This window comes from Clostridium coskatii, assembly GCF_001675205.1.
Taxonomy (GTDB): Bacteria; Bacillota; Clostridia; order Clostridiales; family Clostridiaceae; genus Clostridium_B; species Clostridium_B ljungdahlii.
Map to the genome: position 1 here is coordinate 57121 of NZ_LROR01000088.1, position 57671 is coordinate 114791.

At 30.1% G+C, this 57671-nt stretch carries 57 protein-coding genes, 1 tRNA gene and 2 pseudogenes (2 of these 60 only partly in view); 13 read left to right on the top strand and 47 right to left on the bottom strand.

What is annotated here, in order from left to right:
• Nucleotides 1-202, bottom strand: partial view of an Nramp family divalent metal transporter gene (locus CLCOS_RS18860; RefSeq protein WP_063601209.1) — the start only. 1028 nt of this gene lie to the left of the window's left edge; only the first 202 of its 1230 coding nucleotides appear in the window; its start codon is at nucleotides 200-202; its stop codon lies off the left edge, out of view.
• Between the two features lie 121 nt (nucleotides 203-323).
• On the opposite strand from CLCOS_RS18860, the gene CLCOS_RS18865 reads away from it, so the two are divergent.
• A complete protein-coding gene (locus tag CLCOS_RS18865) occupies nucleotides 324-1406 on the top strand; it encodes an FAD:protein FMN transferase (protein ID WP_063601210.1) in 1083 nt (360 codons plus the stop codon).
• A gap of 39 nt (nucleotides 1407-1445) precedes the next feature.
• Nucleotides 1446-2750, top strand: coding sequence for a M18 family aminopeptidase (locus CLCOS_RS18870; protein ID WP_063601211.1), 1305 nt, complete (start codon nucleotides 1446-1448; stop codon nucleotides 2748-2750).
• An 88-nt stretch (nucleotides 2751-2838) separates the two neighbouring features.
• On the opposite strand, the gene CLCOS_RS18875 is transcribed toward CLCOS_RS18870, so the two are convergent.
• Nucleotides 2839-3225 (bottom strand): GtrA family protein, encoded by a 387-nt coding sequence (locus CLCOS_RS18875; RefSeq protein WP_063601212.1) that lies wholly within the window; start codon nucleotides 3223-3225, stop codon nucleotides 2839-2841.
• Between the two features lie 185 nt (nucleotides 3226-3410).
• On the opposite strand from CLCOS_RS18875, the gene CLCOS_RS18880 reads away from it, so the two are divergent.
• The gene (locus CLCOS_RS18880) at nucleotides 3411-3746 is read left to right on the top strand and encodes a cupin domain-containing protein (protein ID WP_063601213.1); all 336 of its coding nucleotides are present in this window, start codon (nucleotides 3411-3413) and stop codon (nucleotides 3744-3746) included.
• 6 nt (nucleotides 3747-3752) lie between these two features.
• Here CLCOS_RS18880 and CLCOS_RS18885 read toward each other — a convergent pair whose 3' ends face one another.
• Complete coding sequence (locus CLCOS_RS18885; RefSeq protein ID WP_063601214.1) at nucleotides 3753-4616, bottom strand: LysR family transcriptional regulator; 864 nt, start codon at nucleotides 4614-4616, stop codon at nucleotides 3753-3755.
• A gap of 156 nt (nucleotides 4617-4772) precedes the next feature.
• Here CLCOS_RS18885 and CLCOS_RS18890 point away from each other — a divergent pair, with 156 nt between their 5' ends.
• Entirely contained in the window at nucleotides 4773-5528 is a 756-nt protein-coding gene (locus CLCOS_RS18890) for a sulfite exporter TauE/SafE family protein (protein WP_063601215.1), read from the top strand.
• A gap of 4 nt (nucleotides 5529-5532) precedes the next feature.
• Entirely contained in the window at nucleotides 5533-5928 is a 396-nt protein-coding gene (locus tag CLCOS_RS18895) for a response regulator (RefSeq protein WP_013240810.1), read from the top strand.
• Nucleotides 5929-5997: 69 nt separating this feature from the next.
• Here the strand turns inward: CLCOS_RS18895 and CLCOS_RS18900 are convergent, their stop codons facing one another.
• From CLCOS_RS18900 to CLCOS_RS18925, 6 genes are all read right to left on the bottom strand, one after another.
• Nucleotides 5998-6498 carry a putative ABC transporter permease gene (locus tag CLCOS_RS18900; protein WP_013240811.1) on the bottom strand — a complete coding sequence of 167 codons (501 nt, stop codon included), beginning with the start codon at nucleotides 6496-6498 and terminating at the stop codon, nucleotides 5998-6000.
• Between the two features lie 216 nt (nucleotides 6499-6714).
• Nucleotides 6715-8808, bottom strand: a complete 2094-nt coding sequence (locus CLCOS_RS18905) for a methyl-accepting chemotaxis protein (RefSeq protein WP_063601216.1) — start codon at nucleotides 8806-8808, stop codon at nucleotides 6715-6717.
• Nucleotides 8809-8968: 160 nt separating this feature from the next.
• Nucleotides 8969-10066: an agmatine deiminase gene (gene aguA, locus CLCOS_RS18910; protein WP_013240813.1), complete on the bottom strand. Its 1098-nt coding sequence runs from the start codon at nucleotides 10064-10066 to the stop codon at nucleotides 8969-8971.
• Nucleotides 10067-10107: 41 nt separating this feature from the next.
• Nucleotides 10108-11487, bottom strand: a complete 1380-nt coding sequence (locus tag CLCOS_RS18915; protein WP_063601217.1) for an APC family permease — start codon at nucleotides 11485-11487, stop codon at nucleotides 10108-10110.
• A 476-nt stretch (nucleotides 11488-11963) separates the two neighbouring features.
• A complete protein-coding gene (locus tag CLCOS_RS18920; protein WP_063601218.1) occupies nucleotides 11964-13301 on the bottom strand; it encodes a sigma-54 interaction domain-containing protein in 1338 nt (445 codons plus the stop codon).
• Between the two features lie 151 nt (nucleotides 13302-13452).
• Nucleotides 13453-14790, bottom strand: a complete 1338-nt coding sequence (locus tag CLCOS_RS18925; RefSeq protein ID WP_063601219.1) for a sigma-54 interaction domain-containing protein — start codon at nucleotides 14788-14790, stop codon at nucleotides 13453-13455.
• Nucleotides 14791-14938: 148 nt separating this feature from the next.
• On the opposite strand from CLCOS_RS18925, the gene CLCOS_RS18930 reads away from it, so the two are divergent.
• Both CLCOS_RS18930 and CLCOS_RS18935 read left to right on the top strand, forming a co-directional pair.
• Nucleotides 14939-15808: an amidohydrolase family protein gene (locus tag CLCOS_RS18930; protein WP_063601220.1), complete on the top strand. Its 870-nt coding sequence runs from the start codon at nucleotides 14939-14941 to the stop codon at nucleotides 15806-15808.
• Between the two features lie 137 nt (nucleotides 15809-15945).
• Nucleotides 15946-17388: a HAMP domain-containing protein gene (locus CLCOS_RS18935; RefSeq protein ID WP_063601221.1), complete on the top strand. Its 1443-nt coding sequence runs from the start codon at nucleotides 15946-15948 to the stop codon at nucleotides 17386-17388.
• A 97-nt stretch (nucleotides 17389-17485) separates the two neighbouring features.
• Here the strand turns inward: CLCOS_RS18935 and arcC are convergent, their stop codons facing one another.
• From arcC to rhaB, 7 genes are all read right to left on the bottom strand, one after another.
• The gene (gene arcC, locus CLCOS_RS18940) at nucleotides 17486-18424 is read right to left on the bottom strand and encodes a carbamate kinase (protein WP_063601222.1); all 939 of its coding nucleotides are present in this window, start codon (nucleotides 18422-18424) and stop codon (nucleotides 17486-17488) included.
• Nucleotides 18425-18471: 47 nt separating this feature from the next.
• A complete protein-coding gene (gene ptcA / locus CLCOS_RS18945; RefSeq protein ID WP_013240820.1) occupies nucleotides 18472-19488 on the bottom strand; it encodes a putrescine carbamoyltransferase in 1017 nt (338 codons plus the stop codon).
• A 463-nt stretch (nucleotides 19489-19951) separates the two neighbouring features.
• Nucleotides 19952-20266, bottom strand: a complete 315-nt coding sequence (gene rhaM, locus CLCOS_RS18950) for an L-rhamnose mutarotase (RefSeq protein WP_063601223.1) — start codon at nucleotides 20264-20266, stop codon at nucleotides 19952-19954.
• A 34-nt stretch (nucleotides 20267-20300) separates the two neighbouring features.
• Entirely contained in the window at nucleotides 20301-21566 is a 1266-nt protein-coding gene (locus tag CLCOS_RS18955) for an MFS transporter (protein ID WP_013240822.1), read from the bottom strand.
• A 108-nt stretch (nucleotides 21567-21674) separates the two neighbouring features.
• The gene (gene rhaD / locus CLCOS_RS18960; protein ID WP_063601258.1) at nucleotides 21675-22517 is read right to left on the bottom strand and encodes a rhamnulose-1-phosphate aldolase; all 843 of its coding nucleotides are present in this window, start codon (nucleotides 22515-22517) and stop codon (nucleotides 21675-21677) included.
• A 9-nt stretch (nucleotides 22518-22526) separates the two neighbouring features.
• The gene (rhaA, locus tag CLCOS_RS18965) at nucleotides 22527-23786 is read right to left on the bottom strand and encodes an L-rhamnose isomerase (protein ID WP_063601224.1); all 1260 of its coding nucleotides are present in this window, start codon (nucleotides 23784-23786) and stop codon (nucleotides 22527-22529) included.
• Between the two features lie 17 nt (nucleotides 23787-23803).
• A complete protein-coding gene (gene rhaB, locus CLCOS_RS18970) occupies nucleotides 23804-25258 on the bottom strand; it encodes a rhamnulokinase (RefSeq protein WP_063601225.1) in 1455 nt (484 codons plus the stop codon).
• Nucleotides 25259-25762: 504 nt separating this feature from the next.
• Between rhaB and CLCOS_RS18975 the strand changes: the two genes are divergently transcribed.
• Nucleotides 25763-26521 carry a DeoR/GlpR family DNA-binding transcription regulator gene (locus CLCOS_RS18975; RefSeq protein WP_063601226.1) on the top strand — a complete coding sequence of 253 codons (759 nt, stop codon included), beginning with the start codon at nucleotides 25763-25765 and terminating at the stop codon, nucleotides 26519-26521.
• Nucleotides 26522-26608: 87 nt separating this feature from the next.
• Here CLCOS_RS18975 and CLCOS_RS18980 read toward each other — a convergent pair whose 3' ends face one another.
• The 12 genes and pseudogenes from CLCOS_RS18980 to CLCOS_RS19035 form a co-directional block, all read right to left on the bottom strand.
• Nucleotides 26609-27679 carry a serine hydrolase domain-containing protein gene (locus CLCOS_RS18980; protein WP_063601227.1) on the bottom strand — a complete coding sequence of 357 codons (1071 nt, stop codon included), beginning with the start codon at nucleotides 27677-27679 and terminating at the stop codon, nucleotides 26609-26611.
• Nucleotides 27680-27683: 4 nt separating this feature from the next.
• The gene (locus CLCOS_RS18985; protein ID WP_063601228.1) at nucleotides 27684-28166 is read right to left on the bottom strand and encodes a PTS system mannose/fructose/N-acetylgalactosamine-transporter subunit IIB; all 483 of its coding nucleotides are present in this window, start codon (nucleotides 28164-28166) and stop codon (nucleotides 27684-27686) included.
• Between the two features lie 81 nt (nucleotides 28167-28247).
• The gene (locus CLCOS_RS18990) at nucleotides 28248-29102 is read right to left on the bottom strand and encodes a PTS system mannose/fructose/sorbose family transporter subunit IID (protein WP_082853549.1); all 855 of its coding nucleotides are present in this window, start codon (nucleotides 29100-29102) and stop codon (nucleotides 28248-28250) included.
• Nucleotides 29095-29868 carry a PTS mannose/fructose/sorbose/N-acetylgalactosamine transporter subunit IIC gene (locus tag CLCOS_RS18995; RefSeq protein WP_063601229.1) on the bottom strand — a complete coding sequence of 258 codons (774 nt, stop codon included), beginning with the start codon at nucleotides 29866-29868 and terminating at the stop codon, nucleotides 29095-29097. The genes CLCOS_RS18990 and CLCOS_RS18995 overlap by 8 nt, the downstream gene beginning before the upstream one ends.
• Nucleotides 29869-29889: 21 nt before the next feature.
• Nucleotides 29890-30309, bottom strand: coding sequence for a PTS sugar transporter subunit IIA (locus tag CLCOS_RS19000; protein ID WP_063601230.1), 420 nt, complete (start codon nucleotides 30307-30309; stop codon nucleotides 29890-29892).
• A 240-nt stretch (nucleotides 30310-30549) separates the two neighbouring features.
• The gene (locus tag CLCOS_RS19005; protein ID WP_063601231.1) at nucleotides 30550-33324 is read right to left on the bottom strand and encodes a sigma-54-dependent transcriptional regulator; all 2775 of its coding nucleotides are present in this window, start codon (nucleotides 33322-33324) and stop codon (nucleotides 30550-30552) included.
• Nucleotides 33325-33400: 76 nt separating this feature from the next.
• Complete coding sequence (murQ, locus tag CLCOS_RS19010; RefSeq protein ID WP_063601232.1) at nucleotides 33401-34306, bottom strand: N-acetylmuramic acid 6-phosphate etherase; 906 nt, start codon at nucleotides 34304-34306, stop codon at nucleotides 33401-33403.
• A 62-nt stretch (nucleotides 34307-34368) separates the two neighbouring features.
• On the bottom strand, nucleotides 34369-35094 hold the full coding sequence (nagB, locus tag CLCOS_RS19015) for a glucosamine-6-phosphate deaminase (RefSeq protein ID WP_063601233.1): 726 nt from the start codon (nucleotides 35092-35094) through the stop codon (nucleotides 34369-34371).
• A gap of 15 nt (nucleotides 35095-35109) precedes the next feature.
• Nucleotides 35110-36279 (bottom strand): N-acetylglucosamine-6-phosphate deacetylase, encoded by a 1170-nt coding sequence (gene nagA, locus CLCOS_RS19020; protein WP_242866922.1) that lies wholly within the window; start codon nucleotides 36277-36279, stop codon nucleotides 35110-35112.
• Nucleotides 36280-36319: 40 nt separating this feature from the next.
• Nucleotides 36320-37051 (bottom strand): GntR family transcriptional regulator, encoded by a 732-nt coding sequence (locus tag CLCOS_RS19025; RefSeq protein WP_063601234.1) that lies wholly within the window; start codon nucleotides 37049-37051, stop codon nucleotides 36320-36322.
• Between the two features lie 143 nt (nucleotides 37052-37194).
• Nucleotides 37195-38031, bottom strand: a pseudogene (locus CLCOS_RS19030) (anaerobic carbon-monoxide dehydrogenase catalytic subunit); the annotation flags it as partial.
• Between the two features lie 498 nt (nucleotides 38032-38529).
• The gene (locus CLCOS_RS19035) at nucleotides 38530-39372 is read right to left on the bottom strand and encodes a PLP-dependent aminotransferase family protein (RefSeq protein WP_063601235.1); all 843 of its coding nucleotides are present in this window, start codon (nucleotides 39370-39372) and stop codon (nucleotides 38530-38532) included.
• A gap of 125 nt (nucleotides 39373-39497) precedes the next feature.
• On the opposite strand from CLCOS_RS19035, the gene CLCOS_RS19040 reads away from it, so the two are divergent.
• Nucleotides 39498-40295, top strand: coding sequence for a LysR family transcriptional regulator (locus CLCOS_RS19040; RefSeq protein ID WP_275507184.1), 798 nt, complete (start codon nucleotides 39498-39500; stop codon nucleotides 40293-40295).
• 194 nt (nucleotides 40296-40489) lie between these two features.
• Here CLCOS_RS19040 and CLCOS_RS23025 read toward each other — a convergent pair whose 3' ends face one another.
• From CLCOS_RS23025 to CLCOS_RS19060, 4 genes and pseudogenes are all read right to left on the bottom strand, one after another.
• Nucleotides 40490-41326, bottom strand: a complete 837-nt coding sequence (locus CLCOS_RS23025) for a methyl-accepting chemotaxis protein (protein ID WP_063601236.1) — start codon at nucleotides 41324-41326, stop codon at nucleotides 40490-40492.
• Between the two features lie 214 nt (nucleotides 41327-41540).
• Nucleotides 41541-41906, bottom strand: a complete 366-nt coding sequence (locus tag CLCOS_RS19050) for a P-II family nitrogen regulator (protein ID WP_063601237.1) — start codon at nucleotides 41904-41906, stop codon at nucleotides 41541-41543.
• A 252-nt stretch (nucleotides 41907-42158) separates the two neighbouring features.
• Nucleotides 42159-43012: pseudogene (locus tag CLCOS_RS19055) on the bottom strand (ammonium transporter).
• 273 nt (nucleotides 43013-43285) lie between these two features.
• Nucleotides 43286-43361, bottom strand: a tRNA-Thr gene (locus CLCOS_RS19060).
• Nucleotides 43362-43663: 302 nt separating this feature from the next.
• On the opposite strand from CLCOS_RS19060, the gene hsp18 (CLCOS_RS19065) reads away from it, so the two are divergent.
• Nucleotides 43664-44110: a heat shock protein Hsp18 gene (gene hsp18 / locus CLCOS_RS19065; protein WP_063601238.1), complete on the top strand. Its 447-nt coding sequence runs from the start codon at nucleotides 43664-43666 to the stop codon at nucleotides 44108-44110.
• A gap of 54 nt (nucleotides 44111-44164) precedes the next feature.
• Complete coding sequence (gene hsp18 / locus CLCOS_RS19070; protein WP_063601239.1) at nucleotides 44165-44611, top strand: heat shock protein Hsp18; 447 nt, start codon at nucleotides 44165-44167, stop codon at nucleotides 44609-44611.
• A gap of 72 nt (nucleotides 44612-44683) precedes the next feature.
• Here the strand turns inward: hsp18 (CLCOS_RS19070) and CLCOS_RS19075 are convergent, their stop codons facing one another.
• The 12 genes from CLCOS_RS19075 to CLCOS_RS19130 all read right to left on the bottom strand — a co-directional run bounded on the left by CLCOS_RS19075 (nucleotide 44684) and on the right by CLCOS_RS19130 (nucleotide 54449).
• Nucleotides 44684-46018: a replicative DNA helicase gene (locus CLCOS_RS19075; RefSeq protein ID WP_063601240.1), complete on the bottom strand. Its 1335-nt coding sequence runs from the start codon at nucleotides 46016-46018 to the stop codon at nucleotides 44684-44686.
• A gap of 98 nt (nucleotides 46019-46116) precedes the next feature.
• Nucleotides 46117-48012, bottom strand: coding sequence for a Lon family ATP-dependent protease (gene lonC / locus CLCOS_RS19080; RefSeq protein WP_063601241.1), 1896 nt, complete (start codon nucleotides 48010-48012; stop codon nucleotides 46117-46119).
• Nucleotides 48013-48024: 12 nt separating this feature from the next.
• Nucleotides 48025-48468: a 50S ribosomal protein L9 gene (rplI, locus tag CLCOS_RS19085; protein ID WP_013240836.1), complete on the bottom strand. Its 444-nt coding sequence runs from the start codon at nucleotides 48466-48468 to the stop codon at nucleotides 48025-48027.
• Nucleotides 48469-50454 carry a DHH family phosphoesterase gene (locus CLCOS_RS19090; protein WP_063601242.1) on the bottom strand — a complete coding sequence of 662 codons (1986 nt, stop codon included), beginning with the start codon at nucleotides 50452-50454 and terminating at the stop codon, nucleotides 48469-48471.
• Between the two features lie 18 nt (nucleotides 50455-50472).
• Nucleotides 50473-51459: a YybS family protein gene (locus CLCOS_RS19095; RefSeq protein ID WP_063601243.1), complete on the bottom strand. Its 987-nt coding sequence runs from the start codon at nucleotides 51457-51459 to the stop codon at nucleotides 50473-50475.
• A gap of 11 nt (nucleotides 51460-51470) precedes the next feature.
• Entirely contained in the window at nucleotides 51471-51788 is a 318-nt protein-coding gene (locus tag CLCOS_RS19100; protein ID WP_013240839.1) for a MazG-like family protein, read from the bottom strand.
• A 163-nt stretch (nucleotides 51789-51951) separates the two neighbouring features.
• Nucleotides 51952-52209, bottom strand: coding sequence for a 30S ribosomal protein S18 (gene rpsR, locus CLCOS_RS19105; protein ID WP_013240840.1), 258 nt, complete (start codon nucleotides 52207-52209; stop codon nucleotides 51952-51954).
• Between the two features lie 21 nt (nucleotides 52210-52230).
• Nucleotides 52231-52671, bottom strand: a complete 441-nt coding sequence (locus CLCOS_RS19110; RefSeq protein ID WP_013240841.1) for a single-stranded DNA-binding protein — start codon at nucleotides 52669-52671, stop codon at nucleotides 52231-52233.
• A gap of 12 nt (nucleotides 52672-52683) precedes the next feature.
• Nucleotides 52684-52971, bottom strand: coding sequence for a 30S ribosomal protein S6 (rpsF, locus tag CLCOS_RS19115; protein WP_063601244.1), 288 nt, complete (start codon nucleotides 52969-52971; stop codon nucleotides 52684-52686).
• A 104-nt stretch (nucleotides 52972-53075) separates the two neighbouring features.
• Entirely contained in the window at nucleotides 53076-53288 is a 213-nt protein-coding gene (locus tag CLCOS_RS19120; RefSeq protein WP_013240843.1) for a DUF951 domain-containing protein, read from the bottom strand.
• 3 nt (nucleotides 53289-53291) lie between these two features.
• Nucleotides 53292-54182: a mechanosensitive ion channel family protein gene (locus tag CLCOS_RS19125; protein ID WP_063601245.1), complete on the bottom strand. Its 891-nt coding sequence runs from the start codon at nucleotides 54180-54182 to the stop codon at nucleotides 53292-53294.
• Nucleotides 54183-54197: 15 nt separating this feature from the next.
• Nucleotides 54198-54449, bottom strand: a complete 252-nt coding sequence (locus tag CLCOS_RS19130) for a DUF3343 domain-containing protein (RefSeq protein ID WP_063601246.1) — start codon at nucleotides 54447-54449, stop codon at nucleotides 54198-54200.
• Nucleotides 54450-54904: 455 nt separating this feature from the next.
• On the opposite strand from CLCOS_RS19130, the gene ytvI reads away from it, so the two are divergent.
• Together ytvI and yyaC are read left to right on the top strand one after the other, a co-directional pair.
• Nucleotides 54905-55960: a sporulation integral membrane protein YtvI gene (gene ytvI, locus CLCOS_RS19135; RefSeq protein WP_063601247.1), complete on the top strand. Its 1056-nt coding sequence runs from the start codon at nucleotides 54905-54907 to the stop codon at nucleotides 55958-55960.
• Between the two features lie 78 nt (nucleotides 55961-56038).
• Nucleotides 56039-56626 carry a spore protease YyaC gene (yyaC, locus tag CLCOS_RS19140; protein ID WP_013240847.1) on the top strand — a complete coding sequence of 196 codons (588 nt, stop codon included), beginning with the start codon at nucleotides 56039-56041 and terminating at the stop codon, nucleotides 56624-56626.
• Nucleotides 56627-56639: 13 nt separating this feature from the next.
• Here the strand turns inward: yyaC and CLCOS_RS19145 are convergent, their stop codons facing one another.
• The 3 genes in view from CLCOS_RS19145 to CLCOS_RS19155 are tightly spaced (at most 56 nt apart) and all read right to left on the bottom strand, a layout consistent with a single transcriptional unit that may run on beyond the window.
• The gene (locus CLCOS_RS19145) at nucleotides 56640-56870 is read right to left on the bottom strand and encodes a YkuS family protein (RefSeq protein ID WP_013240848.1); all 231 of its coding nucleotides are present in this window, start codon (nucleotides 56868-56870) and stop codon (nucleotides 56640-56642) included.
• A 56-nt stretch (nucleotides 56871-56926) separates the two neighbouring features.
• Nucleotides 56927-57430: a DUF4446 family protein gene (locus tag CLCOS_RS19150; protein ID WP_013240849.1), complete on the bottom strand. Its 504-nt coding sequence runs from the start codon at nucleotides 57428-57430 to the stop codon at nucleotides 56927-56929.
• Nucleotides 57431-57482: 52 nt separating this feature from the next.
• Nucleotides 57483-57671, bottom strand: the 3' portion of a protein-coding gene (locus CLCOS_RS19155) for a ParB/RepB/Spo0J family partition protein (protein WP_063601248.1). It continues 672 nt past the right edge of the window; the window shows 189 of its 861 coding nt (coding positions 673-861); the start codon falls outside the window, past its right edge; its stop codon occupies nucleotides 57483-57485.

Sequence of the window (57671 nt, forward strand, 5' to 3'; positions counted from 1 at the left end):
CAACAGCCATTCTAGCATTCATTTCCTGTATAACAGACAAGCTAAATGTTATTAATAACAATCCCCAAAGCATGTTGTAACCATAGGATGCTCCAACAGTCGCATAAGTAGTAATACCTCCTGCATCATTTCCAGCATTTACTGTAATTAATCCAGGACCAATTATGCTTAATATCAATAAAAATTTATTTTTCTTTTTCATATTTTTATTCTCCTATTTTTATATATACATTACATTTATATATACATAAATTATACCTCTTTTCCTTTAGTTGATGTACAAACATGAGTCATATATAATATAACATATGAGGTGATGTAAAATGTTACGAAATGGTGAAAAATACAGTTCACAGATAAAATTCCATGTTTTAAAACTAATAGTTTGTTTGTCATTCATTTTACTACTTAGTTCATGTTCTTACAATAACACTTCTAATAATCAGCTCTATGAAAAAAACATAATAACGATGGATACACCAATGGATTTAAAAGCCTATGGGCCTAATGCTCAAAAAGCAGTAGATGAAAGTGTTAAAAAATTGTATCAACTAAATGATATGGCAAGTACTACTGTAAATAGCAGCGATATTATGAAAATTAACAACGCTTCAGGCAAAAGCTATGTAAAGGTTAACCCTGAAATAATTAAAATGATAAAACTCTCACAAAAATATTCAAAAATAAGTAATGGTAAATGGGATATTACAGTAGGTCCTATAGTAAACCTATGGGGAATAGGTACCGACAAAGCAAGACTACCATCGGATTCAGAAATTAAATCTAAATTACCATTGGTCGGATATGATAAGATCAAAATTGATGAAAAAAATAGCAGTGTTATGCTAACGCAGCCCGGCATGGCCATAGATTTAGGCGGAATTGCCAAAGGATTTGCTGCTGATGAAGTATTAAAAATTTACAAAAAATATAATATAAAAAACGGACTTATAGATTTAGGCTCAAGTTCTATATATGCAGTTGGGAAAAATGAAAGTAATTCCCCTTGGGGAATAGGAATTAAAAACCCTAGAGGTGATGATATGCTAGGTATAGTTAAACTATCAAACGAAGGATTATCTACCTCAGGTGATTATGAAAGGTATTTTATAAAAAATGGTAAAAGATATCACCATATACTTAATCCTGCAACAGGATATCCTGTAGATAATGGGGTTATGAGTGTAACTGTTATAGTTGACAATAATATCTCTGATAGTAATACCACAGCCGATATCATGTCTCTTCTTGTATTTGAATTAGGCCCTAAGGAAGGTATAAATTTGGTAAACAAAACACCTGGTATATCTTGCGAGGTTACTACCAAAGATAATAAGGTTTACACATCATCAAAGTTTAAAGCTAAATTTTCTGATTTAAATAAAAGTTTTAAAATAGCAAATTAACATAGATAAATTATCTATCTAGATTTTAAGGAGGACATTATGAAAAATTATGAAATTGAACAGGCTGAAGAACTTATAAATTATATTTACGAAAGTCCAACTTCCTTTCATGCAGTAAAAAATGCTGTATCTGAACTTAAAAAATTTGGATTTGTAGAAATTAAGGAGGGGGATGCCTTAAAAATAAAAAAGGGAGGTAAATATTTTGTAACTAAAAATCAATCTGCCCTTATTGCTTTTACAGTTGGAAAAGGTGAACTTGAAAATGAGGGGTTTAGAATAATAGGAGCCCATACTGATTCACCCAGCTTTAGAGTAAAACCAAATTCAGACATAGAAGTAGAGGGTGCTTATGTAAAGCTAAATACAGAAGTATACGGAGGTCCAATATTAAATACATGGATGGACAGACCTCTTTCACTAGCAGGAAGGATTGTTCTAAAAGGTAAAGACTCCTTCCATCCCGATATAAAACTTTTAAATATAAAAAGACCTCTTATGATAATACCAAACTTAGCAATACATATGAATAGAAATATAAATTCAGGTGTTGAATTAAATAGGCAAAAGCATATGCTCCCTCTTTTAGCACTAGTAAATGACAAATTCAAACAGGGACATTATCTTACTCAAATTATAAGCGAAGAACTTTCAGTACCTGAAGAAGATATATTGGATTTTGACTTATTCCTATACGAATTCGAAAAAGGCAGCATAATAGGAGCTGACCAGGAATTTGTATCCTCGGGAAGACTAGATGATTTAAGCATGGTTTACTCAGGAATAAAGGCAATTTCAAATAGCAAGATTAAAAATACTACAAATGTAATGGTATGCTTTGACAATGAAGAAGTAGGGAGCACCACAAAACAAGGTGCAAATTCACCTATGCTCTTGTCTATATTAGAAAGAATAGCTTTCAATCTTGGTAAAAACAAGGATGATTTTTACAGAGCTATATCAAAATCATTCATAATATCCTGTGATTTAGGTCATGCACTTCATCCAAACTATGGAGAGAAATCTGATCCTGTAAACAGACCTATTATAAATAAAGGCCCTATTATAAAAATAAGTGCCAGCCAGAGCTATACTACAGACGCTGTATCCAGTGCCATATATAAAAATATATGCTGCGAAGCTGGAGTTCCTGTTCAAGTATTTGTGAATCGATCAGATGAAAGAGGAGGTTCAACTATAGGTCCAATATCTTCAAGTCATATAAACATGACTTCCTTAGACATGGGCTTAGCTATATTATCCATGCATTCCGTAAGAGAATTAGGTGGCATAAAAGATTATGTGTATGCCTTAGAATCGTTTAATAAATTTTACGATCTATAATATTTTATATAAAAAAGGTTTTTAGATTTTCCAAAAACCTTTTTTAGTTATCTATCCATTAATAAAGAAGCAAAATATTAATATATGTTCAAGAAAATGTCCATAACTTATTTAATATATAGTTAACTATTCCAGTAATAATAGTTGCTATCACCTGAGCTAATATTTCATTGATATATAAATTGTTGATCAGACAAAATAAAATTGCCGTACTAAAAATAAGTGAAATTAAATTTACAATAACAAATTTCGTAAGTAAAGCACTTACTCTCCCATCAGATTTAAATACCCATATCTTATTTAAGACAAATCCATTGGCAACTCCAAAAATATACGCCATAGTGTTTGAAACTATATAGTCAACATTAACCTTAATGAGTAAATTATAAATAACCAATGTTATAATCGTATTTAAAGTTCCTGAAGTAGCATATTTTATAAATTGTTTTTTTCTACCTAATAAACTTAGAATCATCTTATACCCCTACCATATTCATTATTGTTTAATTTTCAAACAATATAAGTATTGATTATAGATGATTTTAGTCTATTAATCTTAATAATCCCTTAAAAAATAATTATTATATATGGTATCTTATGGTACGTATTTTTACCAAAAACAAGCTTATACTATAATTAAAATTTCTAGGAGGTAACATTATGAACAATTTAATGAGGAACATAGAATTTTCAAAAGTGCTTAATTTAAAAGATCTTATCTCTTATCAAGAAGGTCAGGTTATAAGCAAAACTATAGCACAAATTCCTACTTCAAATATTACTTTATTTTCACTAGACAAAGGTGAAGGTATAAGCACGCATGTGACTTCTGGCGATGCTATGGTTCAAATACTAGATGGCACAGCTGAAATTACAATAGGTGGTAATATTTTTATTTTAAAATCAGGTGAAACTATAATAATGCCTTCTGACATCCCTCATGGACTAAAAGCTGTAGAAAAATTCAAAATGCTTTTAACAGTAGTAAAATATTAAATAATTTTACACCTTAAATGTTTTTAAAAAGTGTCTGGCTGCTGAAGACAAATATTGATTTTTCATCCATATTATAGCTGTCTGTGTTTCTACAGAAACTAGTTCAATTTTCTTATAATTCAAATTTGAATTGGGAATAAGTCCAATAGCAGCCTCAGGTACAATAGCTGTTCCTATTCCAGTACTTGCCCACAATAATATTGACCTGACATCATCTCCTCTGCAAATAATTTTAGGTTCAAATCCTTCCTTACGGCATGCCTTAACTATAACATTTTCAAATCTCCTGTCTATTACTAGAAATTTATTTGCAAGCTCAGTCATCTCCATATAATTCTGTTTTTCATTCCAATTTAAACTGCTACTAGCAGCTACCATTGACTCCTTTGGTAAACATATAGATTCAAAAATTTCTCCATTAAATGGTGTTCGTATAATTCCAATTTCTATTATTCCACTCTTTAGTAAATCTAATATTCTATGAGTATCTCCATCCCATATTTGAAAATCAATGCCTGGATATTTTTTATAAAATTTCTGAATTCTATCTGGTAAAAGCGCTGCTCCTGAAGATGGTACTGTACCAATTGATAATGTTCCTTGGAGACCTTCATTTATATCTTTTAATTCTTTTTCAGTAGTTTCCATTAATTTTAACATTTGCTGGGCACGGTATTGTAATCTCTTGCCTACATCTGTTAACTGTATTTTATGAGTATTTCTCTCTATAAGCTTAACACCCAACTCCTCCTCAAGTAATTTCAATTGATAGCTAAGTGGAGGTTGAGCCATATATAGCTTTTCAGCAGCTTTCGTTATATTTTTCTCTTTTGCAATTGCAAGAAAGTATTTTAGCTGTTTGATGTCCATATAAACAATCACTTCCCAAATTATAGTTATATTTTATTAATATAATTGTAATACTTTTTATATATTTTTTGTATGTAATCTTCTTTGTTATAATTATACATGAAAATTTAACCACATTACATTCATAAAATATTTATTTATATTAGGGGGATATCAATGACTAACAACCTAATTTTTTTATGTATAATATGCTTTTTTTCAGCTGTTGTAGATTCTATATCTGGAGGTGGTGGAATAATAAGTTTGCCAGCTTTTTTACTAATAGGAATTCCTCCCCATCTAGCATTAGGTACAAATAAATTTACTTCTTGCTGTTCAACACTGTCCAGTTCAATTAAATTTACTCAATCTAAAAAGGTAGACTTTAAAATACTAAAGTATTTACTTCCTTTTAGTTTTATCGGGGCTACTTTAGGGGTAAATGTTGTACTTAGCATAAAATCACGTTACCTTAATGTAATAGTGCTTATATTATTACTATTTGTAGGGTTGTACAGCTTATTTTCTAAAAATATAGGACTTGAAGATAAATTTAAGCATATATCACCAAAGAATATATGTTTAGGCATTATTCTTGCTTTATCTTTAGGATTTTACGATGGTTTTCTAGGTGCTGGTGTAGGTACTTTCTTAATTTTCGGACTTGTAAGCATATACAAATTTGATTTTGTAAGAGCCAGCGGAAATTGTAAAATAATGAACTTTATAGGGAATGTTGCTTCTGTACTCGTATTTGCAATAAGGGGAGAAATTAATTATAAGATAGGTATCCCCATCGCACTATGCATGATAATAGGTGCAAATCTTGGGACAAGGATCGCTTTAATGAAAGGTTCTAAACTCATAAAGCCTATTTTTATTACCATGTCTTTAACTGTAGCGGTTAAACTACTTTATAGTATGGTACTATGATGCTATGAATTTTCTTATTGTAAGTAATAATAAAGAAGTTTATTGTCCATTAGCTGAAATTATTGAAAATAATGGCTTAGGTAAAATTATTCAAGGCAACCATTTGTTGAATTACGAAAAAGCAGATATACTTATTATGGAACTATCAAAGCCTGCTAACCGCAGCCTTGAAAGATTGTACAAATTAACTAATTTGTTTAGCGGCGAAATCATCATAGTTTCACAAATAAAGGATAAAGAAGTTATTGCCAAATCATATTCTCTTGGAATTGAATATTACATTGTTAAACCGATATATTCCTCTGAAGTAATAGAAATTCTAAAAAAAGTAATTAAACTTACACAATTTAAAAAATGTATAAAAAATGCTAAAAATATATTGAAGAATTTGAAATTTTGATTATATACAAAGCGAAAATTCTTTTCTACTATTGTATACACTAAGTTAAAAATCATATATAAATTTATTTTATTGCAACTTAACTAACTTTACAACGTAACTTAATAAGCTGGATGGTTTTTCTCCTTCATAAAAATAGTAAGATAAAACATCATCAAACCATATTACTACAATACTTAATACATACCAGTAAATACTGTTCTTTAAACATATTTGTCCCATAAAGTTAAATTTCTCTTGTGAATAGTCCCACAAATTGAAATGCAAATATAAGTTAAAAAATACTCCTGTAAGTAGTTCCACTATACAAATTAAAGAACCTCCCATTATAACCTGCTGCCACATTTTCAAATTATAATATTCAGGTCTATCATTCAAACTTCCAATTAATGCAGCACATAATCCTCCTATAGGAAACATCCAAAGGGAAGTCCATCCGCATAAACTCCATTTACAGATACCACTAAAACCTGTTAATGCACCACAGCATGCTCTGGAAATTATTTCTACATTTAAATAAATACTTCCAAATATAAAAAAATGGATTATCTTGTTCTTTTTATATTTCAAACAAAACACCTCTCATGTATAAGTCCATATACTAGTTTGTTCTATTTAATTTCTTATTATTACTTTTTGTGACACAAAAAAAACATCCCTAGCCTACTGTAAATATTGCTACAATAGACAAGTGGATGTTTCTATATTTAAAACCTGTAATTTTTCTCTGTCAAATTACACCCTAGCTTTACATTGAAAATTTTATAAAACTGGGAATTTAATCTTTTAAACAATTTTAAACCTCTGAACTATGCCATCTAAAGTTACTGCCAATGTATTTATTTTCTCTATAGATTCAACTATATTCTCAACAGCTGATTCTTGCTCCTCCATTATTGCTGCAACTTCTTCTGTTGATGATGATGACTTTTCTATTATTGCAGATATTTCTTCATTAGACCTAATCAAATGATCTTTGCCTTCATTAACCTCATTAATAGTACATTCTAAGTCTTCAATTTGAAGCATAGTATTAGAAATTGATTTACCGATAAATTGAAATGATTTCATGCATAATACCATTGACTTATTCACTTCCCTACCAGTAATTTTAGCTTCATCCATATTATCCTTATTTAAAGCTATTTCTTCTTGTATCTCGTTCAATATCTTGCCTATTTTACGAGTTTCATCAAGAGAACTATCTGCAAGTTTCTTAATTTCATCTGCAACAACTGCAAACCCCTTACCACTTTCTCCAGCCCTAGACGCCTCAATAGACGCATTTAAAGCTAAAAGATTTGTTTGCTCCGCAATAGAATTAATTGTAGACATAATTTCACCTATCAAATTTGATTTTTTGCATAACTTGTCTATATTACCGCCTAAATTTTTTGAGATCTTATCATTTTTGTTTAAATTCTCATTAAGTACTTCAATAGATTCACAACCTTGTGCCTGCATCTTTTTCATTTCTTCTGAATACTTTCCAAGATTAGAAATACTTAATACGGATTTTTCTATATTACTAGCAAGTAAATTTAGTTTGGAAAAGCTATTTTGTATTTTATCTACTTGTTCTCTAGTTCCTTTGGCTAGTTCATTAATAGTTTTCGTAATAACAGCAATAGAAGATGTTGTCTGTGATGAAGACACAGCCATACAATCCAAATATTGTACAATTTCTGTGGAATGTTGCTTTATCGTTTGGACTGTTTCTAATAGTTCCTTCCTAAGTAGCTCCAAACTGTTTCCCATAATACCTATTTCATTTTTATTAGATATTATAATATTTAAATTAGAACAATCATTTTTTGTTAAGTCTAACTTGGCCATTTTAGTAATAAAATCAGTTGCCACTTCTATTGGTTTAGATATTCTTTTTCCCATATATAACGCAGCAACTGTTGAAAATATTATTCCTATTATAATAGCTCCTAAAATTGTATATATTGTATTATCTAAACTCTTAAGTACTTCTTTATTAGGAACAATAAGCCCTACAATTTGCCCATTATATGCGGTATAATATGCAAATAACATTTTTTGCCCTTCAAAATTTATTTCAATAACCGATGACTTATTATTTTTTATTTTACTTATTACACTTTTATACTTTCCGCCATTCATAGTACCTAAATTATATTTAGATGTTATGCTTTTATCAACTATAAAAGTATAGTCGCTACTTAACAAAAATGCCCTGCCAGTATCATACACTCTTGTATTTAATATCAAGCTTTTTAGGCTCTCAAAAGACATATCTGCTCCTACTACCCCTACTAGTACATTATTAAGATATATAGGTGCAGTATATGATATCACATTTATGTTTCTTAAAGAATCAACATAGGGCTTAGACCATAGTCCTTTCCTTGATTTAATAGGATCATAATACCAGGACATCTTACTATCACCCTTTTTATAGTCTGCAAGTGTGTATAAATTTAATTTAATATTACCTTGATTTTTCACATTGTCATATTCATATCCTATATCATAAGTTTCATGTCCTCCTGTAAAATCTGGATCAAAATTCATATATAAATCTACTATATTTTTATTATTCTCACCTAAGCTTTTCATTAGTAGCCCTATATTATTTTCATATTCATTCATATAATTAGTATCATTTATCTTTGAAACATCTATACTCTGCAGAATTGCTTTTGACAGTTCATTTACTGTGCTTTCCATTTTAATGGGTTGTATAGAATATTCATTTCCTTTACTGGATGCTATATTCAGCAGCTTGTCAATTGCTTCCGATTTAATTACCTGTGTTGATTTTATAATGCTAATACCACCTACTATAATAGCAACTAAAATAAAACAAACTACTATAGTAGAAACTATTTTTGTTATGATTTTATTCTTCAACTCGAAACCTTCCTCCTTAACGGACTAAGTTCATTTCATGTACTTTTTTAAATTAATACCCAGTGAAATTTTAAATTTAAATCATTCCACTGGGTCAATTTGAAAAGGCTATATTCTATTTTACATTTATGATTGTAGTATCATAAACTCTCAATACATTTTAAACTGCTGGTTGTTGTTGTGTAATGCAGTGAATATTTCCTCCACCATATACTACTTCTCGAGTATTAACTCCAACTGCCTTACGTTCTGGGAACATAGCTTGAACCTGCTTCAATGCTAATGCATCATTTTCATCTCCATACTGAGGAACAATAACCCCACCATTTACAATTAAAAAATTCATATATGAAGCAATACAAATATCTCCATCTTCTCTTGGCATAGTTCCTTCAATGGCATCTATAGCAAAGTCACCTGAAATTGTAACTGGTTTTTCTGGTAAACACAATTTGTGAACCTTTAATTTACGTCCCTTTGCATCTGTTGCTTCACATAACGTCTTGTATGCTGCCTGTGCCTCTTCGTAGAATGGATTTTTCTTATCGTCTGTATAAATACAAGCTACTTCTCCAGGACGTATGAAACAAGCTACATCATCAATGTGTCCATTAGTTTCTTCTGGATCAATACCATCTTTAACCCAAATTACTTTTTCACAATTCAAGTAATCGCAAAGCTTTTTCTCTATTTCTTCTTTACTCATATGAGGGTTACGACCTTCACTTAACAAACACATTTCAGTTGTTATTACTGTACCTTCTCCATCTATATGGATTGAACCTCCTTCTAATACAAAACCTGTAGTTCTGTATGTATCAATTCCTTCAATTTCACATACCTTACGTGCTACTAAGTCATCTTGGTCCCAAGGGAAATAAAGTCCATCTACAAGGCCACCCCATGCATTGAATTCCCAGTCACATCCTCTAATTCCACCCTTATCATTAATTACAAAAGAGGGACCGCAATCACGGATCCAAGAATCATTACTTGCTATTTCAACTACTCTAATTTCTGATGGTAATTGCTCACGGCAATTTGCATATTGTTCTTTAGAAACACACATAGTAACTGGTTCAAACTTATTGATAGCTTTTGCTACTTCAGCGTATGCTTTCTGTGCAGGTTTTGCTCCATCTCTCCAGTTATCTGGTCTTTCTGGCCATAACATCCAAGTCCTTGTATGTTTTTCAAATTCTCCAGGCATTCTGTATCCATCCTGTTTTGGTGTTGTTCCTTCAATTCTTTTTGTCATAATTATAACCCTCCTAATTTTAGATCAATATTTTATGTTAATTATTGGTTTTGCTTTACTAGTTCTTCATTTTTAATTTTTTTCACTCTTATAAAAATTTCTTCAACTACATAACCTATAATAGCTCCTATTGTAATTGGCAATTTTGATCCAATGTCATCTGCAGACAATGGTATAGCCGTCAAGATGATAGCTATTATAGCTATTGTCATTGGAGCATATGCAGCTAGTTTAATAACAAAATTACTTCCACCAACCTTAAATGGTCTTTCCTTATCAGAATCAATTTTACGAAGCTTTAAGAAAGCTGGAAACATTGGTATATAGCTTGATAAAAACATAACTAAATTTAAGGCAAAAAAGCTCCAAAATAAATCTTGATTAGGTATAAATGGTGCAATTACAACAACAACAGTTGCAACAATACCATTCATTATAGATACTCCTATAGGCATACCATTTTTTTTACTTTTTCCAATAAATACTTTTGGCATATTTCCATCTTCTGCCGCATATTGAACTACATTATTAACACCTAATGACCATGAAATCATATTTCCAAACAATGTAAGCATAAATATAAAAGCCATAACTCCAATAAACATCCCAGTTTTTTGGCCCGTCAATATCTGAAGAGCATCAATCATTCCACTGCTTGTACTAATTTGAGATGTAGGTATTGCAGCACTAATACCAAAACTTGAAAATATATAGATTGCAGCTATAACAATACCACCGATAATAATTGCCTGTGGAATTTGCTTTTTTGGGTTTTCCATGCTATCTGTAAACGTACATACAACTTCAAATCCCAGCATATTAAATATTATTACTGAAATAAGTGATATACTCTTCATATCCAAAGTTGGTAAAAAGGACCTTACTGTAAATGCATTAGCCACACCATGTGTCATAGCGCCATAAATTCCTAGGCCTCCAAGTGTGAGTGCCAAAAGCATTTTTAGAACTGCTGCTCCATTAAGAATCCATACACTATCACTTACTGGATAAAAACTAATAAATACAACAATCCAAATAAATGCAAGTTCTATTATAATTGTTGGCAATGTTGGTATTGAAGTCCCTGTAATTATTTGTAAAATTTGAGGTATCATAACGGCCAAAGAAGCCATCCACAGTGGGAAATTAAGCCAGTAATACCAAGCTGTCCTAGATGCCATTCTATTTCCAAAAGCTCTCTTTACCCAATCATACATACCTCCTTGTCCCTCATAAGTCGTACCAAGTTCTACTGCTATTAATCCATAAGGTAATAAAAATGCCACTATAAGTAATATCCACCAAAAAAACTGCTGATTTCCAATTGCAGCTACAGGAGCAGCTGCTTCTGCTACAAATACTACACATATAACTGTTAAAATGACATCAAACATCCTAAACTTTTTTTTATCACTATCCATTTTAAATTTCTCCTTTCCTACTTTAATTTTCTCTTCACTTCTTGTTCTTATAAATTGTTTACAAATTGTCTTACATAACCTTTATTCATTACACTACATTCCGGAAATAGCATAATCTAGATTATCTTTAGGTCCTAAATTTTATTTTTCATATTACTACATTTAAATGTTTACAATATTTTTATTAAGCAATCTTCGTGCCAATAAAAAAAGCCTTGAATCGCGCCAATTCAAGCCTTTTTTTTATACTAATTTAAAAAATCATGTCAAAGTGACATAAAAATATATAAACACCGTATTATATCTAGGTTACTAGAATTAAAAATGCATTTCATATTGAAATATATGATAAAACTATATACTTTAAATATAAAATACAATATCATTTAATTGCATTTTACTGTACAAAAAATTAAAATTAGTATGTTATTATATTTTTCATGCTAATTTTAAATATAATAACATACTAATTTTTATCAAGAAACATTAATCATGTCGGGGGGCTCGAGATGATATTTAGCAATTTTTCTGTAAACTGATGACCTGCTTATTCCAAGAGCCTCTGCAACTCTAATCTTTCCAGCTTCATCCCATCCAAACCAATCTAGTGTTTTTCTAAGCACCTCCTTCTCCATTTCCTCAATTGGCACAATGCCCTCTGGCTTTATTCTTACTTCATTTTCTCCTATAAATTCATTTGGCAAACTTGCCTCAGTTATATAATTACTGTTTTCAAAATTCATTGCATATTCAATTACATTTCTAAGTTCCCTTACATTACCCTCCCACTTATGAATCTTAAATAACTTTTTAACTTTAGGACTTAAGCCAATTATATTTTTTTTAAACACCTTACAATACTTTTCAATTAAATAATCACTTATGAGAAAAATATCATCTTTTCTTTCTATCAAGCTGGGAATTTTAAAACATATTACATTTAGTCTATAATATAAATCTTTTCTAAAGCTACCTTCCTCTACCATCTTTTTAAGCTCTACATTTGTTGCTCCTATTATCCTAACGTTTACACCAACTTCTTTATTTGAACCTATTTTGCATATTTTCCTGTCTTCTATAACTCTTAATATTTTATTTTGCATAAACTGGCTCATATTTTCTATTTCATCTAAAAAAATTGTTCCTCCATCAGCTTCTTCAAACTTTCCAACTTTTCCATTGGAGTTTGCACCTGTAAAGGCTCCCTTTTCATAACCAAAGAGTTCACTCTCAAGAAGTGAATCAGGTATAGCACCACAGTTAACTACTATAAACTTCTTATTCCTTCTTGGTGAAATATCATGAATAGCTTTTGCAAACAGTTCTTTTCCCGTACCTGTCTGTCCCAATAAAAGAATGGTAGAATCGTATCTTCCAACTATTTTAACTTTTTCCTTGAGATTTAACATAACATCACTCTCACCAATAATTCTAGAAAGATACTTTCTTTCTTTACTATTTCCTGCATTTGCTTTCTTCTCAACAGTGCATAAAATATACTTTATTTTTTTTTCTTCTGTTAGATGTTTAATTGTATATGTAATACTGTCTTCTAGGTCAGTTAACTTCATTTCTTTATTTTTTTCGTCATCTTTATAAAAATCCTTTTCTATATCATCTATAAACTTTTCAATTTTGCTCATATCACTATAAGTATCAAAAACATTTCCGCATTTTTCATTGAAGTAAGCTGCATTTTTAATTAGATCAAAAAATATTACGCCTCTATCATACATATCCATGATATTAATATACTTATCAAGAATACTGTTATCAAAAGTATTTTTTTTATCATAATATTTTAAAGTAAACATATACAACATCCCTTTTTAGCTTAATTTTTAATTTATAAACTTATAATACTTTTTATAAGCAACATTTATACCAAATAAAAAAGCCCTATAAATATATGATTTATAAGGCTTTTCATTATATTAAATTATAAATTCATCTCAATTTGACATATCAATTTGAAATATCGTTTACACTATATTCAAGACCATACTTTATAACTTTTCTGTAAACTGATGATCTGCTTATTCCAAGAGCTTCTGCAGCTTTAATCTTTCCAGCTTCATCCCACCCAAACCAGTCTAATGTTTTTCTAAGTATTTCTTTTTCCATTTCCTCAATTGATATAATATCTTTTGGCTCTATTTTTACTTCATTTTCTCCTATAAATTCATCTGGCAAACTTGCCTCAGTTATATAATTACTGTTTTCAAAATTCATTGCATATTCAATTACATTTCTAAGTTCCCTTACATTACCCTCCCACTTATGAATCTTAAATAACTTTTTAACTTTAGGACTTAAGCCAATTATATTTTTTTTAAACACCTTACAATACTTTTCAATTAAATAATCACTTATGAGAAAAATATCATCTTTTCTTTCTATCAAGCTGGGAATTTTAAAACATATTACATTTAGTCTATAATATAAATCTTTTCTAAAGCTACCTTCCTCTACCATCTTTTTAAGCTCTACATTTGTTGCTCCTATTATCCTAACGTTTACACCAACTTCTTTATTTGAACCTATTTTGCATATTTTCCTGTCTTCTATAACTCTTAATATTTTATTTTGCATAAACTGGCTCATATTTTCTATTTCATCTAAAAAAATTGTTCCTCCATCAGCCTCTTCAAACTTTCCAACTTTTCCATTGGAGTTTGCACCTGTAAAGGCTCCCTTTTCATAACCAAAGAGTTCACTCTCAAGAAGTGAATCAGGTATAGCACCACAGTTAACTACTATAAACTTCTTATTCCTTCTTGGTGAAATATCATGAATAGCTTTTGCAAACAGTTCTTTTCCCGTACCTGTCTGTCCTAATAAAAGAATTGTAGAATCGTATCTTCCAACTATTTTAACCTTTGCCTTGAGATTTAACATGACATCGCTCTCACCAATTATTTTAGAAATATGAGGATTTTTTCCGATATCTTTTTTATTGGACTTCCTTTCAATGGTACATAAAATATACTTTATCTTTTTTCCTTCTATTAAATGTTTAATTGTATATGTAATATCAGTTTCTAAATCTATCAAATTTACTTCTTTATTTTCTCTATCATCTTCATAAAAATCTTTTTCTATATCATTTATAAACTTTTGAATTTGGCTCATATCACTATAAGTATTAAAAATATTTCTGCATTTTTCATTGAGGTAAGCTGTATTTTTAATTAAATCAAAAAATATTACGCCTTTATCATACATATTCATAATATTGATATATTTATCAAGAATACTGTTATCAAAAGTATTTTTTTTATCATAATATTTTAAAATGAACATATACAATCACTCTTTTCTTCTAATTAGCTTTATAATATCATAATTTTCTACAAATTTCTACAAATATTAAAATTCACTTTTAATTACATTTTACTTAATCATTTGGTATAGTTTATGCTTCATTATTTAATTTGAAGGAGTGATTTAAATGAAAATAATTGATTCACATTTACATTTTTCAAATATTAATAGTTTTAAAGAAGCAGCCTTAAACTTATCAAAAGTAAACTACTCCAGTGCAGGATTAAAGGAGGAATTTGAAAAAAGCCATGTAATCATGGGCATAGGTATGGGATTAACAGAAAAAGAAATCGGAGGATTTCCAGATTTAAATTCTGATAATCCTATGGATTTAAATCTAGAAGAAAAAATACCTGATAATCTAGTTTACTGTTTAGGAATTAATCCACAAAAATTGAATAATGAAGAACTATCAAAAATTGAAGAAAGAATTAAAAATAGTAAAGTAGTAGGATTAAAAATTTATCCGGGATATTATCCTTATTATGTTTGGGATAAAATATACGACCCTATATATAAATTAGCTTCATCTTATAAAATACCAGTTGTCATCCATGGCGGTGATCCATATTCAAGCAAAGCCCTTGTAAAATATTCTCATCCAATACACATAGATGAACTTGCAGTAAGTCATAGAGATATAAATTTTGTTATTGCTCACTTTGGAAACCCCTGGATAATGAGTGCTGCTGAAGTGATATATAAAAATTCCAATGTTTATACTGATCTTTCAGGACTTCTAGTAGGGAATCAAAATGATATTGAGACATTTAAAAATGACAAGTATTTTATCCAGCATATTCAAAGAGGAATTACATTTATTAAAGTTATTCCAAATTGGTATGAAAAATTTCTATTTGGAACAGACTGGCCTTTGGTACCTATAAAAAATTATGTTGAACTTATAAAGTCCCTTTTTGATGAAAAATTTTATGATTATATTTTTTATAAAAACACTTTAAAAGTATTTCCTAGATTAAATATCTTTTTTAAGTAAATGTTATGAGTATTTAACTCATAACATTTACCTATTCTATTCTCAATGGGACTATATTCTTATTGAAAATAACTACATTTAACATTATTATAAGAGTATCACAATATTAAATACACTAGAAGATCCGGAGGGATAGAATGAAAAAATCGAAGCTTAAATCTGATAAAGTAATAACATTTTATGAATACATAATAAAAAGATTCTTATTTATAATAATCTTATGTGTAGCATTAACATCAGTAATTTATTATGTATATTGTACAAACATAATGATAAATGATACAAAGGATGCCCTAAAAAAGGTTGCAGTAGCATCTCAATATATTATAAATGGAGACGAACACGAAAAAATAACTACTTATACTTCAAAGCAATATAAAGATATGTGTAATATTCTTACAGATTTTAGACGTAAAAGTAATGTGTCTGATGTATACACTATGATAAAATCAGATGACTCACATACAAAGTTCGTACTTGCTTCCTATGATGCACAATCAACCTTTATGAAAGACTATATGTTTAATGATAAAATGAAGTCGGCATACTACAATGGGAAAGTTACAGTTTTAGATACTCCTATTACTGACCTTGAGGGCACATTTTATTCGGCATATGCTCCTCTTTATAATTCCAAGGGAAAAGTAGTAGCTTTAATTGGAGTAGATATATCAGCTCAGCAAATAATAAATTTAAAACATAAAATATTTATAACATTTATTTTATTGTTTTTACTAACCTGTTTAATTGGAATACTTATTAGTTATTTCTCTGTTAAGCCTATAAATAAGGTTATAAAATCATTAAATGGGCTTGTATTAAAAGTTTCACAGGGTGATTTCTCCTCAGACTTTGATGAATCTATTATTAAAATCAAAGAGATAAAAGATTTTACTCATACTATTAACACTATGAATAAGAACATAAGCTTTCTAATAAAAATAGTTTCTGAAAATTCCAGAGAAATTGAATTAAAAGCAGAGAAATTGAACTCTTTAGTAGATAAAGTAAATTTATCTGCTCAAGTAATTACATCAATAGTTGAGGAAATGGTTTATACCTACGAAAACATAAGAAATTTTACTATAGAAACTATAAGAAAAAATAAAAATAATTATACAACAAATCTTGAAAAAACTTATACTGGTTTTAAAAACTTAGTTGACAATTTCAATGAAGAAATTAAAAAAGTTACTGACAATTTTAATAAGCTGAAACTTGTATGCTTAAATAATACAAAAAGCCCTGATACAAAACTTATTAAAAAGTATATGGATAATCTTGATAACGAATTAGAAGAGATAAATAGTATGTTTAATCTGTCATTAGATATTTTACATGAACTAAATGCCAATGATATAAGAAATAATAAATTATCGGAAAACGAACTATTTAATTATAACAATAAAATAATTGAAAAGTTTGACAAAGTCAACAGTGCTAATGTTTACATATCTGATGGCATAAACGATCAGGCAAAAGCAATTGAGGGAATCCTCGAAGAAATAGTAAATTTAAAAGAGATTTCAAATAATTTAAATAAGAACCTTAAAAAGATTAACTACTATAAGAAAAACTAATAATTATATTTAGGCAGTATTAAAAAGTACCATATAAATTTCCAAACTGGAATTTTATATGGTACTTTTAATCTAGCAAATGTTTTAATAGATCTTATTACAAAGTAATTACTGTACCACTAAGGCCTTTCATAGCAAGTGGTGCCTTTTCTAAAGAAGCAATTACTGATTTTCTCCCAGCTTTACTAGTCGCAAACTGAACTGCAGCCTCTACCTTAGGAAGCATACTTCCTGGTGCAAAATGGCCTTCACTAGCTAATTTTTTTGCCTCTTCTACGGATATTTCTTTTAGCTCCTTCTGATTTGGCTTTCCATAATTAATAGCAACACGATCAACTGCTGTTAAAATAAACAGATAATCTGCATCTACAAGCTCTGCCAATTTCGCAGAGCCAAAATCTTTATCGACAACTGCTGGAATTCCTTCATAATCACCATTTTCATTTAAGACAACAGGAATACCACCACCACCACAGGCAATTACTATAAATTCATGGTCAAGCAAGTTTAATATAGAATCTTTTTCTACAATATCAACTGGCTTAGGGGATGCAACCATCTGCCTGTAACCCCTGCCTGCATCTTCTTTCATTACTAATTTAGGGTCTTCTTCCATCATCTTTAATGCCTCTTCTTTTGAATAAAATCCTCCAATTGGTTTTGTAGGACATTTAAAAGCATTATCCTTCTTATCTACTAACATTTGTGTTACTACAGTTGCCACATGCCATGGCATTCCCTGCTTCTTTAGTTCTTTTTTTAAACCCTTTTGTAAATGATATCCTATATACCCCTGACTCATAGCGGTACACTCTGGTAGCTCAAACTTTGCAACTTTATCATTGTTAGCTGAAGCAATATCAAGTGCCAGACTAATCATTCCTACTTGAGGACCATTGCCATGACTTATAATTATTTCATGCCCCTGTTTGATTAATCCAATTAAAGATGGAGCTGCATTATCTATCATTTTTTGTTGTTCTATTGGAGTTTTTCCTAAAGCGTTTCCCCCAAGGGCAATTACAATTCTTGACATATTTTTTCTCCTTTATTTGTACAAATTTCTATAGATAATTGTTCCTACTAGCCAATAGAATTTAGAACTACTTCCAATTCAGCTCTAGCCTTCATTTGTGCAACTTTATCTTCTTTTTTTGCATTTTGGTTTAAGAAATATACAAGTAATCCTCTCATAGCTGTCAATCTGTTTTCACCTTCATCAAACACGATAGAATAATCAGCATCTATTACTTCATCTACTACCTCTTCTCCTCTTGTTGCAGGTAGGCAGTGCATAAATTTTACATTAGGACTTGCTTTTGCCATCATCTCTTTAGTTACTTGATATTTAGGATAGAATATTGCCATTCTGTCTTCTTTAGAAAGTTCAGCATCATATAAACCATACCAAACATCAGTATAAACAAAATCTGCATCCTTTAATGCTTCATCTTCATTATCTGTAATCAATAATGAACCACCAGATACTTTACAATTCTCTTCTCCAATCTTAGTAAGTTCTTTCTTTAATTGATAACCTTTTGGTCCATATTGAACGAAATGCATTCCTAATTTAGTTGTAATAAACATTAAGGAAGCACATACCTGAGTAGCATCTCCTACAAATACAACTTTACAATCTTCTAATTTCTTTCCTTCTGGTAAATGTTCTGTCATAGTACAAATGTCTCCCATTTCCTGGGTTGGATGGTTGTAATCAGACATACCATTAATTACTGGTACTGTAGCATTTTTTGCAAGATCAACTACACTCTTATGTCTGTCTACACGTGCCATAAGAATATCTACTAATCTAGATAAAACACGGCTTGTATCCTCGATAGTTTCATGTCCTCCCAATTGAATCTGACCTGGAGCTAAATACTGGGCATGTCCACCAAGTTGTTCCATTGCTGTCTCAAAAGATACCCTTGTTCTAGTTGAACTCTGTTGAAAGATCATTCCTAATGTTTTATGTTTAAGTAACTGTGGATAATATCCATTCTTGATACATCTTTTCAACTTTAAGGATAAGTTAATAATATCCATCAATTCTTCCTTTGTAAAATCATTTGTGTCTATAAAATCTTTTACTGCCATTTTTTCTTCCTCCTAAAAATTAATGTTTTGTTATGAATTTTTTATTACTACTTGTAAAAGTTTTCTCACATAACTATTTAGCAATATCCATGCCAAAAATTAATTATAAGGAAATGGCTATTTTACTGAAATACCATACTTGAAATATTAAATAATTTATTTCAATTTGGGATATGTCACAAAAATTTACTGTGTTTAAATCAGTTTCTATATTTCAAAATGACATATACCTTTTATATATTAGAAATAGTACGCAAGTTTATTTGACATAACAAGAAAATCTATATCAAGTAAAAACTTTTTCGTGTTATTAAAAATAATTAAAACATATTTAAAGATTTCATAAAGTTAAACTTCTATTATGAATAGTCTCACAAGCTAAAATGCTCCTTGTAAATAATTTCACTATACAAAAATAAAGCCTAGAATAACTTTTATGCTATCTAGGCTCAAAATATCACATTTAAGGTAAATAAAATATTTTCTTCAAATCTACACTTTTAGGACTGTTATCTTCATTAGTTTCCATTATATCTTTCATATACTTCCACCACTTTTGACAAATCTCAGTATTTGCCATTTCATTGTATGATTTTTCATCTCTAGCTTCAACATATGAAAACAAATATCCTGTTTCCTCATCTAAAAATATAGAATAATTATCATAGCCATGCTTTTTTAATTCTTCTTTCATTTCAGGCCATATTTCATCATGCCTTTTTTTATATTCATCATAACAATTCTTATATAACTTCATTTTACAAGCTTTTCTAATCATATAACAATCCCCCACCTATAATATTTACATTATACTATATAGACATATTCATTTCTTTTTCAATTTGTTTTAAGCTCTTACCAGATGTCTTAGGGGCAAATACTATGCCAACTATCATACTTACTAATAAGAAAGCAGTCATGGTTAAAGCTAATCCCTGAAATCCCAATGTTGCTAATGTTGGTACGAAGAAACTCCAAAATCCAAGTCCAATACGTACAATTGAGAACATAATTCCCTGTGCTGTAGATCTAAATCTTGTAGGGAAAAGTTCACTTGACCATAATTGAAAAAATGGCTGCTGTGCCATACCCTGTCCAATGCCCCAAAGTATAACGTATGATAGAGAAATAACAAAATTTAATTTGAAGAATGCAAACAACGCCATAGAGGTAACGTTTACTATAGCCCCTATAAAAAATGTCCACTTTCTACCTTTGGAACTATCGCTAAAACGCATAAATATAGTTACTGTTGTAAATACAGATATTGCAAATTCCAGACATTGAAGTCCCACACTAGTTGCTTGGGATTGGGATCCAAAATTTTGAAGAATATATGGTAAGAAAAATCCTCCAGTTCCTGCTACCAAATTCCACAATCCATACATAGCTACAAGAAAAATAATTGACTTTAAATTTTGACCTTTAAATAAGCTGGATACACTAACTTTTTCACTTTTATCTATGTTCTTTAACTTTTTCTGTTCTTCTTCCCATGTCTGAGATTCTGACATATCATGACGCATTAACCATGTTATAAATGCTATTACTATAAGATGTAAAAATACTATTCTAGCTCCCCATATACCCAAAGGAGTTAATATAAATGATAAAGCTAATGTGCAAACAGGCCCAAGTGACCACAAAGCTTGTGCCAAACCTCCATGTTTTCCTCTTGAATCTGCCGGTGCCTGCTCTGCAATTAATGTCCATGATGCTGGTATATCTGCTCCAACAGCCAATCCAGCCACTATATATCCCAAAAACAACATCCATGGTTTTACAGCACAAACCAATATAAACATACCTATTATATATACTAAAAGATCATAAGCATATATCTTTTTTCTTCCAAACTTATCGCAGATTCTTCCTCCTATAAGTGCTCCTACCCCGGCAGATATTGCATTAGAACTTATAGCTCCTAATAGTCCAACAGTTGTATTACTCAAGTGAAATTGGGCTGCCCAAAGAGTCAATGCACTTGCGCCAGATACAATAGAACCTGAATCCAAGTAATTAGCCAAAGCTGCTGATATGGTCCATCTCCAGTGTTTTCTTTTTTCAGAAACTTCCATTACATAACATCCTCCCCGTTTATTAAAATTATTGATTATTACACTTTCATGAGAACATCTTCCAAAATAAAATATGTTCTCATGAAATAATTTTTCTAAAAAACGTTTTTATTTTAATATTCCATCTCTCACGATAACTTTAAATTCCCTTGCAAGCTCTTTTAACTGTTCGTCAGTTAATTCTTGTTTAATCTGACCACATGAATGAACTTTAACGTAAACTTCTGCTGCCTTTTCTACAGTTTCAATTAGTCCAAAAGCTTCATCTACAGTAGAACCTGTCCCAAATATGCCATGATAAGGCCATATAACTAGACGATATTCTTTCATTTTTTCAGCAGTTTTTCTTCCTATTTCATCACTTCCGGGCACCATCCACGGTAATATACCAACACCATCTGGGAATACAACAAGACACTCCGTACACATTTTCCATAATGTTTTAGTAAAAGTTGCTTCATCCAATTCATGAACAAATGTCATAGTTATAACATTTGTAGCATGTGTATGTATAACTACTCTATGACTTTTGTCAATTTTCAACCTTTCTATATGACTCATAAAATGGGCTGGCAGCTCACTTGTAGGACTTGATCCATCCTCATATCCCCAAAGAACGTATATACTATTTCCATTCTCTGAAACCTTTACTATTCCCAAATTTGTTTCTGGAGAATCAATCACATTTTTAAAATACTTACCTGTTCCTGTAACTAAAAATATCTTGTTTGCCAATTCTTTTACCGGGAAAGATAATTTGATTTCCCTTGTGAATTTATTTGTATCAATATATTTACTTACTTCATCATCATAAAGCAAATAGCTTATATTTCCTCCATTTCGTTCATCCCATCCCATTCTCCACATATTATAAGTAACTTTCATCATTTCTTTTAAAAATGGGGCTTCTAATATTTTATTATTACAGCATTTGTTATCCAATGTAATCATTCCTTTCAACTATTTCCTCTTAACTAATACATTCTTTTCATATTGTTTTACTTCATCAAACCATTCTTCACGTACAGGGACATCCATTTTTTCACAGTAATAATCCCATACATCGGAAAATGGATATGATTTAAATTCCTCTAATAACACAATTCTTGAAGTATAATCTTTTTCTAATTCCAATTTCTTTAATAATTCTGTAGGTTCCAGCATAGCCTTAAGCAGTGCCTTTATCATATTTCTTGCTCCAATAACCCATGCTGCTATACGATTTACGCTTCCATCAAAGAAATCCAATCCTATATGAGTTCTCTTTATTAAATCATTTCTAACAAGTTCATGGGCAATTTCTTCAAGTTCATCACTCATTATAACTATATGGTCACTATCCCATCTAACTGGTCTGCTTACATGTAATAACAGTTCATCAGTAAACATCAAAACTGATGATATTTTATTTGATATAGTTTCTGTTGGGTGAAAATGTCCAGCATCCAGGCATATTGCCTTGTTATTTTTAATTGCGTATCCCATATAAAATTCATGAGAACCAACTACATAACTTTCTGATCCTATCCCAAATACTTTACTTTCAACTGCATCCAAATTGTATTTTTCATCTACGTTCTGAGAAAATATTTCATCTAAAGAATCCTTCAATCTCTTTCTCGGTTCCAACCTATCTATTGGAGTATCCTTATATCCGTCTGGCACCCAAATATTAGTTACACATTTTTGTCCAAGTTCTTTTCCAAAATACTCTCCTATTTTCCTGCATGCCATACAATGTTTTATCCAAAAATCTCGAATTTTTTTATCAGGATTACTTAGTGTAAATCCATCTTCAGATTTTGGATGAGAAAAACATGTGGGATTAAAATCGAGTCCCAGTCCATTTTCTTTAGCCCATTTAACCCAGCTTTCAAAATGCTTGGGTTCTAATTCATCTAGTTCAACTTTTTCATGGGTGTCTGCATATATTGCATGCAAATTTACCTTATGCTTTCCAGGAATTAATGCAAGTGCCTTTTCTATATCATTTCTAAGTTCTAATACGTTTCTAGCTGCTCCAGGATAATTTCCTGTAACTGATATTCCTCCAGTTAATTCTTGGTCTTTGTTTAAAAATCCTCTGACATCATCTCCTTGCCAACAGTGCAGCGATATTTTTATTTTGGATAGCTTGTCCAAAACCTTATCCACATCAATGTCATATTTACCATATAATTTTCTAGCCTCACTATATCTCGTTAATATACTCTGATTCATATTCTTACCTCCATAAATTATTTTAAAATACATAATTTTAAGAATTTTTCATATATACCACTTAAATTTTTAACTTTACAAGGATTATATTCATCTATCTTAAAAGATTGCCTAACTAATTTTCTGGCTTCGGTAATATTTTGAATTTCAAAACTTGATATCATTTGGACTATTATGTTTCCAAGTGCCGTCGATTCCACCGGACCTGCTATTACCTCTCTCTCTATAACATCTGAGGTCGTCTGGCACAAAAGCTTATTTTGCACTCCACCACCAACTATATTCAAAGTATTAATTTTATTTCCGGTTACTTCTTCCAGCTCTTCAATCGATCTTCTATAAGTAAGAGCTAAACTGTCGAAAATACACCTTGATATCTCACCTGCAGTATGAGGAACATTTTGTTCACTTTCTTTACAATACCTCTGAATTTCCTCTATCATGTTTTCAGGTTTTATAAATCTACAATCATTACAATTTATAACATATTTAAAAGCTTGGACTTTAAGAGCTTCGTCAACCAATTCCGAAAAACTGTATTTGTTATTATAATTTCTACGCACCTCCTGTATTAACCACAACCCAATTATATTTTTCAAAAATCTGTAAGTGCTAAAGGCTCCTCTTTCATTTGTATAATTATTTTCAAATGCAGCTTTATTATTTATGGGCTTATTCATTTCTACGCCAAGCAAAGACCAGGTTCCACTACTTAAATAAGCAAAATTTTTATCACATCCTGGTACTCCAAGGACTGCCGATCCTGTATCATGCGTTGCAACCGATATAAGTGTACATTCTGGAAGGTTATACTTCTCTTTTAAACTTTGTTTTATACTGCCAACATTTTGTCCAGGCTGAATTAGTTTTGCAAATTGGCTTCTTTTAAGCCCTAAAATATTTAATAAGTCCCCATCATATTCTTTGGTCTCCAAATTCAATAATTGTGTTGTTGAGGCATTTGTAAGCTCATTTATATAATTTCCCGTAAGTAAATAATATAAATAGTCTGGAATTAATAATATTTTTTCCACCTGTTTGAGTTCATCTTTATTATGTACATAAAGTTGATACAGCGTATTAAAATTTAAAAATTGAATCCCCGTTTTTTTATATATTTCTTCAAGTGACATGAATTTTGAAAATTCCTCTATAGCATTTTTTGTTCTTTCATCCCTATAAGAATAAACTTTTGATATTCTATTTCCATGTTTGTCAAGTAAAACATAATCAACTGCCCAGGTATCTATTCCTAATGTACATTTATCTATTCCTAACTTAGCAGCTTTTTGAAGTCCTATTATTATATTGTTATATAAATTATTTATATTCCAAAAATACTCTCCATCTTTTCTTATAATTTTATTTTCAAATCTGTGGATCTCTTCAATGACTATTTTACTATTTACCATTTTTCCTAATACTAAACGTCCACTAGATGCCCCTATATCTACTGCTATGTGAAATTTCATCTTATTTAACACCTCTTTTTAGAACTCCCAATAATTAAATGTTTTGTACTCGTTTACATACATATTATATATTTGTCAGTGTTTGTTGTCAACATATTTTATTGTTATTTATTGTTTTTATCTTTTATTTTGTTGTATTTTATCTACATTCGTTATTAAATCAACCTCTTATTTTAAATTTATTTACTATTTTAAAACCTTTGGAAATATTAATATTATATTTTTTACTACTTTATAAATATCTTAATAGATACTAGCTTTATTGGGGTATACTATACCACAGTATTCACTAAAACCTTATTATCATTATCATTTGTTACTAAAATTGTACAACTAATAAGTAGACAAAAAATTAGTTATATCTATTTTAAAATTATCTTTATTTAAGTCTCAAAACAACATAAAGCAACATTTTGTATTGCTTTCTATAGATTTAAGGACTATATTCTGTTACAATAAATAATATATTATAGTTTTATATACTAATGGGAGGTATTTTGTCCTATGCTAGCAATAGAAAGAAAACAAAAGATAAAAGAAATTATTATGAACGAAAAAAAGATTTATGTAAATAATTTAAGTAAACTATTTGAAGTTACAGAAGAAACTATTCGTCGAGATTTAGAAAAATTAGAACAGGAAGGCATCGTAACAAGAACTTATGGAGGGGCTATATTAAATAGAGAACAGACTAATGATGATCAACCATTCTTGAAAAGAGCAACAAGAAATTTAGAAGCAAAACAAAAACTTGCCCTAAAAGCACTTCCATTTATAAAAGAAAAATCTACAATTATGGCAGATTCAAGTTCTACTGTTCTAGAATTATTGAAACTATGCAAAGGAATTAAAGATATTACTGTTATGACCAATTCCATTGAAATATTAAATAGTTTATCAAGATCCTCCGTAAATGTTATTTCAACTGGAGGAATTTTTAATTACAATTCAATGTCATTAACAGGTTCTATCTCCAAAGATGTTATAAAAAAATATAATGTTGACTTAGCTTTTATAAGTTGTAAGGGACTTGATAAAAATAAAGGTATTACTGATTCTAATGAATCTGAAGTTGAACTTAAAAGAGCTATGGCTAGTCAATCTAGCAAAGTATTTCTATTAGTAGACAGTTCAAAGTTTACCAAAGTAGCTTTTATCCACTTGTTTGATTTTAATAATATAGACTATATAGTTACAGATATTAGTCCTTCTCAAGATTGGATAGATTTTTTACATAAACACAATATAGAACTTATCTTCTAAATCCTTACTCCATATATTTGGGGGATGAGCATAGATTTAATTTTTATATAAATCTATGTTCATCTCCATCCAAATAAACTTTTGTATTTATGCCTCCCTAAAGACTACAGTTTCAGCAATATTATTTATATTTCTCCTGAGTTTTATAAGCCCTCTATTGTCTCTAGAAGGATGAATTCTATTTGTAAGCAATATAAACGCAAACTGGTTCTCAAAATCTATAAGTACAGAAGTACCAGTAAATCCTGTGTGAAAAATGCTTCTTCTTGATGACAAATCTCCCATACTATTTATAGAACCCAAATCATTTTTAACTTGCCACCCTAAACCTCGTTTTTCATTAAGCCCTTCAGTATTATATTCCATTATCATCTTTATTGAATTTTCGCTAAGAATCCTCTTATCATTAAGTATGCCCTTATTTAACATCATCCTGCAAAACTTTCCTAAGTCCTTTACAGTAGAAAATAATCCTGCATGACCGCTTACTCCTTCAAGAATATGCGCCTTCCCATCGTGAACTGTTCCTCTAATATATCCTCTTGAATTCTTATATTCAGTAGCTGCACATCTATTTTTTAAGTTATCCTTTGGATTGTACCAAGTGTCTTTCATATTAAGGGGTTTAGATATATTTTTACTAAAATATACGTCAATAGGACCTGCCACCTTTTCTATGATAAGTCCTAATAAAATATATCCTATATCCGAGTATAATACTTTTTTACCTGTTTCATACTCCAATTCCGTAGAAAATACACCTTTTATAATATCCTGTTTATCTTTGCATAATATCTTATAATCTTGTATATCAGAAGGCAGACCAGAGGTATGTGTTAGCAAATTGTATATAGTCACATCTTTATACTTAAAATTAGAGAAAATATCACATACGTTTGTAAACAAAGTAATTTGTCCATCTTCTATTAATTTTAAAATAATAGTAGTAGTAGAAATAACTTTGCTTAAAGAGGCCAAATCATAAATAGTATTTATATCTACCAACTCTTTTGTTGGAAGTAGTTGCAAATAACCTTCTGCACCAAATTGACTTTCCTCCCTAGTTACTATTCCAAAGCATGCTCCTGGAAATACTCCATTATTTACGCACTTTTTAATATATTGTTTTAAATATTTAAATCTATTTTTATCAATCATACAGCTACAGATCCTTTATTAAATCCATAAAATTACTTTCAGGTTCATCTGGAACCATTCTTGCTGTAATTTTTAATCCCATGGAATTCAATTTTCTAAAAGCCTCAACATCTTCCCTTGATACATTTACTGATTTTTTAACATTTGTACTTCCATCTTTAGGAGCCATATTTCCTACATTAACCATAGGGAGTTCTATTCCTTTTTCCAGAAGTCTAACACAATCTTTTGGGTTTTTGAAAATTACAAATACCTTGTCATTATCATACTTTCCTTCTTTAATTCTTACAGCCGCTTTTTCTACTGTAAGCACAGACAGACGTACACTAGGTGGAGTTGCCAGTTTCAAAACATATTTTTGTGTTTCACTGTTGCAGGCTTCATCATTGACTACCATTATTCTGCTGCATCCCAGTGTATTAGTCCAGACGGTAGCAACCTGACCATGAATTAATCTTTCATCTATTCTTACATGAATAATTGACATTAATATTACCCTCTTTCTTTCATATATCTTAATAAATAACATAAGCAGTATTTTACTACTAATACTGCTTATGGAAAAATATTATCCTAGTATCCTAAGGTTATACAAAACAATTCCCAGTACGATTAAAAATAATATAAGCTTTGTAGAAGTCATTTTCTTTTTTCCAAGAAGCCAATATGATAAAAGGACTATGGCAAGTGGAATAAGACCTGGCATTATTTTATCCAGCATATCCTGTGCCACAAGTTTTACACTTCCTGACTTGAATACATATGGAACCTTTACATTTATAACAGAAGGTGCCAACGCGCCAATGACTATCAAACCTAGTATGGATGCCCCTTCAGTTAATTCCTTGAGTCTTCCACCAACACCTGTTATTATTTTCTTACCTTGATTATAACCTATATGAGTAAATTTGTACCTAACCCACCACATTGCAAAAGCAGGAATAAACGGTATTACTACTCCAAAAACACTACCTTGCATAGCCATATATGCTGCTATACTAAATACTATTGTTCTATATATAGCAACAAATACTGTATCACCAATTCCAGCAAGCGGTCCCATTAAAGCTGTGTTAAATGAACTTATTGCATCCTCATCCTTTACTCCGTACTGCTCTTCCATTGCTATATCTGCACCTAATATAAGATGTGACATGGCTGGAGTTGTATTAAAATATTGTAGGTGTATCTTTAGTGCCTTTTTCATATCATCCTTATTTTTGTATAACTTTTTCAATACAGGAATAATAGCAAAGCAATAACCAAGTCCCTGCATTTTTTCATAATTGAATCCAATCTGTAATCCAAATAATGCTCTCCAAAAAACTTTAGTTATATCTTTCTTTTCTATTTTTTTAGTTCCGTCATCCTGGATCTCCTTATCACTTTCATTTTGATTTACAACTTTAAGTTCATCAGTCATCTATGTCACCTCCATCAGATAAAACTGGCTTAATTTCCTTTTTAAGCATGAGATAAATTGCTGCAATTGCAAATCCTACTAGAGCAACACCCATCATTGGAATCTTTCCATAAGCTACTAAAACAAATCCCAATATATAGAATGCATAATATTTTTTAAGTGATAGGTATCTCATTAGAATTGCAATACCCATTGCCGGAAGAATGGCACCTGATACTTTAAGTCCGCCCATAAGCCAATTTGGAATGTATAAATTTATTGCCTTAACCACTGCATTACCAAAGAAAAGTCCTAAAAATACAGGTAATCCTCTGCTTATAGCCCATGTTGATATACATAGAAGATTCATCCTTGATACTCCATCTGCATTTCCATCTTCAGCATATTTATCTGCTTTATGCTGAAAAAATATGTTAGACAATCTAGCAAGTATATCCATTTGAGTAAGTAACAATCCTATAGGAACTGCTACTCCAATAGCAAAAGCAACTTTTTGATGTGATATAATTGCAAATGCCGTTCCAATAATTGCAGCAGACATAAAATCTGGTACTGATGATCCACCATAAGTTGCAACACCTAAAACCATTAATTGTAATGTAGCTCCTACAACAAGTCCCATTTTAATATCTCCTAAAATAAATCCTGTAAAAAATCCAGCGAACAACGGGGCTGAAGCTGATGTAGAAATTCCTAGTCCATCAATGATTGAGTAAGATGCATATATAGTTAGTATTAAAATCTGCCATAAAGCTAATCCATGCATTAAAATCACTCCTTATTTTTATTATTCATCTAAATTATTTTTAATGTCATCCTTAATATCCTTAATTCCGTCTCTTCCCACCTCAATGAGATGTTCTTTTAATTTTTCATAGTCATCATACTCGGATATGGCAAATTCTACTACCATAATTAAGTTTAATCCACTAAGTAAAGTAACATCATCCCTTTTAATCAACTTTTCTACAGCTACATTACAAGGTGTACCACCTAATAAATCTGCTATAACAACAATATGATTGAATCTTGATGATATTGTTTTCATTAGTTCATCTAATTTTGTACTCGTCCCCAGCATACCATCATTAGCTTCCATATTTAAAGCATATGCATTCTTTATCTTACCAACAATCATCTCTGCACTTTTTAAAGTTTCACGTGCCATATTGCCATGACTTGTAAGTATTAATACTGTGTCCTTCATAAAATCCTCCTTTCATATTACCTGTATAACTGTTTATAGCAAAACTAATACCAAAGATGTTTATAATTTTTTAATCAATATACACTAGTGTTTTCAGGGGTTTAAAAAAGTAAGAATACACTTTAATAATGAAATTATTATAGTATTCTTACTTTTTGAAACACTTTAATACACTAATTTAGTTGTTACTACTTCTATATTCTATTTGTGAACTCCACTATGAATGTAAAAATAGCTTAGTTACTTTTCTAAACTTTCATTTATTATTAGATTTATATTTTTTATTTCTTCATTATTAAGTTTTATTCCAAAGTCTTTATAGACACTTTTTGCAAATTTACTTTTAATAATATGATCATTGCCTTCTTGCTTTTCGCTAAATTTAAGCCTTTCTATTGCATACGCTATATGAATTGCAAGTAAAGTATATATCTGATTGTTAAACTTAGTACGTTTTTCCTCCTCTATTTCTTTTATATACCTATCCACATATATCATTATTTTGCTGCCAGAAAAGAACTTTAAATTTTCATCTAGCGCACTGCTTATTGCACCATAGGCTACAGTTCTATCATTAACCATTTCTTCAAGGTCAACTAGCTGATTATCACTTACAATGCTTAACACTTTCTTTAATCCGCTTCCTGTTACAAAATCCATAAGATTTATAAATGGTATATCAGTCATTCCTGGATTTATACTTCCAACTATAGCTGCAATGTTTCTATTTCCCGCCAGCCTTTTGATCTTTTCAACATCTTCTTTCTTATTACCAATATTTATTTCAAAAACCTCTACATTCCTTATACAATTTATTTTGAATGCTTTTAGTATAAGCTTTTTCAAGTAAATTGCAGTTCCCTTTCCTGTACTACAAGTAGTAAAAATAACTTTTTCCTTCTCCTTATAATCTGTAATCTCATTTTCAGTATTAATTAAAAGATTTTTACCCGTTTCAATCACTGATAATGCCACATTTTTTAAAGTTGAATATGGAAGCATTGATTTATGTGAAGCCTCCATTAAAATTGGCATACTTAAGTTATCAATTGTTATAACACTTATTCCAGTCTCTTTTGTAATTTCACTTCCAAATGTCTTTAAAGATCCCATATCCACCATCAGAAGTATACCTTTTCCTTCATCTATATGTTTACATATACCAATTGCTTTTTTCAATACATCAGAAGGTTCATCCTTAAGACTCATGTCTATACCCACTACATGATTTGTATCCCATAAGGTATTAACTACACTTACCATATTTGTAGCAACATTGTCACCATGAGCTATGACTACAATTGGAATTTTCTTTAATTCACTTTTTTCTTCTCCTGTAAGATGAAGTATCATACTTATAAATTCTATTTCATTTTTTGGTATTTTATATTCAGCTATTGATGATAACCTTTCATATATATATGTAGCTATTTTGTATTCAATAGGATTTTTATCCTTTACATCTAACATCTTTATAGAACTGCTCTGTGCCCTTCTCTCATACATGGAATTTATATGAAAAGCTAGTGCCACAAATGTATTTTCTGATATATAAAAATTAAATTTTGTTTTAATCTCTATGCATAATAGCTTGAGGTTGCTAACTATTTTATCATCTATAAATTTAGATAGTTCAGATTCTTTAAGTCCCCGAGACATCAATCCCCTATTGTATGCAATAAAATATTCTTCTAAATCTTTGTATAGATTATCTTTCAGCTTTTCTTTTTCCATATTTGTGTGCTTATATTTATTAAATTTTTCATCAAGATAAACATATACATTGTTGGAAAAATCATCTTCATTATAATCAATATTAAATTTTTGCTTTTTTCCTTGAAAAAATGTTTTATCTTCATAACCTATAATTTTCAAAATTTCTTCTCTTCTTGCTTTATTGTTAAGCAAAATACCTTTAACATTTTCCGGTAAGTAGCTTAGTACTATTCTAATACTGTCCTGATTTATAAGATATTCCATATACCCCCTTGAAGAAGCCAGTTCAATACAAGATTTTATATCTCCTACATTTGCCGGAGGCAAATACATTGCCAGAGCTGTAAGTACATCACTACTTACCTTTATCGGTATTTGAATTCTCATTGATTCTTTGTTGAAGAAGTGGGATATTAACTTCAACCTTTCTCCTACAGGTCTTTCACCTAAACCTGGCATCTTAATTACAATAGGTATTCTTCTATAAAACGTTCCTAAAAGAACTGACTCAGGTGGCTCTGTAGTAGCGGCTACTGTAAGTATATTTACACTTTTCTCTTCAATACCACCAAGTCTTCTAAACTTACCTTTGTCCAAAAGTGTAAATAACATTTCCTGACCTTCTGGGGGAAGCCTATGAACTTCATCTAAAAATAAGATGCCACCATCAGCTTTTTCAACTAATCCACATCTGCTTGTATCACTTCCTGTATAAGCCCCTTTCACACTTCCAAATAAAATTGACATAAGAAGTTCCGGGTTATTAGAATAATCAGCACAATTAAAAGACACTAAAGGTGCCTTTTCCTTTAAAACTTTATTTTCTAGAGCAAATTTATACATATAGTCTACAAACATAGTTTTACCAGTGCCTGTTTCTCCTAATATCAATGTGGATAATCCATGAGGAGGATATAAAATAGCTGCCTGAGCCTGTTTTACTTGAGAATTTAATGAACCATCATAACCAATAAGCGATGTAAAACAATTAGCAATTCTTTTTGTTTTTCTATAATCGTTTTCCTTAAAATCCTGCTTTTTGCTATGAAAATTATTATTTAATGCCCACTCTTTATCTACATACAAAGTAGGTCTTCCCTCAATTTTAAATACACTACCTTCTTTATACAATTTGTTCAAATCTGCTGAAACATTACTTCTTATAATATTAAGATCTGCTGCTATCTGACTTGCAGAAAATCCAACATCTTTTATATCATCTTCCATATTATTTTCCAAGGATTTTAGATTAGTGCAGAGTTTTTTTAAATGTTCATATATTCTATCTTTCCTTAACATATATACCACTCTCAATCTAAAAATATTATATAAAAAATACGCTGTTGACATCATTATTTGTCAGCAGCTTGAAGTATTACATTAAATCTAATGCCTTTTTTACATATCCATTGACCTTTTTTAAAAGTTCTTCTGCATCTTCTTTTTGAAGTCCTGTTTTTATAATTACTATGCTGAGCTTCACATCATTATTAGTAGCTTGAAGTACTTTTTCTATCGTTTCATATGCTGCACCAGTTGCAAGTTTTACTATTCTTCTTGCCCTTGCTACAAGTTTTTCATTTGTTGCCTGTACATTTACCATCAAGTTTTCATATACTTTACCAAGTTTTATCATAGTTCCCGTAGTAAGCATATTAAGTATCAGTTTCTGAGCTGTACCAGATTTCATTCTTGTAGAACCCATTATTACTTCAGGACCAACCACAACTGCTATAGGTACATCTGCTATATTTGCCATTTCACTTTCAGGATTCATAGTTACACATAACACTGCCGCACCAACTTTTTTTCCATATTCCATAGCACCTATTACATAAGGTGTCCTTCCCGATGCAGCTATTCCACAAACTACATCTTTACTTGTTAAGTTATTTTGAATCAAGTCCTTTTTTCCAAGTTCTTTACTATCCTCTGCTCCTTCTACCGCCTTAAATATGGCTGTTTGTCCTCCTGCTATCATTCCCTGTACCATATCATCACTTACTCCATAAGTGGGTGGACATTCCGATGCGTCTAATATACCAATTCTTCCACTTGTTCCAGCTCCAACATATATAAGCCTTCCTCCTAAGCTAAGTCTTTCAGCAATTATATCTACAGCCTTTGCTATACTTTCCTTTGCTTTTCCTACAGCTTCAGGAACTTTTTTGTCCTCCTCATTTATCATCTCTATCATTTCTAATGTACTGACGTTATCTATGTTCATAGTATTTGGGTTTCTTCCTTCAGTCACAAGCTTTGACAATTTTTCAACATCCATTGTTATCCTCCTTAGTTCGCTGCAAAACAAAATACTTGTCTTATAGCAAAATATGATTAAACTTACAACAATTTTGCAGCACCTTTATCTACAATTATAGTAGCATCTGAATGAAGCTGTAAAATTGAAGCAGGCACTTCAGGACATATCTTACCTTTTACCGTTTTATAAATTGCATCTGCCTTAACTTCTCCATTTGCTAATAATACTACCCTCTTTGACTGCATTATGGTCTTAATTCCCATACTTATAGCCGTGGTAGGGACTTCATCCTTTGAATTAAAAAACCTAGAATTAGCTTCAATAGTCATTTTATCTAGCTTTACCAAATGAGTTTCTGCTTCAAAATTAACATCTGGTTCATTAAAGCCTATGTGACCGTTAGCTCCTATTCCTAAAATCTGAATATCAATTCCACCCTTATTTTTAATTTCATCCTCATAATTCCTGCATTCTTCATCAATATCCTTTGCGGTACCATTTGGGATATATATTTTTTCCTTTTTTACATTTACATACTTAAAAAAGTTATTATTCATGTAATAATAATAGCTCTCAGGATTTTCCCTTTGAATTTTATAATATTCATCTAAATTGAAAGTAGTAACACCTGAAAAATCTACTTCTTTATCTTCATATAATTTTATAAGCTCTTTATACATGCCAAGAGGAGTATCCCCTGTAGCTAGTCCTAGCACACTGTCATGTTTTAAAATAACCTGACTACTTACCATAACTGCTGCTTTTTTACTCATCTCTTTATAATTATCTGCTATTATTACCCTCATTAAGATACCTCCTTCTTATTTTCTGTAAATTATTTTTCCTTCTGATACAGATAAACTTACTTTTAAGTTTTCATCAAATATAACTAAATCTGCATCTTTTCCTATTTTTATACTTCCTTTTCTATCATCAATTTTTATAAGCTTTGCTGGGTTTAAACTTGCTAAAGCTACAGCTTCATAAATTTTAAGGTTTGTATATTTTAATATGTTGAGTACCGCCTTATTTAAAGTTAAAATACTTCCTGCTAAAGTTCCATCAATGAGCCTAGCAGAATTATTAGCTACAATTACTTTTTGACCTCCAAGTTCCCATTCTCCATCTTCCATACAACCAGCTCGCATAGAATCAGTGATTAAAATCATCTTGTCCTTTCCTTTAGCATTTAACAAAATTTGAAATATATCCGGATGTATGTGTATTGTATCTGCTATTAATTCAAAACTTACATTACTTTTTAATACTGCACCTACTACTCCTGGGTTTCTGTGATGCAGTGGTGTCATTGCATTAAACATATGAGTAGCATGGCTTATTCCAGCTCTAACAGCTTCCTTTGCTGTTTCATAATCTGAATTTGTATGTCCCATTGAAAGTACTATGTCCGAGTTGTTTTTAACCTTTTTTATAAAATTAAACTCAAAATCTTCTTCTGGAGCCATAGTAATTATTTTAATTATATCTATGTAATTTTTAATAAATTCAAAATCAGGCTTCAATATATAATCTTTTTTTTGAGCTCCCCTGTATTTTTCACTTACAAACGGTCCTTCCATGTGAATACCAAGTACCTTAGCTCCGTTTATATTTTCTTTCATGGCAAGTCTTACAGCATCCATTGCCTTGTATATCTTCTCTCTTTTCATAGTCATAGTAGTTGGTAGAAAGGCTGTAACTCCATTTTTAGCTATAGTTTCGCTTATAATTTTAAGATCAGATATTTCGCCATCCATAGTATCTTTTCCACCAGAACCATGAATATGAACATCTATAAATCCTGGGGAAACATATTTACCCCCAGCATCTATTATTTCATTCATCTTTTCACTAAGTCCCTGTTTTTCAAATATTTCTTTATCTAGAATATCCACTACTTTTTCACGAAAAACCAGAACCTTGTTTTCTATAACCTCATTTTCTAAAATTATTTTTCCATTTATAATACACTTACTATCTTCATACATCATTTATCACTGGCCTCTTTTAATTGAAAGTATATATTTCTGTTTATGTTAAAATAACTTCATATCTATAGTTATCACTTCTATATATAGATTTTGTATATTCTATAGGTCTTTCTTTTTCATCAAAGGTAGTCCTTCTAAATAGCAAAGCCAAACTTTCATTTTTTAAACCTAAAAGAGATGCCTCATAATCATTTACTTTAGTTGGTTCAATTGTTTGTTTTGCCTTGCTAGGAAAACATTTATATTTTGTTCTAAATATCTTATATAGAGATTTATTATCTATCATCTCTCTAGTCATATCTCTAAACATATAATAGGGAATCCATACAGTTTCAATAGCTATTGGCTCCATGTTTCTCATTCTCAGCCTATTGATTTCTATTACCATGTTTTCACTATCCGGAAGTTTAAAAATTATCTTATGCTTTTTTGTAGCTTTTTTTACCTGAAAATTTAATACCTTAGTATTAGTCTTATGTCCCTCATCTTCCATTTCTTCTGTAAAACTTTTAAGTCTTGAAAGTTGTTGATTTGCCTTAGCCTCTGAGACAAATGTTCCCTTTCCTTGTTTTCTATATAGAACCCCTTCATTTACTAGAGACATTATAGCTTTATTTACAGTCATCCTGCTAACCCCTTGAACTTCACACAATTCTCTTTCTGTGGGAATAGCATCCCCTGGCTTCAATTCTTCATTTTCTATCATTTCCTGTAAAATTTCCTTTATCTGATAGTGAAGTGATAACGGATTATCTTTTGAAACTTTTCTCAAATCTTTTCACTCCTATTCATCAACGTTTACTATATTAGTATATCATTATGTTGTCATGTTGTATATACCAATAGTTTTTAGCAAACAAATCTCATAAAATAAAGCAAACATTTTAGATAAATGCCTGCTTTGTTTTTTTATCTTTAAATATTTAATTTTTTACGTTTTGACTCTATCCTTTGAAGCATTTGCTCTGCTGCCTTATCTGGATCAGGTTCTACAAAGAATTTTGAACCATAGTCATCTTCCATCTTATTTAACAGATAATCTGCAACAAATGGACCTCCAGTTACAGGTGGAACAACACCGAACCATGCATCTATACCGCTTCCTACTACATACATTCCTATAGCTACTGCTTTTTCTGACATCCATTCAGGAGCAGCCCCAACTACTGGCAAATCGCTGATATCTAATTTTAAATAATTTGCTAGTTCACCAACAAGTTGTAAATTACGACTGATGTCAACACATGAACCTTGGTGAAGAACCGGTAGAATATCCAATAAACCACACACTTTTTTAAGTCCAGGACCAACTATCTCTTTAGCTTCTTTTAAAAGCAATCCTGCCTTTGCTACTGCATGAGCTGCACAGCCCGTAACAACTACTATTACATCATGTGAAATTAAATGCTTGATCATTTTTACTATAGATGCATCATGTTCAACTTTCGGATTATTACAACCTACAAAAGCAGCTGCACCTCTTATACCCCCCGATAACATAACATCTGCAAGAGGTTTAACTGTTTGAAGCTAATCTATATTTGAATTGACAACCTTGTCAAGGGTGTCAACTATAGCTTCAGTACTAAATTCAACCACTGCATCACATTTTTCATGAGGAATTAGAACTTTTTCTCTATCTCTATTCTTATAATTTAATATAGCTTCTTTCAATATCTGTTTTGCAGATTCATAGGCATTATCTTCATTAAACTCAATGTATACGGAATCTGTTATTTTAGCTTTTGGTGATAATGTGAGTTGAAGTGCATTATACTAACTATATCTTTATAAATTGCCCTTGGAGTTACACCAAGCCTGTCCCATACTTCTTTTCTTTTTTTAACTAAATAGGGTTTTAGGTATTTTTAAGATTATACAATGTATCTTTATGAAATTTTTTATAAGATACTTTTTCTATTTTATATAAGAAGGATATATTGTATTTAATATAATTTTTCTCATTATTATACTAATAATGAGATTACCCCTAACATATTTGTTTTTATATTTAAATTATACGACAGATATTTACATTTGATAAACAACTCAAATTTACACTTATACAACTAAAAGTTATAACTTTAAAATTTAAAAGAAGGCTAAAAACGGTTTATTTTCTCTATTTTAATGTACATTATTATTGGTCCATGCCTTATATAGAAGTTTAACAGCTGGATTAATTTCATCTAATTTTACTCCTCCAAATCCCAACATAACAGTACCTTTTAAACTGTTCTCAGGATATTTTCAAAACTTCGACGTAGGATATACTTTTACACCAACTTCATGAGCTCTTTCAATTAACTCCTTTTCTGACACATTTTCTTTCACCTGTACTAAGATGTGAAGACCAGCATTCATACCATAAATAGAAATTTTGTCTCCAAACATTCTTTTCAAACTTTCAACTAGTGCATCATGTTTTTTCTTCTGCATCCTATTAGTTTTTCTAAGGTAGCTTTCCCAATGCCCTTCTTTCATAAAAAGTTCTAAAGTTTTTTGGATAATAAAAGGGACAGAAGGTGGATACCCATCAAACATTACAGTAAACTTATTTAACATACATTTAGGAATGATCATGTATGATAAACGTAATGTTGGAAATAAAAATTTTGAAAAACTGCCGATATATACAACTCTATCACTACAAAGAGATTGAAGAGACTGCACAGGTTTTGTATTATATCTAAGGTGGCAGCTATAATCATCTTCAATAATTATTGAATTGTTTTTAATTGCCCATTCTATAAGCTCAAGTCTTCTAGAAATAGGCATTATAACTCCTAAAGGATATTGATGTGATGGAGTAACATGCACAGCTTTGGTATTTGTAGAACTTAGTTCCACTACATTTAGTCCCGATGAATCAAGAGAAATGGGCTTTACATTAAATCCATGATTTTCTAAGGTACGGCAAGTTATATGATGTCCTGGTTCTTCCATTGCAATTGTGGTAGTAATATCCTTAATAAGTTGACAGAGCATACCTAAACAGTAATTCACGCTGGCCCCAATCAAAATTTGCTCTCTAAACTGCTGGTACAACTGAATATATAATGGGACATTACTTTTATCCTTTAAAACAAACATATGCTCACATTCTTTTAACCCAAAATCATGATTCTTTAAGAATACGTTTTTTTCTAGTTGGCCTCATTCTTTTTTCTAAATCTGGCACTTTTACATATAACACTAGTGTTTTACAATAAATTTATATTACTCAACAGGGCTTAAGCAAGGCAATTAGTAATTTGGAAGAAGAACTTCAATATCCTTTACTTCATACTACACCTAAAGGAATCAAAATAACAAAATATGGGCAATACTTGCAAAAACGATCGGAACATATTGTACAGGAGTTTGATTTGATTTTAGATGACATGAATAAAATGGCTAATATCAATGAGGGAACTCTAACCGTATGTTTTAGCTTTGGAGTTCTTAATGCTCTATCACCAGATATTATATCTGACTTTCAAAAAACTTATCCTAACATTAAGTTAGTTATAAAAACTTATCCTGATTCAATTTGTGAAGAAGTTGTTATGAATGAAAAAGCAGATCTAGCTATTTCAATTGGCCCTATTAATGAAAAAACTTTTAATTCTACTGCCATTAAATCTCAGTATCCTTGTATTTTAGTAAATAAAAAAAATCCATTGTCTAAAAAAACATCAGTGGATTTTAAAGAATTAAAAAACGAAAAATTTATTATTCTTAATGAAAAATTTCATTTTTATCACAACTTTATTAATAAATGCAGAGAATCAGGTTTTGAACCAAATATAGTCTTTACTACCTCAGAAATCATTACCGTTCATAAACTAAGTCATTTCAATAAAGGTATTGGAATAAGTATTGATTTCATGGCTAAAGATATTAACTATGAGGACATTTATCCGATTCCTTTTAAAGACCCTTCTTTCAAATGGGAAATTTGTTTAATAACTAAGAAACACCGATTTGAGCCCAATTTAGTGAAAATATTCACAAATTATATGCTAAATTACTAAAACTACTATACATGCGCTATTTTTACTTACTAAGTTACTGTAACATCTGTACTATAATTAATTGAAATTCATTTGCACTAAAAAGCCAAAAGATAAGCAGCTGTAATTTCATAACCATTTATTTTTTGGCACTTCTAGCAGCATTTGACCCTACAGTCTACTGATTATCAATTAGCACTTTTATACTATACTAATTAAACTTTTTTAGATACTTCTTCCAATACTTCAGCAGTTGAAGAAAGTTCTTGAATAGATGAAGTTATCTCCTCTATTGCACTGCTTGCTGCTTCAAAATTGGAATTTGATTTATTTATACTATTAGTAACAAGTTCCATAGAACTAGTAATTTCTTTTAGCACGGAATCAATTTCTTTAACTGATTCACTACTTGATTTAGACAATTTTCTTATTTCTTGTGCAACTACACCAAAGCCTTTTCCATTATCTCCTGCTCTTGAAGCTTCAATAGCTGCATTTAATCCCAAAAGATTTGTCTGCTTTGAAATGCTTTGTATAAATCTTAAGATTTCATTAGTATCCTTAGCATTTTTATTAGCTTTATTTAATGCATTAGAAGTATCTTCATTTGAGTTAACTATGTTTTGGATTTGCTCGGAAATATCACTGCTTGCCAAGGACATTTGTTTAAGAGAACCAGATACATTTTTAGATAGAGTCAGCACCTTATCCATATTTTCAAGACTTTGTGCTGCTAGTAAAAGACCAATTACCTTGTTATTATTATCTTTAATTGGAATTGAGTACGATCTAAAAGGTACTCCATATAATTCTTTGGAAACAATATCTATTACTGGCTTTCCAGTTCTTAGTGCCTCACCTGGCGGTCCTTTTCTTGGTATTGGATCTCCTTCTTTACTTGATAAACTTAGCTTGTCACTATAAAGAATCTTTAAAATTTTTTCTGTATCAGTAATATATATAGTTATATGATGACCAAAAAGTATATCTATGTATTGCAATGAATCATTTAAAGAATTAAATATTGTATTTTCAACCATTGGTGATAACATATTTTTTCCTCCAATTAATTTACTATAAATACAATATATATTATACATCTTATTTGTATAAATTCAAATATATTCCTCACATTTGTATATAAGTAAATTCATGATTAATTTACCATATACCTATTTTATGAAAACACTGCAAATAAGAAAACACCCGCTAGTCTCCTGCAATATTACTACAATAAACAAGTGGGTATTCCATTTAATATTAAATCTAAGGCTTACTATATTGTAGGGCTTCTCTCCCTTCATCACCAGTACTTATACGTATAACGTTTTCAACATCATAAACAAATATTTTTCCATCACCTATTTCTCCTGTGTGGAGTATTTTTTTAGCAGTTTCAATAACAAGCTCTACAGGTACTTCACAAACTACCACTTCTACTTTTACTTTTGGTAGTAGATTAATATCCATGGTCAACCCACGATAATATTCCTTATAACCTTTTTGTACTCCACATCCTAAAACATTTGTAACAGTCATACCCGTAACACCAATGTCATTTAATGCTTCTCTTAATTCCTCTAATTTAGCTTTGTGAGTAATAATATCCACCTTTTTAAGTTTATTACCCATTGTTTTACCTCCCTTATTAAATATATTTCAATTTCTTTCGTAATTCTACAATCATTGATCTGGATACTTAAAATGTACAAATTAATAAATTAATTCTTTACATAATATTATATCAAGTACGATTTCAAAGGTTACCTACTCTTTTCAGATTTTAATTCCAAAATCACTTAAAATACAAATTTATATTATGTATTTAAATTTTATACTATTTTATAAAGACTTTTCAACTATATTTTTATATTTATATTAAACTTACAATCCTCCATAGGCTTCTTCACCATGTTCTGTAATATCTAAACCTATCTGTTCATCTTTTTCACTTGCTCTTATACTGCTTACGACATTAATTACTTTAATTATAATAAATGTAACTACTGCTGCATATATAATACTAGATAAAATGCCTATAACCTGAATTCCAATCAATTTCGGATTTTCATGTATTAATCCATTTCCACCAGCTGAATTTACTGACTTCCATGCAAATATTCCAGTAGCGATTTCCCCCATATTCCTCCTACACCATGACATCCAAAGATATCTAATGCATCATCATATCCAAACTTAGCCTTAATAAAAGTAATAGATATATAACATATAACTCCTGCTACTAAACCAACAATCATTGAAGATAGAGGGCTTACAAAATCTGCAGCTGGAGTTATAGCTACAAGACCTGCAACTATTCCACTAACAACTCCAAGAGAAGTTACTTTCTTTCTATAAGTAAATTCACAAACACTCCAACTTACTACCGAAACTGCTGCAGTTACTATGGCAAACATAAGCTGAAATACCATAAATGCTTGCTGTGGAATTGTACTTCCATAATTGACGTTTGGCGCAAATTCTACTCCTTTTAAGCCAGCAAAATTAAGACCACCTATTAATCCTCCTATATCCTTTCCAAAACATAGTGTATACCCTATAAGTATCCTCTGAATAGATACTATTGCTAGAGCCGAATAACTATGAAGGGTGCTGTTTAATGTATTCTTGCCTCTAATCATTCCCCCATAAAATAAAGCTAACCCTGGGGTCATAACCATTACCAGTACTGTACTCATAATTACAAATACAGTATCTGCTCCATTTACTCCACTCATAAAACACCTCCTAAAATAACAAACTTTTTTATATAATACTAACTTTTTTATAAATTTTCTATAGTTATATTAAATTTTCTATTAATTTATCATTTTTACATACTTTTGTTGATAATTTTAAAATGAAGTGCATATGTATAAATTTTAATTAAACATCCTACAGTGGTATTAAGTCCAATCAAAGAACACACAAAAACACCCACTAGTCTACTGTAATATCACTACAATAAACAAGTGAGTGTTTCTGTATTTAGAACCTGTGAAATTCTTTCTTGGTGCTCCTAGCAGGATTCGAACCTGTGACCTACTGATTACGAATCAGTTGCTCTACCATCTGAGCCATAGGAGCAAAACACAATACTATTTTAATACAAAATTCTATTTTAATCAAATATAAAAAAAATTTTTTTATATTGTTATCATAATCATCCAAATATGATTAATTTCTTAGCATATATTGAAAATATATGGATAACACTAAATTATATAGTTAGCTCTAATAATAACTAATCATATCTATGCAATTCATTTATTTTTAGACTTTGACTTTCTTTGACCTTTATTGTACTATAATAACTGTAATAAGGATTTACAAAATATAAAAACAATTTAGAAAACATAGAAAATAAAATCTATAAGGAGGTATTCATTATGTTTGATATGGTTCCATTTAGAAGAAACAATTCTTTAAAAAGAGGTGATGCATTCGATAACTTTGTAGATTCATTCTTTAATAATGACTTTTTCGCACCTATGAACATGAATAGTTTTGACAATGGTTTTAAAGTTGATCTTAAGGAAAATGAAACTTCTTATGTAGTTTGTGCTGATCTACCAGGAATAAATAAAGACTCCATAGACTTAGATTTTAACAATAATTATTTGACTATATGTGCAAAAAGAGATGATTCTATTGAAGATAAAAATGAAAACTTTGTAAGGCGTGAAAGAAGATACGGTGAATTCAAAAGAAGTTTTTACATCGACAATGTAGATGATTCAAGCATTACAGCTTCCTTTAAAGATGGAGTTTTAAGAGTTGATCTTCCAAAACTTAATAGAGAAAAAGGAAACGGCAAAAAAATAGATATACATTAATAAAATTTGATAATTTTTAGAAAATAATAAAATTTTATTTAGGAGGTATTCATTATGTTTGATATGGTTCCATTTAGAAAAAACAATTCTTTAAAAAGAGGTGATGCATTCGATAACTTTGTAGATTCATTCTTTAATAATGACTTTTTCGCACCTATGAACATGAATGGTTTTGGCAATGGTTTTAAAGTTGATCTTAAGGAAAATGAAACTTCTTATGTAGTTTGTGCTGATCTACCAGGAATAAATAAAGATTCTATAGATTTGGATTTCAATAATAACTACTTGACCATATCTGCAAAAAGGGATGACTCTATAGAAGATAAAAATGAAAACTTTGTAAGACGTGAAAGAAGATATGGTGAATTCAGAAGAAGTTTTTATATTGATAATGTAGATGATTCAAATATTACTGCTTCTTTTAAGGATGGAGTTTTAAAAGTTAGCCTTCCAAAACTTTCACAAGGTAAAAGACAAGGTAAGAAAATAGATATACAATAAGAAATTACTTACTACGGAATTAATATAACCAGACTAAAAAGCACTGTAAATAAACTTCACAGTGCTTTTTAGCTATTCCTGATGTATAACATCTAAATTACCAAACTTACTGAACTGACCCATCCAGGCCAATTTTACAGTGCCTGTAGGACCATTTCTCTGTTTTGCGATAATACATTCCGCAACATTTTTATCTTCTGTATCCTTATCATAGTATTCATCCCTGTACAAAAACATAACTATATCTGCATCCTGCTCTATTGATCCGGATTCTCTTAAATCTGACAGCATAGGTCTATGGTCCGTTCTAGCTTCAGGCGCACGTGATAATTGGGACAAGGCAATAACAGGACATTCCATTTCCTTTGCTAGTGCTTTTATGGATCTGGATATCTCTGAAACTTCCTGCTGCCTATTCTCTGAGCCTTTACCCCCACTCATAAGCTGTAGGTAATCCACAACTATCATATCTATACCATGTTCCATCTTTAATCTTCTGCATTTAGATCTCATTTCCATAATGGTTATACCTGCAGTATCATCTATAAATATCTTTGCAGCAGCAAGAGGCCCTGAAGCTCTAGCTATATTTTCCCAGTCCTTATCTTCTAAATTTCCCGTTCTTAAATTAAGCATATCTACATGTGCCTCGGAACATAAAAGCTTATAAGCTAGTTGTTCTTTTGACATTTCAAGAGAAAACATAGCTATTTTTTTACCTTCCCTTAAAGCCGCATATTCCGCTATATTTAATGCAAAAGTTGTTTTACCCATAGAAGGTCTAGCCGCCACAAGTACCATATCTCCCTTTTGAAAACCTGACGTCTTAGCATCTAACTCTCTAAATCCAGAGGCTACTCCTGTAGTTTCACCTTTATTGTTAAATAGCCTCTCTATTTCAGTAAATCCTCTTTCAAGTACAACATTCATAGGCTCAAAATCAGAAACTTTTCTATTACTTGACAAATCAAATATAGACTTTTCAGCCATATCAATGGTTCCTACAACATCATCCTGATTTTTATAACTTTCTTCTATTATCTTGGTAGAAGCCCTGATAAGTTTTCTCAGAACAGATTTATCTTTTACAATTTTTATATAGGATTTTAAATTAGCAGTAGACACTATTGATCCGCTTAGTTCACTTATATAAGTTATACCACCTGCTGCTTCAAGTTTTGATCTCGATTTTAAGTTTTCAGTCAAAGTTATTATGTCTACAGCTGTATCTTTTTTATATAAATCAAGTATTGAATCAAAAATAACTTTATGTGAATCCTTATAAAAATCCTCAGTGTTTAGAACTTCCATAGCTTCAACTATTGAAGTTTTATCAATAAGCATAGATCCAATTACACCTTGTTCAGCCTCTATATTATGAGGTATGCTTCTAATAGATGTATCCATACAGATGCCTCACTCCCTAGAATTAAATGTTACCTTTTGTTAATTGATTTACAGGTGAAGTATCAATTGTTTCAAATTAACACTCTGTTTATTTAGAATCAGAAGATCAATTCCATAAGTTCTTCAATATTTGATACAGCCTTAATTTCTATATCCTTAATATCAGTAGGTACTTCTTTTAAATTTTCTACAGGTAGTAACATTGTCTTTATTCCCTTTCTCCTGGCACCATAAGCTTTTTCAAATATTCCACCTACAGGTTTTATCTTTCCTCTTAAAGATATCTCTCCTGTTACAGCTACATCTTGCCTTAAAGGTTTTTGTAAAAGGGCACTTATGATACACACCGTAATAGCAGCTCCTGCTGAAGGACCATCAATCCTTCCTCCGCCTATTACATTTACATGGATATCATAATCACTCATATCTTTATCTGTTATCTTTCTTATAACTGAAGCTGCATTAAATACAGAATCTTTTGCCATACTTCCTGCTGTATCATTAAATCTTACAATTCCCTTGCCCTTTTCTTTAGCTTCAAATGTAACAGCTTCTATTTCTATAGTAGAGCCTATATATCCAGTTACTCCTAGTCCATAAATATGGCCAACTTCATAGGTAGACTTTGAAGGCACTTCTTCAAAAGGTATAAATCTACTTATAGATATAACTTTCTTTAAATCCTCTACTGAAATTTTAACTTTATCATTTAAATCACTTATTCCATTATTATAAAGGACATATCCATAGACATCTGATAATATGTTAATAGCTTTTCTGCCTTCAATTGTATATTTACTTATAAGTTCAGATACCCCGCTCTCAATTTCAATATTAAGTTTTTCAGCGGCATCTTCCACTATTTTCTGTATATCCTTCACAGAAAGCGGCTCAAAATAAACCTCCGTGCATCTTGATCTAAGGGCAGGATTTATTTCACTTGGTTCTCTTGTAGTAGCTCCTATAAGTAAAAAATCTGCAGGAGCTCCCTTCTCAAATAAATACTTTATATACTTAGGTATATTCTCATCATCTGGATCATAATATGAAGATGAAAACTCAACTCTTTTATCTTCCAGTACTTTTAGCAACTTATTCTGGAGCATTTCATCCAATTCTCCTATTTCATCAATGAAAAGCACTCCACCATGAGCTTCTGTAACAAGTCCAGGTTTTGGTTCTGGTACTCCTACTTCCGCTAAGTCTCTCTTAGTTCCTTGATATATAGGGTCATGTACAGATCCAAGAAGTGGATTTGTAATTTCCCTAGGATCCCACCTTAAAGTGCTTCCATCTACCTCTACAAACTTAGCATCTTTTCTAAAAGGTGTAAACTTTAACTTTTTTGCTTCTTCTAAAGCAATTCTAGCTGCTGTAGTTTTACCTACTCCCGGTGGTCCATATAAAATTATATGCTGCGGATATGGTGATGCTATTTTAGACAGTATAGACTTTATAGCTCTCTCTTGGCCAATTATTTCATCAAAAGTTTCTGGTCTTAGAAGTTTTTGAATGTTTTTGCTAAGCCCCTTAGAATCCAGTACCTCAAGTTGAGCATACTTTTTCAAAGTTTTTGCGTTTTCAGGTCCTTTTCGCTTTTTTATAATACTGAGTCTAACCTCATCCATATATTTATCCTGATGTTCTGTAAGGTTTTTCTCTACTTCCTTTTCAATCTTAGTTCTTACATATCTTTCTGCTAATGTTTCTGCTATCCAATTATTGGTGTTTTCTAGTGCATCATATACATTTGATTCATCTGGTATCTCAGTTAATCCTTTTCCATCACTAACTATTTTATTTAGAGCATATATTCTTTCAAATAAATTCTCACTATTCATATAACCTTTTAAATTATACCTTACTACCCTGGCATTCACAGTACCTTTATCCATTATTTTTTTCAAAAGATCATATAAAACTTTTACTTGAGTATTTATTGGAATAGAATCATTTAATTCCCTATTTAATCCATCAACAAATTGTAATTTCACAAATTTTCCTCCTTATTTCTCTGCAATAACTACTTTTATTTTAGTGGATATCTCAGGATACAATTTAACTTCTACATCATAGGTACCAAGTTGTCTTATGTTGTTAACTGCTATTTTCTTTTTATCCACATTTATATGAAATTTTTTGTTTAATTCATCTGAAATATCTTTTCCCGTTATTGATCCAAACAGCCTTCCATTTTCCCCTGATTTTACAGTTAGTTTTATCTCTTTTCCCTTTAAGCTAGCAGCAAGTTTTTGTGCTGCTTCTATTTCAGCAAGTTTTTCTTTTCTCTCTGCTTCCTTTTTGTTATTCAATATATGAAGATTTGACTGATTTGCTTCTTCTGCAACTCCCCTTGGTATTAAATAATTTCTAGCATATCCGTCTGAAGCATTTATTACTTGCCCTTTTTTCCCTAAAGTTTTTACGTCCTTTAATAATATAACTTTCATCTATTCTTCACTCTCCTCAGTATATTCATTTATAGCTTCATCTAATTTTTCTATAGCCTCATCTATGGTTACAGATTCTAATTTAGCTCCTGCCATAGTCATATGTCCTCCCCCTCCTAGGCCTTCAAGTATAATTTGAACATTTATATCCCCTAAGGATCTAGCACTAATAAATACTTCATCTTTTATTTTAACAAAAACAAAGGATGCTTGAATACCTGTAATATTTAGTAGCTCATCTGCTGCTTGGGCAACTAATAATAAATTTGCCATTTCTGGGGGACATACTGCTATAGCAATACCATTATTTATCTTTGCTGATTTTATAATTTCAGCTCTCTTTAAATAAGTTTCAAAATCATAGGAAAAAAGCTTTTTTATATCTATGGTGTCTGCTCCCAATCTTCTTAAAAATGAAGCGGCTTCAAAAGTTCTTACACCAGTTTTAAAATAAAAATTCTTTGTATCCACACATATGCCTGCAAGAAGTGCTTCTGCCTCTATTGGCTTTATATTTGGTTTTTCTACCATATAAGGCAGCATTTCAGTAACCAATTCAGAGGTAGATGAAGCATAAGGTTCAATGTAACTTAAAAGAGAATTTTTAATGAGATCTGTAGTTCTTCTATGATGATCTATTATAACTATTCTATCAAACTTCTTAACTAATTGCATATTTTGTACATGTCCTTCACTATGTACATCTACAATTATAAGAAGGCTATTTTCATCTATCTTATCTTCACAATTTTTGCTGTGTATAAAAACATTATCGTATTCCTTCTCTTCTTTTATCTTATCTAATATAACTTTTATGCTTTCATTACTATCATCTAATATGATAAAGCATTCTTTATTCATTAAACTAACTACACTGCGAATTCCAACAGCAGATCCTAAACAATCTATATCTGGTTTCATGTGTCCAATTATAAATACATTTCTACTATCCTTTATTATATCTACAAGAGCCTGAGCTATTACCCTAGCCCTTACTTTTGTTCTTTTTTCAATTTCCTTAGTCTTTCCTCCATAAAACAAAAGTTTATCTCCATTTTTTACAACTGCCTGGTCTCCTCCACGTCCTAGTGCCAATTCCTTAGCCGATACTGCATATTTTTCATTCTCCAAGGGAGTATCACCACCCCTGCCAATTCCAATACTTAAAGTTACTGCAAGTTTATTTCCCATATTTATTTCTCTAATAGTATCAAGTATTTCAAATTTCTTTTCCATTTCTTTTTCTATGTACTTATTTTGTATGCAAAATACATATTTATTTGATTCATACTTTCTTATCATAGCATTTAAATTTTGAGCATAACTGTTTATAGTTCTCTCTATTTCGGCTATTATAAGTGGTCTATCATCTTCTTCCATAGGCTTTACTACATCATCAAAATTGTCCACTTCCATTAACATTACTGCATCTTTGTTCGCATTTACTGAATTCATAATTTTAAAGGGTTTTGTTACATCATAGAAATATAAGAGCATAATTTTATCTTTAGAGTTTTCTGAAGTATCAACTATATTAGTATATATATCATAATATTTGTCCTTAATCTTTATATATCTAAATATAGTTTCCTTTCCATTTGCCACCTGCTTAACATTAAAATCTCTTACCACATTTTTAATATTTTGACCTAGTATATCTTTTCCTTCTAGTATGGAGGAAAAGTTTTGATTATACCAAAGTACATCACCGGTGATTTTTATTATAACAAGTGGAAAAGGAAGCTTTACAAGTGTATTTCTGGTAGCTATATCAAGTTGAGATGAAAAATCTTCTATAAACTTTTTCCACTTACTTTTTTTATATTCGGTATTTTTTACATTGTAAATTACAAGAAATGCATATAGACAGATAGCTATACTTCCAACTATCATATGCCCATATGCCATCAATATTACAATAAGAAGAGCAATTATCACCATATACACTTTATTACCCTTTATAAAGTAATTGTACTTATTATCCATTAAATGAGCCCCCAGTTACTATTTTTTCAATTTTCTATAAGGGTCTAGTTTCCTAAAGTCAAATACCATGTCTATAAATCCAGCCAAGCCATACACTAGGGACAGCTTAGTCATAACTGTAAATACTATAATCAACACAATAATTTTTTTAGATACCTTATACCTATTCATAAGATAGTATGTAACCAATGATACCCCATCTAGTAAAAATACAAGTTCAAGTATAAGTCCTGAAGAATTAATTAAATACTGTCCAATTGCCATATTGTTTCTGTTAAATAATATTCCTAAAACAAGTATAACACCAACTAATGTTCCTATTCTTGTATTCATATACCATTGATTAAAAGGTTTTGCTTCATTAACTTCATATTTTAACTTTTTAAGCACAGCCCTTGTTATTGTGTAATTTAGATATGCCAAAATAACTGAACTAGCTATAATTACTCCTGGAATAAGTCTCATAATATATTCTGGTGTAAACATCTTAATTAAATCTTCTATAGGTGCCAGTTGACTGCTGGATACGCCTGCCTGCTGATAAATACTTTTACTTATTTCCATGGATTGGTTGAAATTTTTCACTATTTTACTTACAAAGCCATATATTCCATCATTACTCATTAAAGTTATGTATATAGTGGTATAGATTGTTGTTCCTAAAGCCATTGCTATGGAAAGAAAGATAATTGTAGTTCCAAAATTTTTTTTATTTTTCACACAATATCCTAGTACAACTCCCGTAAATCCAACCATTATCATTGAAGATATTGCATATATAGGATTATAAAACATTGCTATAAATATACCACTAGCTATTACAGAAATCAAAGTAACCTTATAATTATGCCTAATATACAAAATCGTTATAGGTATTGGTACTATAAAATTAGCAACTAAGGAAGCTATAGGTACATATATGTTTACAAGCATTATTATTACTGTAAGTGCTATGGTAAGCCCTGCTTCTGCTAAGGCTCTTGTGTTATATGTCTTATTCTGCATTTTTACCTCCATTATTCCCTTTCTTTGAGATAACTATATAGTTTACTTAAATCTTTGCCATCCTTTTCTATTTTGTCTTCTTCAATTATACCAATTTTCAATTTCTTTTTCATAGTTTGATCTACTGATTTATGTGAATAACCAAGCCTCTCTGCAAGTAAATATAATACTATTATTCCCCCGGAAATACAGTCTAGTATGGATTCTTGCGCTACATTACTGCCTCTTGTAAGCAATTTAAAAAAATCTGCTACTATACATAAAAGATTAGCCTTTAAATCTTCTATTATTTTAACATTATACATTATGTTGAAATTTTCTTTTTTCATACAATCATCCTCCTAGCCTTTAATTATATTTTAGTTGCTTTCATAGCTTTATGCAATAAATTAACATTGATTATGCTGCCAAATCATACATAAATTAAATCTACAGTAAAAAACTAAATATAATTTAAAAAAAGTGAAGAATAAAAATTCTTCACTTTATAAACTACTCTGTTGTAAATGGCAGTAAAGCTATGTTTCTAGCTCTCTTTATAGCTACTGTAAGTTCTCTTTGATGTTTTGCACAGTTTCCAGAAATTCTCCTTGGAAGGATTTTTCCTCTTTCTGTAACATATTTTCTTAATTTATTTATATCTTTATAATCTATAAATTCAGATTTGTCCATACAAAAAGCACAAACTTTTCTCTTAGCTCTTCTCATTTTGCCGGAATTTCTTCTTCCGCCTTCTCTATTATTTGCCATAATGCTTTCCCCTCCTTACTTTTAAAAAGGTATATCTCCATCATCTACTGGAGTAATATCCTCTCCATAAATATTCTCATCAAAGTTTTGAGTTTTTCCAAAATTTTCAGATGAAGTTTGATTATATGAGTTCTTTGCAGATTTCTCTCCCCATTCTAGGAATTGAACTTCTTCTGCAATAACCTCAGTAACATATCTTCTAGTACCGTCTTTAGCTTCATAATTTCTAGTCTGGATTCTACCACTAATACCTATAAGTTTTCCTTTACTCATATAATTTGCAGTAGATTCAGCTTGTTTTCCCCATACAACTATAGGAATAAAATCTGCTTCTTTTTGCCCATCTTTAGAAAATCTCCTATCAACGGCTATAGTAAAAGTGGTAACTGCTGTACCATTTCCTGGTGTAAATCTCAATTCTGGATCTTTGGTTAATCTTCCAATTAAAACAACCTTATTCAATCAAAACACCACCTATTTTTCATCCTTTACTATTATATGTCTTATAACTGTATCTGTAATCCTGAATACTCTGTCTAACTCTTTTGGTAATTTAGGATCAGCATTAAAATTTATTAAGGTATAATATCCTTCGTTAACTTTGTTTATTTCATAGGCAAGTTTTCTCTTACCCCAAACATCAACGTTTTCTATTACTCCTCCACCATTTTCTATTACACCCTTAAACTTTTCTATGTTAGCTTTGCAAGCTTCTTCATCTAATGATGGCTGTAATATAAATATAGTTTCATACTTATTCATTGATTCCACCTCCTCCCTTTGGGCTAATGGCTGTGATTTCACAGCAGGGACTACAGTTATTCATTTTACTACTTTTTTAACATTAAATCAATTAATTTTTTTAATTATTGTGTCTCTTTTTCATCAGGTGAATTTTGCTTAATTATTTTTTTTACACTTTTCTCAAATTTATTTCTTGGAAGCATAACTATTCTTCCACATCCACAACACTTAATCTTTATATCTGCCCCAAGTCTTATTACTTCCCACTCATTACTACCGCAAGGATGTCCTTTCTTCATTTCAACTACATCACCAATGTAATAAACTTTTTTCATGTACTATTCCCCCTTTAAATTTTTTATTACTAAATAAGGAGTTTTTATGTTTTCCTTTTTTAAAGTTTCTCCTATTTCCCTTCTAAGTTTCATCTCCATATCCCACTGCGTCATAGCCTTAGCCTTACCAGCTACTCTAATGGTTACTCTGTTATCTTTTATATTTGTTATTCCCTGAACAGTAGGTGCTTGGGTGATGGAACTATTTTCTTTGGCAAAATCCTCACATAATTGTGTCATTATTTCTATGACTTTTTGAATATCCTCATCATAAGAAACTTCCACATCTACTGTAATTCTTATGCTCCCTTTAGAATGATTGGTTACTTTTGAAATAAGTCCATTAGGTATTATATGAAGATCTCCATTAAAATCCCTTATCTTAGTAACTCTAAGCTCCATACTTTCTACGATGCCACTTTTATCATCTATGCTTATGTAGTCTCCTACGGAAAATTGATCCTCAAATAATATAAAAAATCCATTTATAATGTCTTTTATAATGCTTTGAGCACCTAATCCAACAGCCACACCTCCTATTCCTGCAAAAGTTAAACCAGTTACACCTACTTTAGGTGATATGACTGTAATTATTGTAAATATTCCAAAAAAGTATACTGAATACCTTAATACACTTTTTAAAATAGCTCCTATAGTTTTAGCTCTTTTATCATTCAATGAAATTCTAAAATTTTTCTGCCTTGAAACATATCTATTTATTATTTTATTTCCTAGTTTAACGATGAGATACATAACTATAAGTATAAATATCACTTTAATAATTATCCAAACAAAATTATACATAGCTTGTGTGGATATGGATAATTTACCTATACTAATATTATCTCCATACATACTGACTTTAAGAAAAGAAAAAACACCACTTTCTTTCATGTTTTACCTCCAGAATTATAAGCAAATTTGCTTATATCCTAAATTACTTCTTTCATAAATATTTTTAATAGTTAACTTTTCTTCATTTATCAAACTTTTTACTGTATCTATATCCTTACTGTCAATTTTTATACTTATACCACAGCTTTTAGTTATAACTATTGGTGTAGGCATTATATTTACGTCTATTCCCTGTTCTTTTAAAATTTTTTCCCCATTTATAGCTCCGTGAGTATTTTTAAAAGTTACTACATAATATTCTTTCATAATTATAATCTCAGTTTATTAAAGCTGAGCCTCCTTGTAAAATTTTACTATTATTTTATATACAACAACTCTAGATTACTTTATAATTATTGTATAAAGATTTACTTTTAGTGCATAATTTTAATAAAATTCTTTAAAACCAATACTTTTTTTTATATACCATTATATCAGAAATATGTTTTTTATGGATATATCATATAAACTTAACTAATAATTTATCTGATAATTGCCTACTTACTACTACAAACTATGTGCAAGCAACTGCCACCAAATCAAAGATTTGAGATATCTGCTTTCCCCAATAAGTAGAATTTATTGATAATCTAAATTGTAAAATCTATATATCCAACAATATAATTATATAACAAAACACATTTTATTTTTCATATAAACATAAAAAATATGTTTTATTTAATTTATTAATTAGGGAAAATCAAGAAGGGAGCTTTTAAATCGTGAATGAATTGATAAACAAAATAAATAGAATTAGTTTATTTATTATACTTTATACTATAATTTTCTTAGTATTCTTCAGTACACTTAATTACACATTGCCATTTGTTTTAGCTTTTGCTTTTGCTCTAATACTAAAAAGACCTACTATTTTTATTTCGAGAAAACTTAGAATCAACCATGCTCTATCCTCTTTAATTACTACTATAATATTTTTTACCGTAATAATAACAGTACTATCATTTGGAATAACGGCAGTTACACAAGAAACTATACAATTAGGTAAAAACACTCAGCTATACATTTCTAGGAATTCTGATAACGTTTATAACTCTTTTTACAAATTGCAAAAATACTATAATAACTTAGACCCTTATATAATAAATGCTTTAGAAAAAAACTTTACAAGTTTTATTACTAAATTGTCAAATATAGCAGTAACTGTTTCAGGTAAATTAGTTTCTTCTTTAATAAACCTATTGACTACAATTCCTTACATATTGATGGTAATATTTTTCACACTACTTGCCACATATTTTTTTACTAGAGATATGACTTCTTCTAAAATAAGTATGAATACTTTGATACCGCAAAACAAAACAGATAAAATATTAAAAATATATAATGAAAGTAAACGGATGTTGGAAAATTACATACTATCCTACCTTATAATAATTTTAATCACTTTTTTGGAAACACTCATAGTATTTTCACTGTTTAAAATTAAATATGCCTTAATCCTCAGTATAATTTGTGCTATAGCAGACTTACTTCCTATTATAGGAATTGGTGCTATATATTTACCTCTTGCTATTATTTATCTTGCAATATTTAATAATTACATCACATGCACGGGATTAATTATAGCTTACATTTTGGTTTCAGTTATAAGACAAATTATAGAACCTAAAATAGTTTCTTCATCTCTTGGTGTACATCCTGTAGCCGTATTAGCAGCGTTATTTATAGGCTTAAAAGCAGACGGATTTATAGGCATAATATTTTGCATATTTTTAGTTGTATTTTTTAATATATTTCATAAATTAGACATGCTGTAAAATTTTATAATAAAAAATGTAAATTATACGTATAATTAACCTCCATATGGCAAAAATCATAATATAGGAGGTTTTCTTATGATTAAAAAATTAACGTTAGATTCCACATGTAGAAATTCCGTATACACTTTAAGAGATAAAATAAGTGATGAAATATATCCCGTTGTTAAATCAGGTAGAACTATAGTAATACTTTGTATAGGAACAGATCGATCTACTGGAGATAGTTTAGGTCCAATAGTAGGAGATAAATTGAAGTTTCTAATGAGGAATAAAGTTGAACTATATGGTAATTTACAGTATCCAGTACATGCAAAAAATCTTAAAAATATTATAACTGAAATAAATTCTAAATACAACAAACCTTTTATAATAGCAATTGATGCTTGCCTTGGCACTATTCAAGATGTAGGCAAAATAATAATAGAAACAAAGCCTCTTACCCCCGGATCTGCAATGAAAAAATCATTACCTCAAGTAGGAGATTTAAGTATAACAGGCATCGTAAATATCTGTGGAGCCATGGAATTTATGGTATTACAAAATACTCGATTGTTTACTGTTATGCAACTTGCAGACACAATTTCTAGAGGGTTATATCATTCCATATTAAAAACTATAGGTGGTAAAAAGAATACAAGTTTTTTTCAAAATATAGAAGCTTAATGTTTTACTTATACTAAAATACTCTATCTCTAAGTATATACTCTATTTCTTCTATATTCTTTTTTCCTAAATCAATTATTAGAATATCCTTGTTCTTTATATTTAAGTTTGCAAGTCCGTCATCTTTTAGCTTGCAAATTATAACATTATATTTAGTATCTGAATCATCTGTTACTATTATATATCCTCTTTTTTGCAATTCATAACTTATATAACTTAGATTCTTAGTAACATATATTTTCATATAAAAAACCTCCTTAAAAGATAATTTTCCCTTAAGGAGGTTCTTTATGTAAGTTATTATATTTTCTTATTTACACATTCTTCTAAAACTTGTTTTTCTTCTTGAGATAACTCATATCTTGACATTCCGCTATCAATAGGTTTTGCATAAGTAGTACTCTCATCTCTTCCATATATTCCTGTAATTATTACACCATCATTTTTCCCATCTAGTAGTGCAACTGAAAAACTCAAGTCACTTCCTACATCCTCAAAAGCCCTGTATCTTATAATGGATATTTTTTGAATGCAGTCTTTTATTTTTAAATTTAAGCTATTATAAAGTTCTTTCATGTCTTTAGATTGTTCTTTTACATCATCTATATTATCTAAGTAACCTACAATAAGTTCTTCTAAATTCTTATTGTTTGAACCTCTCATGATTTTTCTATACCTTTTTTCCAATCTACTTAAAGATGTAAAAATCACCATATTCATAATTAACAATATCAATACTAATACAGCTAATCCAATTATAATATAAGGTTGTAAACTTCCTATTAAGCTAATAATATTTTGCATATCTTTCTCCTTTCATAAAAATGTTTCACATGAAACATTTAAACAAGACGTATTAAATTTTTAGTATATCTAATATTCTCTGCAAATCTTCTTGAGAATAATATTCTATTTGTATTTTTCCTTTATTTTTTTTATCCATTAGTGAAACCTTAGTACCAAATAAATCCTCTAGTTTTTCTCTTATATCTACATAATAGGGATTTGCTTTTTTTATATTATCATTCTTAGCTGCCTTACTAGA

Bases quoted from the DNA above. Each gene is read 5' to 3' on its own strand.
- CLCOS_RS18865 (WP_063601210.1), top strand. From the start codon at position 324: ATGTTACGAAATGGTGAAAAATACAGTTCACAGATAAAATTCCATGTT.
- CLCOS_RS18870 (WP_063601211.1), top strand. From the start codon at position 1,446: ATGAAAAATTATGAAATTGAACAGGCTGAAGAACTTATAAATTATATT.
- CLCOS_RS18875 (WP_063601212.1), bottom strand. From the start codon at position 3,225: ATGATTCTAAGTTTATTAGGTAGAAAAAAACAATTTATAAAATATGCT.
- CLCOS_RS18880 (WP_063601213.1), top strand. From the start codon at position 3,411: ATGAACAATTTAATGAGGAACATAGAATTTTCAAAAGTGCTTAATTTA.
- CLCOS_RS18885 (WP_063601214.1), bottom strand. From the start codon at position 4,616: ATGGACATCAAACAGCTAAAATACTTTCTTGCAATTGCAAAAGAGAAA.
- CLCOS_RS18890 (WP_063601215.1), top strand. From the start codon at position 4,773: ATGACTAACAACCTAATTTTTTTATGTATAATATGCTTTTTTTCAGCT.
- CLCOS_RS18895 (WP_013240810.1), top strand. From the start codon at position 5,533: ATGAATTTTCTTATTGTAAGTAATAATAAAGAAGTTTATTGTCCATTA.
- aguA (WP_013240813.1), bottom strand. From the start codon at position 10,066: ATGACAAAAAGAATTGAAGGAACAACACCAAAACAGGATGGATACAGA.
- CLCOS_RS18915 (WP_063601217.1), bottom strand. From the start codon at position 11,487: ATGGATAGTGATAAAAAAAAGTTTAGGATGTTTGATGTCATTTTAACA.
- CLCOS_RS18920 (WP_063601218.1), bottom strand. From the start codon at position 13,301: ATGTTTACTTTAAAATATTATGATAAAAAAAATACTTTTGATAACAGT.
- CLCOS_RS18925 (WP_063601219.1), bottom strand. From the start codon at position 14,790: ATGTTCATTTTAAAATATTATGATAAAAAAAATACTTTTGATAACAGT.
- CLCOS_RS18930 (WP_063601220.1), top strand. From the start codon at position 14,939: ATGAAAATAATTGATTCACATTTACATTTTTCAAATATTAATAGTTTT.
- CLCOS_RS18935 (WP_063601221.1), top strand. From the start codon at position 15,946: ATGAAAAAATCGAAGCTTAAATCTGATAAAGTAATAACATTTTATGAA.
- arcC (WP_063601222.1), bottom strand. From the start codon at position 18,424: ATGTCAAGAATTGTAATTGCCCTTGGGGGAAACGCTTTAGGAAAAACT.
- ptcA (WP_013240820.1), bottom strand. From the start codon at position 19,488: ATGGCAGTAAAAGATTTTATAGACACAAATGATTTTACAAAGGAAGAA.
- rhaM (WP_063601223.1), bottom strand. From the start codon at position 20,266: ATGATTAGAAAAGCTTGTAAAATGAAGTTATATAAGAATTGTTATGAT.
- CLCOS_RS18955 (WP_013240822.1), bottom strand. From the start codon at position 21,566: ATGGAAGTTTCTGAAAAAAGAAAACACTGGAGATGGACCATATCAGCA.
- rhaD (WP_063601258.1), bottom strand. From the start codon at position 22,517: ATGATTACATTGGATAACAAATGCTGTAATAATAAAATATTAGAAGCC.
- rhaA (WP_063601224.1), bottom strand. From the start codon at position 23,786: ATGAATCAGAGTATATTAACGAGATATAGTGAGGCTAGAAAATTATAT.
- rhaB (WP_063601225.1), bottom strand. From the start codon at position 25,258: ATGAAATTTCACATAGCAGTAGATATAGGGGCATCTAGTGGACGTTTA.
- CLCOS_RS18975 (WP_063601226.1), top strand. From the start codon at position 25,763: ATGCTAGCAATAGAAAGAAAACAAAAGATAAAAGAAATTATTATGAAC.
- CLCOS_RS18980 (WP_063601227.1), bottom strand. From the start codon at position 27,679: ATGATTGATAAAAATAGATTTAAATATTTAAAACAATATATTAAAAAG.
- CLCOS_RS18985 (WP_063601228.1), bottom strand. From the start codon at position 28,166: ATGTCAATTATTCATGTAAGAATAGATGAAAGATTAATTCATGGTCAG.
- CLCOS_RS18990 (WP_082853549.1), bottom strand. From the start codon at position 29,102: ATGACTGATGAACTTAAAGTTGTAAATCAAAATGAAAGTGATAAGGAG.
- CLCOS_RS18995 (WP_063601229.1), bottom strand. From the start codon at position 29,868: ATGCATGGATTAGCTTTATGGCAGATTTTAATACTAACTATATATGCA.
- CLCOS_RS19000 (WP_063601230.1), bottom strand. From the start codon at position 30,309: ATGAAGGACACAGTATTAATACTTACAAGTCATGGCAATATGGCACGT.
- CLCOS_RS19005 (WP_063601231.1), bottom strand. From the start codon at position 33,324: ATGTTAAGGAAAGATAGAATATATGAACATTTAAAAAAACTCTGCACT.
- murQ (WP_063601232.1), bottom strand. From the start codon at position 34,306: ATGGATGTTGAAAAATTGTCAAAGCTTGTGACTGAAGGAAGAAACCCA.
- nagB (WP_063601233.1), bottom strand. From the start codon at position 35,094: ATGAGGGTAATAATAGCAGATAATTATAAAGAGATGAGTAAAAAAGCA.
- nagA (WP_242866922.1), bottom strand. From the start codon at position 36,279: ATGATGTATGAAGATAGTAAGTGTATTATAAATGGAAAAATAATTTTA.
- CLCOS_RS19035 (WP_063601235.1), bottom strand. From the start codon at position 39,372: ATGTTTGTTTTAAAGGATAAAAGTAATGTCCCATTATATATTCAGTTG.
- CLCOS_RS23025 (WP_063601236.1), bottom strand. From the start codon at position 41,326: ATGTTATCACCAATGGTTGAAAATACAATATTTAATTCTTTAAATGAT.
- CLCOS_RS19050 (WP_063601237.1), bottom strand. From the start codon at position 41,906: ATGGGTAATAAACTTAAAAAGGTGGATATTATTACTCACAAAGCTAAA.
- hsp18 (WP_063601238.1), top strand. From the start codon at position 43,664: ATGTTTGATATGGTTCCATTTAGAAGAAACAATTCTTTAAAAAGAGGT.
- hsp18 (WP_063601239.1), top strand. From the start codon at position 44,165: ATGTTTGATATGGTTCCATTTAGAAAAAACAATTCTTTAAAAAGAGGT.
- CLCOS_RS19075 (WP_063601240.1), bottom strand. From the start codon at position 46,018: ATGGATACATCTATTAGAAGCATACCTCATAATATAGAGGCTGAACAA.
- rplI (WP_013240836.1), bottom strand. From the start codon at position 48,468: ATGAAAGTTATATTATTAAAGGACGTAAAAACTTTAGGGAAAAAAGGG.
- CLCOS_RS19090 (WP_063601242.1), bottom strand. From the start codon at position 50,454: ATGGATAATAAGTACAATTACTTTATAAAGGGTAATAAAGTGTATATG.
- CLCOS_RS19095 (WP_063601243.1), bottom strand. From the start codon at position 51,459: ATGCAGAATAAGACATATAACACAAGAGCCTTAGCAGAAGCAGGGCTT.
- CLCOS_RS19100 (WP_013240839.1), bottom strand. From the start codon at position 51,788: ATGAAAAAAGAAAATTTCAACATAATGTATAATGTTAAAATAATAGAA.
- rpsR (WP_013240840.1), bottom strand. From the start codon at position 52,209: ATGGCAAATAATAGAGAAGGCGGAAGAAGAAATTCCGGCAAAATGAGA.
- rpsF (WP_063601244.1), bottom strand. From the start codon at position 52,971: ATGAATAAGTATGAAACTATATTTATATTACAGCCATCATTAGATGAA.
- CLCOS_RS19120 (WP_013240843.1), bottom strand. From the start codon at position 53,288: ATGAAAAAAGTTTATTACATTGGTGATGTAGTTGAAATGAAGAAAGGA.
- CLCOS_RS19125 (WP_063601245.1), bottom strand. From the start codon at position 54,182: ATGAAAGAAAGTGGTGTTTTTTCTTTTCTTAAAGTCAGTATGTATGGA.
- CLCOS_RS19130 (WP_063601246.1), bottom strand. From the start codon at position 54,449: ATGAAAGAATATTATGTAGTAACTTTTAAAAATACTCACGGAGCTATA.
- yyaC (WP_013240847.1), top strand. From the start codon at position 56,039: ATGATTAAAAAATTAACGTTAGATTCCACATGTAGAAATTCCGTATAC.
- CLCOS_RS19145 (WP_013240848.1), bottom strand. From the start codon at position 56,870: ATGAAAATATATGTTACTAAGAATCTAAGTTATATAAGTTATGAATTG.
- CLCOS_RS19150 (WP_013240849.1), bottom strand. From the start codon at position 57,430: ATGCAAAATATTATTAGCTTAATAGGAAGTTTACAACCTTATATTATA.